The 54,136-nt window shown below is 60.3% G+C and carries 58 protein-coding genes and 1 pseudogene (1 of these 59 cut by a window edge); 34 read left to right on the top strand and 25 right to left on the bottom strand.

The window, feature by feature from the left end; all coding sequences use genetic code 11:
- The 3 genes and pseudogenes from DBR00_RS13115 to DBR00_RS13105 all read left to right on the top strand — a co-directional run.
- A pseudogene (locus tag DBR00_RS13115) lies at window positions 1-869 on the top strand (radical SAM protein); it begins 23 nt to the left of the window's first position.
- Between the two features lie 303 nt (window positions 870-1,172).
- Window positions 1,173-1,775 (top strand): DUF4823 domain-containing protein, encoded by a 603-nt coding sequence (locus DBR00_RS13110; RefSeq protein ID WP_108486339.1) that lies wholly within the window; start codon window positions 1,173-1,175, stop codon window positions 1,773-1,775.
- Window positions 1,776-1,778: 3 nt separating this feature from the next.
- Window positions 1,779-2,348, top strand: coding sequence for a DUF1285 domain-containing protein (locus DBR00_RS13105; RefSeq protein ID WP_108486338.1), 570 nt, complete (start codon window positions 1,779-1,781; stop codon window positions 2,346-2,348).
- Between the two features lie 68 nt (window positions 2,349-2,416).
- On the opposite strand, the gene DBR00_RS13100 is transcribed toward DBR00_RS13105, so the two are convergent.
- A complete protein-coding gene (locus DBR00_RS13100; RefSeq protein ID WP_108486318.1) occupies window positions 2,417-4,081 on the bottom strand; it encodes an electron transfer flavoprotein-ubiquinone oxidoreductase in 1,665 nt (554 codons plus the stop codon).
- A gap of 320 nt (window positions 4,082-4,401) precedes the next feature.
- Between DBR00_RS13100 and DBR00_RS13095 the strand changes: the two genes are divergently transcribed.
- Window positions 4,402-5,151, top strand: coding sequence for an electron transfer flavoprotein subunit beta/FixA family protein (locus tag DBR00_RS13095; RefSeq protein ID WP_108486317.1), 750 nt, complete (start codon window positions 4,402-4,404; stop codon window positions 5,149-5,151).
- Complete coding sequence (locus tag DBR00_RS13090) at window positions 5,152-6,081, top strand: electron transfer flavoprotein subunit alpha/FixB family protein (protein WP_108486316.1); 930 nt, start codon at window positions 5,152-5,154, stop codon at window positions 6,079-6,081.
- A 28-nt stretch (window positions 6,082-6,109) separates the two neighbouring features.
- On the opposite strand, the gene DBR00_RS13085 is transcribed toward DBR00_RS13090, so the two are convergent.
- Entirely contained in the window at window positions 6,110-7,102 is a 993-nt protein-coding gene (locus DBR00_RS13085) for an alpha/beta fold hydrolase (protein WP_108486315.1), read from the bottom strand.
- Between the two features lie 111 nt (window positions 7,103-7,213).
- On the opposite strand from DBR00_RS13085, the gene DBR00_RS13080 reads away from it, so the two are divergent.
- The 3 genes from DBR00_RS13080 to DBR00_RS13070 are packed head-to-tail and all read left to right on the top strand — an operon-like array spanning window position 7,214 to window position 9,213.
- A complete protein-coding gene (locus DBR00_RS13080) occupies window positions 7,214-8,041 on the top strand; it encodes an ABC transporter substrate-binding protein (protein WP_108486314.1) in 828 nt (275 codons plus the stop codon).
- A 9-nt stretch (window positions 8,042-8,050) separates the two neighbouring features.
- A complete protein-coding gene (locus tag DBR00_RS13075) occupies window positions 8,051-8,407 on the top strand; it encodes a DUF4398 domain-containing protein (RefSeq protein WP_371920658.1) in 357 nt (118 codons plus the stop codon).
- A complete protein-coding gene (locus DBR00_RS13070) occupies window positions 8,404-9,213 on the top strand; it encodes an OmpA family protein (RefSeq protein ID WP_108486313.1) in 810 nt (269 codons plus the stop codon). The genes DBR00_RS13075 and DBR00_RS13070 overlap by 4 nt, the downstream gene beginning before the upstream one ends.
- A 92-nt stretch (window positions 9,214-9,305) precedes the next feature.
- On the opposite strand, the gene cysB is transcribed toward DBR00_RS13070, so the two are convergent.
- The 5 genes from cysB to DBR00_RS13045 form a co-directional block, all read right to left on the bottom strand.
- Window positions 9,306-10,280, bottom strand: coding sequence for an HTH-type transcriptional regulator CysB (cysB, locus tag DBR00_RS13065; RefSeq protein WP_108486312.1), 975 nt, complete (start codon window positions 10,278-10,280; stop codon window positions 9,306-9,308).
- Between the two features lie 113 nt (window positions 10,281-10,393).
- On the bottom strand, window positions 10,394-10,894 hold the full coding sequence (locus tag DBR00_RS13060; RefSeq protein ID WP_108486311.1) for a universal stress protein: 501 nt from the start codon (window positions 10,892-10,894) through the stop codon (window positions 10,394-10,396).
- A gap of 136 nt (window positions 10,895-11,030) precedes the next feature.
- Window positions 11,031-11,936, bottom strand: a complete 906-nt coding sequence (locus DBR00_RS13055) for a 5'-nucleotidase (protein ID WP_108486310.1) — start codon at window positions 11,934-11,936, stop codon at window positions 11,031-11,033.
- A gap of 9 nt (window positions 11,937-11,945) precedes the next feature.
- Window positions 11,946-12,893: a putative 2-dehydropantoate 2-reductase gene (locus tag DBR00_RS13050; RefSeq protein WP_108486309.1), complete on the bottom strand. Its 948-nt coding sequence runs from the start codon at window positions 12,891-12,893 to the stop codon at window positions 11,946-11,948.
- Window positions 12,893-13,282 carry a thioredoxin gene (locus DBR00_RS13045; protein ID WP_371920666.1) on the bottom strand — a complete coding sequence of 130 codons (390 nt, stop codon included), beginning with the start codon at window positions 13,280-13,282 and terminating at the stop codon, window positions 12,893-12,895. The genes DBR00_RS13050 and DBR00_RS13045 overlap by 1 nt, the downstream gene beginning before the upstream one ends.
- Between DBR00_RS13045 and DBR00_RS13040 the strand changes: the two genes are divergently transcribed.
- Both DBR00_RS13040 and DBR00_RS13035 read left to right on the top strand, forming a co-directional pair.
- Window positions 13,281-13,700, top strand: a complete 420-nt coding sequence (locus DBR00_RS13040) for a PilZ domain-containing protein (RefSeq protein ID WP_108486307.1) — start codon at window positions 13,281-13,283, stop codon at window positions 13,698-13,700. The two genes, DBR00_RS13045 and DBR00_RS13040, sit on opposite strands and share 2 nt — an antisense overlap.
- 179 nt (window positions 13,701-13,879) lie before the next feature.
- The gene (locus tag DBR00_RS13035; RefSeq protein ID WP_177479984.1) at window positions 13,880-14,956 is read left to right on the top strand and encodes a 3-deoxy-7-phosphoheptulonate synthase; all 1,077 of its coding nucleotides are present in this window, start codon (window positions 13,880-13,882) and stop codon (window positions 14,954-14,956) included.
- A gap of 151 nt (window positions 14,957-15,107) precedes the next feature.
- Here DBR00_RS13035 and DBR00_RS13030 read toward each other — a convergent pair whose 3' ends face one another.
- The 3 genes from DBR00_RS13030 to DBR00_RS13020 all read right to left on the bottom strand — a co-directional run bounded on the left by DBR00_RS13030 (window position 15,108) and on the right by DBR00_RS13020 (window position 17,495).
- Window positions 15,108-16,304, bottom strand: a complete 1,197-nt coding sequence (locus DBR00_RS13030; protein WP_108486305.1) for a benzoate/H(+) symporter BenE family transporter — start codon at window positions 16,302-16,304, stop codon at window positions 15,108-15,110.
- Complete coding sequence (locus tag DBR00_RS13025; protein ID WP_108486304.1) at window positions 16,304-16,915, bottom strand: LysE family translocator; 612 nt, start codon at window positions 16,913-16,915, stop codon at window positions 16,304-16,306. Before DBR00_RS13025 ends, DBR00_RS13030 begins: the two co-directional genes overlap by 1 nt.
- Before the next feature lie 124 nt (window positions 16,916-17,039).
- Window positions 17,040-17,495 (bottom strand): MarR family winged helix-turn-helix transcriptional regulator, encoded by a 456-nt coding sequence (locus DBR00_RS13020; RefSeq protein ID WP_108486303.1) that lies wholly within the window; start codon window positions 17,493-17,495, stop codon window positions 17,040-17,042.
- A 111-nt stretch (window positions 17,496-17,606) separates the two neighbouring features.
- Here DBR00_RS13020 and DBR00_RS13015 point away from each other — a divergent pair, with 111 nt between their 5' ends.
- From DBR00_RS13015 to DBR00_RS13005, 3 genes are all read left to right on the top strand, one after another.
- On the top strand, window positions 17,607-18,764 hold the full coding sequence (locus tag DBR00_RS13015; protein WP_108486302.1) for a PLP-dependent aminotransferase family protein: 1,158 nt from the start codon (window positions 17,607-17,609) through the stop codon (window positions 18,762-18,764).
- A gap of 31 nt (window positions 18,765-18,795) precedes the next feature.
- A complete protein-coding gene (locus DBR00_RS13010; protein ID WP_108486301.1) occupies window positions 18,796-19,398 on the top strand; it encodes a glutathione S-transferase family protein in 603 nt (200 codons plus the stop codon).
- A gap of 114 nt (window positions 19,399-19,512) precedes the next feature.
- Window positions 19,513-21,444 carry a DEAD/DEAH box helicase gene (locus DBR00_RS13005; protein ID WP_108486300.1) on the top strand — a complete coding sequence of 644 codons (1,932 nt, stop codon included), beginning with the start codon at window positions 19,513-19,515 and terminating at the stop codon, window positions 21,442-21,444.
- 9 nt (window positions 21,445-21,453) lie between these two features.
- Here DBR00_RS13005 and DBR00_RS13000 read toward each other — a convergent pair whose 3' ends face one another.
- Window positions 21,454-21,855 (bottom strand): hypothetical protein, encoded by a 402-nt coding sequence (locus DBR00_RS13000; RefSeq protein ID WP_108486299.1) that lies wholly within the window; start codon window positions 21,853-21,855, stop codon window positions 21,454-21,456.
- A gap of 114 nt (window positions 21,856-21,969) precedes the next feature.
- Between DBR00_RS13000 and DBR00_RS12995 the strand changes: the two genes are divergently transcribed.
- A complete protein-coding gene (locus DBR00_RS12995; RefSeq protein WP_108486298.1) occupies window positions 21,970-22,383 on the top strand; it encodes a hypothetical protein in 414 nt (137 codons plus the stop codon).
- A gap of 82 nt (window positions 22,384-22,465) precedes the next feature.
- Window positions 22,466-22,969: a plastocyanin/azurin family copper-binding protein gene (locus DBR00_RS12990; protein WP_108486297.1), complete on the top strand. Its 504-nt coding sequence runs from the start codon at window positions 22,466-22,468 to the stop codon at window positions 22,967-22,969.
- Window positions 22,970-23,039: 70 nt separating this feature from the next.
- Here the strand turns inward: DBR00_RS12990 and DBR00_RS12985 are convergent, their stop codons facing one another.
- Window positions 23,040-23,411 carry a glutaredoxin gene (locus tag DBR00_RS12985; protein ID WP_108486296.1) on the bottom strand — a complete coding sequence of 124 codons (372 nt, stop codon included), beginning with the start codon at window positions 23,409-23,411 and terminating at the stop codon, window positions 23,040-23,042.
- A 134-nt stretch (window positions 23,412-23,545) separates the two neighbouring features.
- Here DBR00_RS12985 and DBR00_RS12980 point away from each other — a divergent pair, with 134 nt between their 5' ends.
- Window positions 23,546-23,782, top strand: coding sequence for a DUF3820 family protein (locus tag DBR00_RS12980; RefSeq protein ID WP_090247851.1), 237 nt, complete (start codon window positions 23,546-23,548; stop codon window positions 23,780-23,782).
- 130 nt (window positions 23,783-23,912) lie between these two features.
- Here DBR00_RS12980 and DBR00_RS12975 read toward each other — a convergent pair whose 3' ends face one another.
- The 3 genes from DBR00_RS12975 to DBR00_RS12965 form a co-directional block, all read right to left on the bottom strand.
- A complete protein-coding gene (locus DBR00_RS12975; RefSeq protein ID WP_108486295.1) occupies window positions 23,913-25,508 on the bottom strand; it encodes a malate:quinone oxidoreductase in 1,596 nt (531 codons plus the stop codon).
- A 412-nt stretch (window positions 25,509-25,920) separates the two neighbouring features.
- Window positions 25,921-26,469 carry a GTP cyclohydrolase I FolE gene (gene folE / locus DBR00_RS12970; RefSeq protein ID WP_108486294.1) on the bottom strand — a complete coding sequence of 183 codons (549 nt, stop codon included), beginning with the start codon at window positions 26,467-26,469 and terminating at the stop codon, window positions 25,921-25,923.
- An 89-nt stretch (window positions 26,470-26,558) separates the two neighbouring features.
- A complete protein-coding gene (locus DBR00_RS12965) occupies window positions 26,559-26,900 on the bottom strand; it encodes a helix-turn-helix domain-containing protein (protein WP_108486293.1) in 342 nt (113 codons plus the stop codon).
- 87 nt (window positions 26,901-26,987) lie between these two features.
- On the opposite strand from DBR00_RS12965, the gene DBR00_RS12960 reads away from it, so the two are divergent.
- A complete protein-coding gene (locus DBR00_RS12960) occupies window positions 26,988-27,536 on the top strand; it encodes a carboxymuconolactone decarboxylase family protein (protein WP_108486292.1) in 549 nt (182 codons plus the stop codon).
- Window positions 27,537-27,545: 9 nt separating this feature from the next.
- Here the strand turns inward: DBR00_RS12960 and DBR00_RS12955 are convergent, their stop codons facing one another.
- The 3 genes from DBR00_RS12955 to DBR00_RS12945 all read right to left on the bottom strand — a co-directional run bounded on the left by DBR00_RS12955 (window position 27,546) and on the right by DBR00_RS12945 (window position 29,195).
- Window positions 27,546-28,103 (bottom strand): Smr/MutS family protein, encoded by a 558-nt coding sequence (locus tag DBR00_RS12955; RefSeq protein WP_108486291.1) that lies wholly within the window; start codon window positions 28,101-28,103, stop codon window positions 27,546-27,548.
- Between the two features lie 60 nt (window positions 28,104-28,163).
- Window positions 28,164-28,484, bottom strand: a complete 321-nt coding sequence (locus DBR00_RS12950) for a hypothetical protein (RefSeq protein ID WP_108486290.1) — start codon at window positions 28,482-28,484, stop codon at window positions 28,164-28,166.
- A 114-nt stretch (window positions 28,485-28,598) separates the two neighbouring features.
- Window positions 28,599-29,195: a cysteine hydrolase family protein gene (locus DBR00_RS12945; RefSeq protein ID WP_108486289.1), complete on the bottom strand. Its 597-nt coding sequence runs from the start codon at window positions 29,193-29,195 to the stop codon at window positions 28,599-28,601.
- Between the two features lie 157 nt (window positions 29,196-29,352).
- Here DBR00_RS12945 and DBR00_RS21095 point away from each other — a divergent pair, with 157 nt between their 5' ends.
- Together DBR00_RS21095 and prmB are read left to right on the top strand one after the other, a co-directional pair.
- Window positions 29,353-29,484 carry a hypothetical protein gene (locus tag DBR00_RS21095; protein WP_256583010.1) on the top strand — a complete coding sequence of 44 codons (132 nt, stop codon included), beginning with the start codon at window positions 29,353-29,355 and terminating at the stop codon, window positions 29,482-29,484.
- A gap of 72 nt (window positions 29,485-29,556) precedes the next feature.
- Window positions 29,557-30,489, top strand: coding sequence for a 50S ribosomal protein L3 N(5)-glutamine methyltransferase (prmB, locus tag DBR00_RS12940; RefSeq protein WP_256583009.1), 933 nt, complete (start codon window positions 29,557-29,559; stop codon window positions 30,487-30,489).
- Here prmB and DBR00_RS12935 read toward each other — a convergent pair whose 3' ends face one another.
- Entirely contained in the window at window positions 30,490-33,966 is a 3,477-nt protein-coding gene (locus DBR00_RS12935) for a PAS domain-containing hybrid sensor histidine kinase/response regulator (RefSeq protein WP_108486287.1), read from the bottom strand.
- A 242-nt stretch (window positions 33,967-34,208) separates the two neighbouring features.
- Here DBR00_RS12935 and DBR00_RS12930 point away from each other — a divergent pair, with 242 nt between their 5' ends.
- Both DBR00_RS12930 and DBR00_RS12925 read left to right on the top strand, forming a co-directional pair.
- Complete coding sequence (locus DBR00_RS12930) at window positions 34,209-34,778, top strand: GNAT family N-acetyltransferase (protein ID WP_108486286.1); 570 nt, start codon at window positions 34,209-34,211, stop codon at window positions 34,776-34,778.
- 3 nt (window positions 34,779-34,781) lie between these two features.
- Complete coding sequence (locus DBR00_RS12925) at window positions 34,782-35,615, top strand: AraC family transcriptional regulator (RefSeq protein WP_108486285.1); 834 nt, start codon at window positions 34,782-34,784, stop codon at window positions 35,613-35,615.
- A 221-nt stretch (window positions 35,616-35,836) separates the two neighbouring features.
- On the opposite strand, the gene DBR00_RS12920 is transcribed toward DBR00_RS12925, so the two are convergent.
- Entirely contained in the window at window positions 35,837-36,628 is a 792-nt protein-coding gene (locus DBR00_RS12920; RefSeq protein WP_108486284.1) for a hypothetical protein, read from the bottom strand.
- A 64-nt stretch (window positions 36,629-36,692) separates the two neighbouring features.
- Complete coding sequence (locus tag DBR00_RS12915; RefSeq protein ID WP_108486283.1) at window positions 36,693-37,688, bottom strand: alpha/beta hydrolase; 996 nt, start codon at window positions 37,686-37,688, stop codon at window positions 36,693-36,695.
- Between the two features lie 162 nt (window positions 37,689-37,850).
- On the opposite strand from DBR00_RS12915, the gene aroC reads away from it, so the two are divergent.
- From aroC to DBR00_RS12890, 5 genes are all read left to right on the top strand, one after another.
- Window positions 37,851-38,942: a chorismate synthase gene (gene aroC / locus DBR00_RS12910; RefSeq protein ID WP_108486282.1), complete on the top strand. Its 1,092-nt coding sequence runs from the start codon at window positions 37,851-37,853 to the stop codon at window positions 38,940-38,942.
- 88 nt (window positions 38,943-39,030) lie between these two features.
- Window positions 39,031-40,182: an MFS transporter gene (locus DBR00_RS12905; RefSeq protein ID WP_108486336.1), complete on the top strand. Its 1,152-nt coding sequence runs from the start codon at window positions 39,031-39,033 to the stop codon at window positions 40,180-40,182.
- A gap of 45 nt (window positions 40,183-40,227) precedes the next feature.
- Window positions 40,228-40,776 carry an acireductone dioxygenase gene (locus tag DBR00_RS12900; protein WP_108486281.1) on the top strand — a complete coding sequence of 183 codons (549 nt, stop codon included), beginning with the start codon at window positions 40,228-40,230 and terminating at the stop codon, window positions 40,774-40,776.
- Window positions 40,777-40,848: 72 nt separating this feature from the next.
- The gene (locus DBR00_RS12895; protein ID WP_108486280.1) at window positions 40,849-41,040 is read left to right on the top strand and encodes a PLDc N-terminal domain-containing protein; all 192 of its coding nucleotides are present in this window, start codon (window positions 40,849-40,851) and stop codon (window positions 41,038-41,040) included.
- A 26-nt stretch (window positions 41,041-41,066) separates the two neighbouring features.
- Window positions 41,067-41,597, top strand: coding sequence for a histidine phosphatase family protein (locus tag DBR00_RS12890; protein ID WP_256583008.1), 531 nt, complete (start codon window positions 41,067-41,069; stop codon window positions 41,595-41,597).
- A 1-nt stretch (window position 41,598) separates the two neighbouring features.
- On the opposite strand, the gene DBR00_RS12885 is transcribed toward DBR00_RS12890, so the two are convergent.
- The 4 genes from DBR00_RS12885 to DBR00_RS12870 all read right to left on the bottom strand — a co-directional run bounded on the left by DBR00_RS12885 (window position 41,599) and on the right by DBR00_RS12870 (window position 45,897).
- Window positions 41,599-42,096, bottom strand: a complete 498-nt coding sequence (locus DBR00_RS12885; RefSeq protein WP_108486279.1) for a methylated-DNA--[protein]-cysteine S-methyltransferase — start codon at window positions 42,094-42,096, stop codon at window positions 41,599-41,601.
- A 4-nt stretch (window positions 42,097-42,100) separates the two neighbouring features.
- Window positions 42,101-42,985, bottom strand: a complete 885-nt coding sequence (locus DBR00_RS12880; protein ID WP_108486278.1) for a DNA-3-methyladenine glycosylase — start codon at window positions 42,983-42,985, stop codon at window positions 42,101-42,103.
- A 308-nt stretch (window positions 42,986-43,293) separates the two neighbouring features.
- Window positions 43,294-43,833 (bottom strand): methyl-accepting chemotaxis protein, encoded by a 540-nt coding sequence (locus DBR00_RS21505; protein WP_371920665.1) that lies wholly within the window; start codon window positions 43,831-43,833, stop codon window positions 43,294-43,296.
- 1,044 nt (window positions 43,834-44,877) lie between these two features.
- Window positions 44,878-45,897, bottom strand: coding sequence for an AraC family transcriptional regulator (locus DBR00_RS12870; RefSeq protein WP_371920664.1), 1,020 nt, complete (start codon window positions 45,895-45,897; stop codon window positions 44,878-44,880).
- A gap of 122 nt (window positions 45,898-46,019) precedes the next feature.
- Between DBR00_RS12870 and DBR00_RS12865 the strand changes: the two genes are divergently transcribed.
- The 8 genes from DBR00_RS12865 (at window position 46,020) to DBR00_RS12830 (ending at window position 54,108) form a co-directional block, all read left to right on the top strand.
- Complete coding sequence (locus DBR00_RS12865; protein ID WP_108538069.1) at window positions 46,020-47,495, top strand: NAD(P)/FAD-dependent oxidoreductase; 1,476 nt, start codon at window positions 46,020-46,022, stop codon at window positions 47,493-47,495.
- Complete coding sequence (locus DBR00_RS12860) at window positions 47,479-48,408, top strand: alpha/beta hydrolase (protein WP_108490340.1); 930 nt, start codon at window positions 47,479-47,481, stop codon at window positions 48,406-48,408. The genes DBR00_RS12865 and DBR00_RS12860 overlap by 17 nt, the downstream gene beginning before the upstream one ends.
- A complete protein-coding gene (locus DBR00_RS12855) occupies window positions 48,408-49,169 on the top strand; it encodes an SDR family oxidoreductase (protein WP_108490341.1) in 762 nt (253 codons plus the stop codon). Before DBR00_RS12860 ends, DBR00_RS12855 begins: the two co-directional genes overlap by 1 nt.
- A 314-nt stretch (window positions 49,170-49,483) precedes the next feature.
- Complete coding sequence (locus DBR00_RS12850) at window positions 49,484-49,819, top strand: ribonuclease E inhibitor RraB (RefSeq protein WP_108490342.1); 336 nt, start codon at window positions 49,484-49,486, stop codon at window positions 49,817-49,819.
- A gap of 176 nt (window positions 49,820-49,995) precedes the next feature.
- Complete coding sequence (locus DBR00_RS12845; protein ID WP_108490343.1) at window positions 49,996-50,703, top strand: type 1 glutamine amidotransferase; 708 nt, start codon at window positions 49,996-49,998, stop codon at window positions 50,701-50,703.
- Between the two features lie 251 nt (window positions 50,704-50,954).
- Entirely contained in the window at window positions 50,955-52,364 is a 1,410-nt protein-coding gene (locus DBR00_RS12840; RefSeq protein WP_108490344.1) for a circularly permuted type 2 ATP-grasp protein, read from the top strand.
- A 2-nt stretch (window positions 52,365-52,366) separates the two neighbouring features.
- Entirely contained in the window at window positions 52,367-53,317 is a 951-nt protein-coding gene (locus DBR00_RS12835) for an alpha-E domain-containing protein (protein WP_108490345.1), read from the top strand.
- Complete coding sequence (locus DBR00_RS12830; protein WP_108490346.1) at window positions 53,314-54,108, top strand: transglutaminase family protein; 795 nt, start codon at window positions 53,314-53,316, stop codon at window positions 54,106-54,108. The genes DBR00_RS12835 and DBR00_RS12830 overlap by 4 nt, the downstream gene beginning before the upstream one ends.
- Window positions 54,109-54,136 lie beyond the last annotated feature (28 nt).

Genomic DNA, 54,136 nt, shown 5'->3' with positions numbered 1-54,136 from the left:
TATCGAACCGGTGTTCCGCCCGCCCAGCGAAGCCCATTCGCTGATCCTGCCGGTGACCAATGGTTGCTCTTGGAATAAGTGCACGTTCTGTGATTAGTTACCCTCAGGAACAGAAGAAATTCCGCGCCCGCGATGAGGCGCAGGTGCTCGACGAGATTCGCCTGACCGGCGAGCGGATGATCGTACAGCGGGTGTTTCTCGCCGATGGTGATGCTCTGGTGATGCCGACGCGGCGTCTTCTGACCATTCTGCAGGCGATTCGCGAGCACATGCCGGAGGTCGAGCGGGTGTCGAGTTATTGTCTGCCGCGCAATCTGCGCAAGAAATCTGTAGAAGAACTCAAGGAGCTGGCCGATGCCGGCCTGCGCATGGCGTATGTCGGTTGCGAATCCGGTGATGATGAGGTGCTGGCGCGGGTTAATAAAGGCGAAACTTATGAGTCCAGCCTGAGTGCGCTGGACAAGCTCGGCCAGGCGGGTATCACCCGCTCGGTGATGATCCTCAATGGTCTGGGCGGTACGACTTTGAGTGAGCAGCATGCGGATAACTCGGCGCGCCTGATGAATGAATCGCAGCCGGAATTTCTCTCGACTCTGGTGGTGAGTTTTCCTATGGGTGAGGCGCGGTTTCGTGAGGGTTTTGCTGATTTTCAGGCGCTCAATCAGCAGCAGTTGTTTGTCGAGGTGGAGCGCTTGCTAAGCGGTCTTGAACTGCGCGACACGGTATTCCGCAGTGATCATGCCTCCAATTACCTGGTGCTCAAGGGGACTCTGGGGGGCGACAAGCAGCGCCTGCTGGCTCAGGTGCGACAGGCTATCGAGCAGCCACAGCAGGCACGGCTGCGCCAGGAGTGGCAGCGCGGCCTTTGAGAACCTGCTTATGATCTGCTGAGCGTCGCCCCTACTGCGTTAAAAAAGGCTAGGCAAGCCACTTGTGGCGAAGAACGCGCTTCAGCGCGACCCGAAGGGCGAGTGAAACGAGTAATGCTCATGTACAGCTCGTACGCTCCGCTTCCACGCCTATTTTGACCAGCCGGAGGCTGTTACCAACGTAGCGCCTTGCATGGCTCTAGCATGCAAGATCCTATGCAGGCTCTGAAACGTGCAGGTGGCGTGAAATCTGCATCTAGGCGCTATCCGCCGGTTTTTTGTCACCGGCAGCGAGGGGGCATGATGCGTAGTCTGTTGTTGATAATGAGCGTGTTGCTGCTGAGCGGCTGCATGAAGGCCAGTGATCTGGCGGACGAGGCGATCTATCAATTGCGCGATGTGGGTGTGCTCGACCACAGCCAGACGCGCCGCGCCAGCCCTTGGCGTTTGCAGGCCGATTCGTTCATTTATATCGCTCAAGGCCACTTCGTGCCGCCGGGTGATGCCTATCCGCGGCCCAATGTGGTGGCTGAGGAAGCCTACAAGGGCTTTATCGAGTATTTCCCCATGGTGCGTCGCGCCAAGGCGCCGTTGGGTCTGGAAGAGGCGCTGGCCGAGGCGCGCGAGGCGGGTGCGCATTACCTGTTGTACAGCCGCTTCGCCTATGCCGATGACCGTATCGGCACGGTGGAGGAGTGGGAAGATCAGGAGGCGCTGGACCGTCTGGGCACTGATCGCGGGGTTATTCAGTTGATGCTGATCGAGACCAATACCCGCTATTTTGTTGATAACACACGTATTCGTAGCCGCGGAGGCTTTCTGACGTTTTATGATGCTAAGCCTGAGGACCTGATCGGTCCGGCGCTGCAGGATTATGCGCGGCGTTTGTTGGGATTGGGGCATTGATTGATGACTGATTCAGGCAAGGCCGGCGACCTGCTGGCGCAAATACCCAAAGGCGAAGGCAAGGGGTTGCCACCGGTGCACCTGTGGAACCCAGCGTTCTGTGGCGATATCGACATGCGCATCGCCCGCGACGGCACTTGGTACTACATGGGCACGCCAATTGGCCGCAAACCGATGGTCAAGCTGTTTTCCACCATTATTCGCCGAGATGGTGATAAATACGTGCTGGTGACACCGGTGGAGATGGTCGGGATTCAGGTGGATGACGCACCCTTTGTTGCGGTCAGCCTGCAGGTGGGGGGTGAAGGTGAAGCGCAGGTGCTGCGTTTTGTCACCAATGTCGAGGATGAAGTGGTCGCCGGCAGCGAGCATCCGCTTCGGGTCGAGCTGGATGCTCTGACCGGAGAGCCCGCGCCCTATGTGCATGTGCGCAGCAATCTTGAGGCGTTGATCCATCGCAATGTGTTTTATCAGCTGGTCGAGCTGGCGGTGCCGCGCGAAATTGATGGCAAGACCTGGCTGGGTGTGTGGAGCAGTGGGGCGTTTTTTCCCATCGGTCCTCAGCCGGATTGACCTGCTTTCTCGGTAGGGGTTGTAATCAACACAATAAAAAAGGCTCCCGAGGGAGCCTTTTTTGCGTCTTACATATTGGGGTAGTTAGGCCCGCCTGTGCCTTCAGGGGCCACCCAGGTGATGTTCTGGGCGGGATCCTTGATGTCACAGGTTTTGCAGTGCACGCAGTTCTGCGCGTTGATCTGGAACTTCTGCTCGCCGTCTTCCTTGGTCACAACCTCGTACACGCCGGCCGGGCAGTAACGCTGCGCGGGCTCGTCGTATAGCGGCAGGTTCTTGCTCAGCGGAATGCTCGGGTCAGTGAGCTTCAGGTGGCAAGGTTGTTCCTCTTCATGGTTGGTGTTGGAGAGGAATACCGAGCTGAGCTTGTCGAAGCTGAGCTTGCCATCGGGTTTCGGGTAGCTGATCTTCTGAGCGTCTGCTGCCGGCTTCAGGCAGGCGTAATCCGGCTTGGTGTCGTGCAGGGTGAACGGAATCTTGCCGCCGAAGATGTTCTGGTCGAGCCAGTTGAAGCCGCCGCCAACCAGCGGGCCAAACTTGTGCAGCGCTGGGCCGAAGTTACGGCTGCGGAACAGCTCGTCGTACAGCCAGCTGGCTTTGAATGCGTCGACATAGCCGGTCAGCTGGTCGCCGCCTTCCTTGCCTGCAAACAGCGCGTCAGCTACAGCGTCAGCAGCGAGCATGCCGGATTTCATGGCAGTGTGGCTGCCCTTGATCTTGGCGAAGTTCAGGGTGCCGAGGTCGCAACCGATCAGGGCGCCGCCGTTGAAGACCATCTTCGGCAGCGAGTTGAGGCCGCCTTTGCAGATGGCGCGAGCACCGTAAGCGACGCGCTTGCCGCCTTCCAGGTACTGGGCGATCACCGGGTGATGCTTGTAGCGCTGGAACTCATCGAACGGCGACAGGTGTGGGTTGCTGTACGACAGGTCGACGATCAGGCCGACTACCACTTGGTTGTTTTCCAGGTGATAGAGGAAGGAGCCGCCAGTGTTTTCGCTGGCAACGATATCCAGCGGCCAGCCGGCGGTATGAACTACCAGGCCTTGTTCGTGCTTGGCTGGGTCGATGTCCCAGATTTCCTTGATGCCGATGCCGTAGTGCTGAGCATCGGCTTCGGAGTCGAGGTTGAATTTCTTGATCAGTTGTTTGCCGATATGGCCGCGGCAACCTTCGGCGAACAGGGTGTACTTGGCGCGCAGTTCCATGCCTGGGGTGTAGTAACCCTCTTTCGGGTGACCTTCGCGGTCCACACCCAGATCGCCAGTGAGAATGCCGTAGACCGCGCCTTCTTCGTTGATCAGTGCTTCCTGAGCGGCGAAGCCTGGGTAGATTTCTACACCGAGATTCTCGGCCTGTTGCGCCAGCCAGCGGCACAGATTACCCAGGGAAATGATGTAGTTGCCATGGTTGTGCATGGTCTTGGGCACGAAGAAGTCCGGAACCTTGGTGGCTTTCTCGGCATTCTTGAGAACATAAATATCGTCGCGCTTGACTGGAGTGTTCAGCGGGGCGCCGAGCTCTTTCCAGTCTGGGAACAGTTCATTCAATGCGCGTGGTTCAAACACTGCGCCGGACAGAATGTGCGCGCCGACTTCGGAGCCTTTTTCGACCACGCAGACGCTGATTTCTTTGCCGGCGTCGGCGGCTTTCTGCTTCAGTCGGCAGGCGGCGGACAAACCAGCTGGGCCGGCGCCGACGATGACGACGTCGAATTCCATAAATTCGCGTTCCACAGGCTATCTCCTACTCAGGGCTCTCTAATTTTATTTGGCAATCGAGCTCGTTCCGTGAGCGATGCTGGCGCATTATATCCAGACCCTTCGGATGGGCCAATACAAACGTTTGTTTGAATTTTCTGTAGGGCTGTTAGAATCTTACTACATCGCTGACGATTGGCCGCTTCGTTGTATTGACCAGTCTAGGTCGTGCGGTCAAGATACGGGCGGTTTTGTGTCTGCCGTTATTGGTCGACTCCCGGTTCCGGCCGGTCTGCAGTTCCCGCCATGTTCGCTTCTGGCGACATTCTTATTCACCGGAGAGTAACGAGGAATCCATGAAGGTTCTTGTAGCTGTCAAACGAGTGGTCGACTACAACGTCAAAGTTCGCGTCAAAGCGGACAACAGCGGCGTTGATCTTGCCAACGTCAAGATGTCGATGAACCCTTTCTGCGAAATCGCCGTGGAAGAAGCTGTACGCCTGAAAGAGAAAGGCGTGGCGAGCGAGATCGTTGTCGTCACCATCGGCCCGGCCACTGCTCAAGAGCAGCTGCGTACCGCGCTGGCGCTGGGTGCTGACCGTGCCATCCTGGTTGAGTCGGCCGACGAGCTGAACTCGCTGGCTGTGGCCAAACTGCTCAAGGCTGTTGTTGATAAAGAGCAGCCTCAATTGGTGATCATGGGCAAACAAGCAATCGACAGCGACAACAACCAGACCGGCCAGATGCTGGGCGCGCTGACTGGCTTCGGCCAGGGTACCTTCGCTTCCAAGGTTGAAGTGGCGGGCGACAAGGTCAACGTAACCCGTGAAATCGACGGCGGCCTGCAAACTGTTGCACTGAGCCTGCCAGCTATCGTGACCACCGACCTGCGTCTGAACGAGCCGCGTTATGCGTCGCTGCCGAACATCATGAAAGCCAAGAAGAAGCCGCTGGAAACCGTTACTCCGGCTGATCTGGGCGTTTCTACCGCTTCTACCGTCAAGACTCTGAAAGTCGAAGCGCCTGCTACCCGCAGCGCTGGTATCAAGGTCAAGTCTGTGGCTGAACTGGTCGAGAAACTGAAGAACGAGGCGAAGGTAATCTAAATGACTATCCTGGTTATCGCTGAACACACCAATGCCGCTCTGGCTCCTGCCACGCTGAACACTGTTGCCGCTGCTGCGAAGATCGGTGGTGACATCCACGTTCTGGTTGCAGGTTCCGCTTGCGGCGCTGCCGCTGATGCCGCTGCCAAAATTGCTGGCGTTGCTAAAGTGTTGGTTGCTGACAACGCAGCCTTCGCTCACCAGCTGCCGGAAAACGTTGCGCCGCTGGTAGCTGAGTTGGGCAAGGGTTACAGCCACATCCTGGCTGCTGCCACCAGCAACGGTAAGAACATTCTGCCGCGCGTTGCTGCTGCGCTGGATGTTGATCAGATCTCGGAAATCATCGCTGTTGAAAGCGCTGATACCTTCAAGCGTCCGATCTACGCTGGTAACGCCATTGCCACCGTGCAGTCTTCCGCTGCCGTTAAAGTCATCACCGTGCGTGCCACTGGTTTTGATCCTGTTGCTGCTGAAGGCGGTTCTGCTGCTATTGAAGCAGTCGGCGGCGCCGCTGACGCTGGCAAATCGACCTTCGTTGGTGAAGAACTGGCCAAGTCCGATCGTCCAGAACTGACCGCTGCCAAAATCGTCGTTTCCGGCGGTCGTGGTATGCAGAACGGCGACAACTTCAAGCATCTTTACGCGCTGGCTGACAAGCTTGGCGCAGGCGTGGGCGCTTCGCGCGCTGCCGTTGACGCCGGTTTCGTACCCAACGACATGCAGGTCGGCCAGACCGGCAAGATCGTTGCACCGCAGCTGTACATTGCTGTCGGTATCTCCGGCGCGATCCAGCACCTGGCCGGTATGAAAGATTCCAAAGTGATCGTTGCGATCAACAAGGACGAAGAAGCGCCTATCTTCCAGGTGGCTGATTACGGCCTGGTTGCTGATCTGTTCGAAGCTGTCCCTGAGCTGGAGAAACTGGTTTAAGCCGGTTTCCCGTCCAGAAAAAACCCGCTCACTGAGCGGGTTTTTTTATGCCTACGTGTTCTTGGTTGTTGCCGCGGCCTGATTCACTTCGTGAGTTGTGCAGGCTCTGCAGAAAGTCCCGGTAGTGTTGTGCGGTCAGCTGTGGACGCTCGATCATCGGTGCATGGCCGGTATCTGCGAGGGTCACTACGCGAGGATCACGCAACAGCGGGCGCATGACATCAATGCTGGAGACATCGAGCACCCGATCTTCTGCGCCCCAGATGATCAGCGTCGGTGCCTGGATCTTCGGCAGCACCGGTTCCAGCGGAATGTAGCGGTCGATCAAGTGGGCAAACACTTGGTCGTAGTGCGCGCTATTGGCGATGGCCTGCTCGGCGAAATAGCCCTTGAGCGATTCTGGCAAGTAGGGCGGTTGTACGAAGATGAACTGCAGCAGGCGCTGAAAGTCCTCGGGGCTTTTCACCACCAGTGGATTGGGTTCCCCGCGCTGCAGTAGTTGCATCAGTTCGCTGGGCTGCGGCGACGTGATACCGGCGTTGTTGAGTAATGCCAGAGAACGGGTTCTATGTGGATAGCGCGCGGCATAGAGTGCGTTGATATGCCCGCCCATGGAATTGCCGATCAGGTGCAGCTGCTCAATTCCCAGCGCATCAATCACGCTGGCCATGTGCTCGGCTTGGGTGCCTACATCGTAGCTGCCAGCAGGTTTTTCGCTGGTGCCGAAACCCGGCAGGTCGAGTGCTATCACTCGATAATCCTGGCTGAAATGGCGGGCAAAGCGCAGCCAGTTGTCTTTGTTGGCGGCAAAGCCGTGCACCATCAGGATGGTTTGTGCATTGCGCGGGCCGCCTTCGTAGTAATGAATGTTAAGATTGTTCACGCTGATCTGTTTGAGGCTGAGTCCGGCGCGTTGCCGTTCGATCAGCTGCAGGCTTGCCAGCTGGGCGGCAGGTGACAGGTAAAGCAGCGCAGTACTCCCGATGAGTATCAGCGCTAATCCTGCAATGAGTTTTTTCATGGCAAGCCTTTATCGCGAATTGGTATTAGTGCGTATTAAGCTAGCATGTTGCTGCTGTTATCCGATCTGCGCTCGCAGTCGCCCATCCTAGGTTAAATCGAGATGTTGCCAATGTTTGAGCGTGGTTTTGTTAAATCATTTCTATTGCTGCTTGGTCTGCTGTTGCCCGTTTTTGCAGCGGCTGCAGGTAAGTGTGAGCGTTTGGTTGCGACCGGAAATCCTGAGTATCCGCCCTATCTGTGGCGTGATCCGCAAAATCCTCAGCAGCTGATCGGTGCCAATGCCGACTTGCTTAAACACCTTGCCCAAGAGTTGGGGGTGGGGGTGGACATCATCTATACCGGACCGTGGTCGCGGGCACAGGATGAAGTCAGAACCGGGCGTGTGGACCTGATTGCTGGTGCATTCCTGACTTTGGCCCGCTTAGAGAGTATGGACTATGTGCATCCACCGTTTTTAAACACACCCAGTGTGGTGTGGGTGCACCGTGGTGCAGAGTTTCCCTATGCTGGCTGGGAGGATCTGCGTAGCCGCTTGGGTGATACGCTGCTCAACAACAGTTTTGGTCAGCATTTTGATACCTATGCAAAAGACAATCTGAGCCTGGAAGGTGTATCCAGCTTGACCCAGGCTTTCCAGAAGCTACTTCTCGGGCGTACTGACTATGTGCTTTATGAGCGTTACCCAGGCCAGGCTGTAGCAGAGTCATTGGCTATTCAGGATGATCTGTTGGTCCTTGATCCGCCTATATCCAGTGAAGGCCTGCACCTTACGCTGTCACACAATTCGGCCTGTAATGATGCTTGGTTACGCGGCATGCTTGCCAAGAAAATGACCGAGGCCGTTGCCGCCGGCTTGCCTGAGGTCTTGTTGCAACGCAATCTGCAGCGTTGGAAAGAGCAACAGCTCAGTCCAGCCTATGCGACTCAAGAAGAGTAGGTAATTTCTGTGATATCCAGACGAATCTGTGCATTTTTGCTGCCGCTCGTGCTCAGCGCCTGCGCAACCGACCCCGCGCCGCATGAACAACTGCGCTTGAGTGAGCAGGCACTCAGTCAAGCTAAAGCAGTAGGCTTGTCTGTCGAGCAATCTGCAACATTGCGCCAGGCTGAAGATAAGTTCGCTCAGGCGCAAGTGGCCATGCAGGACGAAGATTTTAAACAGGCGCGGCTCTTGGCTGAGCAGGCTGAGCTGGATGCGCGTCTGGCCGAAGCGCAGCTGCTAACCGAGAAAAGCCAGCAACAATTGACTGAGTTGAGTAACGCTATCAACCGCCTACGCAAACAACTGGGAGGTTTGCAATGATGAACGCCCGGATAGTGTTTGTGGCGTTGATAAGTTCGTACGGGCTTGCCGGGTGCACATCCCAAGGTGCCAGTCATAAGGCGCTGGAGTCCGCTCACGTGGCCTTTCAGCAGGTGAAGGATGATGCCAATGTATTACGCAGTGCACCCAAAGACCTGATTCGTGCTGGAGAGTCGCTGGCCAAGGCTGATCGACTTTCAAGCTACTGGGGCAGCACTGCGGATGTGGCGCACTACGCGTACCTTAGCCAGCAGTACAGTGCGATAGCTGTACAGAAGAGTGCTCTCAATCTGAATCATGAGCGGGCTGCCAAGCTTGAGCTGGAGCGCCAGCGGCTGCAACTGGCCCTGCGCGAGGCCAAGCTGCTGAGCGTCCAGGATCAGACGAATTGGCTTGAGGAACAAATGGTCAGCCTGGCGACTACGCAAAGTGAGCGTGGGCTGGTGATGACGTTGGGCGATGTACTGTTTGATGCAGGACACAGTGATCTGAAAGCTTCAGCCAACCGTACTGTGCTCAAACTGGTGCAGTTCCTGCGGCTCAACCCCCGCCGCATCGTGCGCATTGAAGGCTACACCGACAGCCGTGGTGATGCGCAGGAAAACCTGGAGTTGTCCCGCGCCCGTGCGCAAGCGGTTGCTGATGTACTTGTTGACCTGGGTGTTGAAGCCCGCCGCATTGAAGTTCAAGGGCACGGCGAGAGTTTTCCTGTTACTGAAAATGCATCAGCCAAGGGGCGAGCACAGAATCGACGCGTTGAGATTGTGTTCTCGGATGAACAAGGGGCGCTCGGCTCATCGCGTTGAGCGGGGGCTTTAGCACAAAGCGTCAGGTTTCTTTTTTATACGAGACCTAGCATAGCCGGCAGCATCATAGTGATACTGCCGTTGTGCAGACGTTAGTGCAGCGGAAGCTCAACGCCTTTGAACAATTCCTCCAGTTCTACCCTGCTGTGGCACTGTACCGCTTTGGCCATCACTTCGCGGGTGAGATGGGGGGCAAATCTCTCGATAAAGTCACACATAAAGCCACGCAAGAAAGTGCCACGGCGAAAGCCGATCTTGGTGACGCTGGCTTCGAACAGATCGCCTGCATCCAGCACGACGAGATCTGGGTCGATTTTAGGGTCAATCGCCATCTTGGCCACGATGCCCACCCCCAACCCCAGTCGCACGTAGGTCTTGATGACGTCAGCATCAGCTGCTGTGAACACGACCTTAGGCGCGAGCCCTCGATGGCTGAATGCTTCATCCAGTTTGGAGCGGCCCGTGAAGCCGAAGGTGTAGGTCACGATTTCATGTTCGGCCAGGGCTTCCAGTGTGAGCTTAGGCAGCTTCGTAAGTGGGTGCCCTTGTGGCACCACCACACAGCGGTTCCAGCGGTAGCAGGGCATCATGATCAAGTCGTTGAACAGTTCTAGGCCTTCCGTAGCGATGGCAAAGTCGACTGTGCCGTCAGCTGCCATTTCAGCGATTTGTGTCGGTGTGCCCTGATGCATGTGCAGGGCCACATCCGGGTATTGCTTGATAAAGGCGCTGATAACGGGCGGAAGGGCATAACGCGCCTGAGTGTGAGTGGTAGCAATCGACAGAGTGCCTTTCTTTTCGTTGGAGAATTCCTGGGCAATCTGTTTGATGCTTTCGACCTTGCGCAGGATTTCACCGGCGGTATTGATGATGCGCTCGCCCGCCGGTGTGATGCGGGTCAGGTGCTTGCCGCTGCGGGCAAAAACTTCGACGCCCAGTTCGTCTTCGAGTAGGCGGATCTGTTTGCTAATACCCGGCTGAGAGGTGTAGAGGCTTTGTGCCGTGGCAGAAACGTTAAGGTCGTGATGCGCAACTTCCCAGATATAGCGCAGTTGTTGAAGCTTCATAGAAAACCCTCAAAGCAAAAAGACCGCCGTTCAGGTTGCCGGCGCTTTATATAACCATAACGAAGATTGAAGCGTTTAATTTAGACCAAAAATAAAAGAAAGTCCGTGTTTCTTCACAGCTCTCCACGGCTTCGGTGCTGCAGCATTGGTACTAAGTACACCGGCACTTCGGAAAGCTGCACCAAGCGCGAAGCCGTTCGACCCAGGGGAATGTCCATATCAGTGCCGTGACTGTGGCTACCCAGTACCAAGAGATCCACGCCAAGTTGCTGCGCTTCATCGAGTATCACCAGGGGGGGATCGCCCTGAACCACTCGTACTGCCTTGATCAGATCAAGGTCGTGCAGGGCCTCGCCAATTTCATCGCGAAACCCCTCCAGTACCCGCTGTTCGATGCTTGCCATCACGGTGCTCAGACCGTTTTTGCGCAACTCCGTGAGTCGCTCTTCATCCAGATAAGTTTGCAGCACTGACTCGGCAAACAGGCCCATGGGTTCTACTGCGTGCACCACATACAGGCTGGCATTGAATGAGCGAGTCAGCGCCAGTGCGTGTTGCAGAATGTAGGGGGCGTACAGGCCGAGATCAGTGGCATAGAGAATCGAGCGAATCATGCGGCCTCCTTGACTGCCTGACTGGCGGGCCTGATCTGAGCTTAGCAGCGCCTTCGATAAGTCAAAGAAAGCTGAGGTTTTGAGGACGAATGGTTATATAGGTAGTGGGAGGGCGGTTGCGCGCCCTCGCGTGGGGCTAGAGTTGCGGTTCGTTGCTGACGCCATGTGGCACATGCCCGGTGGGCACAACTTTACTGGCTTTTTCACAGTGGCCGGCCTGGTCGTCGAAGAACACGTCAGCACCAAAGGTTTCCAGGATTGCAGCTTTTTCCAGGCCCCCAAGGAAGAAGGATTCATCCAGACGGATATTCCACTCACGCAATGTGCGGATCACTCGCTCATGTGCCGGAGCCGAGCGTGCAGTGACCAGGGCTGTACGAATCGGGCACTGTTCTTCGGCAAACTCCTGCTGCAGGCGGTGCAGGGCGGCAAGGAAGGGTTTGAATGGACCGCCGCCGAGCAATTCACGGGCGGACTGGCGCTCGTGGCTCTGGAACGCTTCCAGCCCCGCTTGTTGGTAGACCCGTTCGGATTCATCGGAAAACAATACGGCATCGCCGTCGAAGGCGATGCGCAGCTCATTGCTGGCCGCTCGCCGAGCGCCGCCAGAAAGAATGGTCGCCGCACCGAAGCCGGCACGCAGGGCGCTGCGCACATCTTCGGCATGGGTGGAGAGAAACAGATGGCAGCCGAATGCGGCCAGGTAAGGATCGGGGCTGCGCCCGCCGACAAACGCGGCGCGGGAGATGCCCAAACCGTAGTGTTGAATTGAGTTGAACGCGCGCAGGCCGGTGTCGGCGCTGTTGCGCGAAACCAGAATGACCTCGACCCGCTGCTGCTTGAGGGCGGTGTTCAATGCCAGCAGTTTCTCTACCAGTGGAAAGGCATCACCAGGGAGGAGTATTTCGTCCTCGTGCTCAATCTGGTATTGGCGATAGGCCTCGACGCCCTGGCTTTCATAGACCTGATGACTGTCGTGCAGGTCGAACAGCGCCCGCGAGGAGATCGCCAGCACCAGTTTGTCGCCTAATTTCGTGCTCATGGCTGGGTCCTATCGCGCGCGTTGCTCGAGGAAAAGCAGGGTCTGATAAAGCATCTTGGTGCGTGGCATGGCGCAGCCAGCCAGGGCCGCTGCGGCCAATGGCGCGGCGTAGATGGCGTGCAGTTCCAGTGGGCGCTGCAGAGCAAAGTCGTGGTACATGCTCGGCAGGTAATCCGGCATGCGGTCGGTGGCCGCCAGCAGCTTGCCGGCAAAGCCTGCGGGCAACTGATAGCCACAGGCGCCGGCGGCATCCGCCACTTCCTGCATGATCGCCTCAATCAGCGCGCGGCTGTCAGCATTGCCCATCAACGCCGTGGTGGCGCTGTTCAGCAGCACGGCCAAGCCGTTGTAGGGCACGTTCCACACCAGTTTCTGCCAGCGCGCCTGGTTCAGTTCGGCCATGGCGGTGGAGTCCAGCCCAGCGGCCTGGAACAGCGCGCTGCCTTGTTCGAGGATCTGTTGACGGCTCTCAGCATCGTTCGCCGGGCCTGAGTGATAGCCCAGATTGACGCTGCCCAGCGCCTGATGCTCGACCACCCCCGGTGCGCTGCGATGGGCGCAGATATAGCAGAGTCCGCCCAGCAGGTGCAGTGAGTCCGGTAACAGCGGGCGCAGTTCATCTTCCACGGCCAGGCCGTTCTGCATCAGTACCACCTTGGCGCCGGGGGCGGCAGCTTGGCTGATCAGCGGGGCCAGTTCGATGTTGCTGGTGGTCTTGGCGCCAATCAGCAGCCAATCGCACGGCGGCATATCGGTCGCTGACTGATACGCCTGCACGTTATCCAGGTGCAGAGTGCCGTGTACCGCGCTGTTGACTTGTAGGCCCTGGCTGGCGACAGCGGCAAACTCGCTGCGCAGCAGAAAGTGCACATCAATGCCGGCGCGCGCCAACATCAGGCCATAAAAGCCGCCAATCGCGCCGGAACCGATAATGCCGATACGGGGGGCTGCATTCATCAGGGTAATTCCTCTGCGGGGCGCGACAAGGCAGTCTCTAGCGCCTGAGTGAGTTCGGCGATATGCAGATGACTGTGCACAGCGCCATAAAATTGGCCATCACGCACGGCAAACAGGGCCGGTAGCTGAAAAACCTCGTAGCGCGCTACTAAACCGCCATTGTTGGCAGCATCGACCCAGGCCAGTCGCGCCACCGGCAGTGGCAGTTGAGCCAGTTCACGGCGGGCCCAGCGACAACTGGCACAACCTATGCTGGTAAATATCAGCAGTGATGTGCCGGGCAGATCCAGCAGATGGCGATCTGCATCAAGGTCGGTCAGTTCCAGCTCAATCACGCTACTGCTCAATGTGGTGGTGTCAGGCTTAAGGCATCCGAGGTCAACACAGATGCGTCACTTTTTGCGTCATCCCAGTGATATGCCGGTTGAGTTGGTTCTGCGTAAACAGGCGTTTGTGCCTAGGCAGCGGCTCAACAATATCAGCCTCGGTGGTGTGGCATGCAACTCCAGTCGCGCTTTTCGCCGTGGTACGGCGGTTGAGTTGCGTATCCCGCTGTTTGGAGAGCATGCGCGCTATCCAGGCTTGGTAGCCTGGTGTCGCAAGCAGGAAGAGGGGTATCTGGTCGGTGTTGCCTTTGTCGATGAAGACACCCTGTTTCGCGCGCGCATGGTCGAGCAAGTTTGCCAGATAGAGCATTATCGCCATCAGCGCGAGCAGGAGCTGGGCTGCAGTTTACCGATCGAAACGGTTGCGCAGGAGTGGATCAGCCGGCACGCCGCGGAGTTTTCTCGCGCCAGCCTGAATTAAACGCATGCAGGCGAATCCATCTGTCGAGGCGGCTTAAGCCGCCAAGCCCATTGTCGAGCCGGGCCTTTACGCGCTAAGGTTCGGCTTCCCCGCTGTGCTCATAATGCTGTGCTCCGCCACACGGGGAGCGCTGGCGGCCGGCACCCGTGACCTGATGACTCTGACTGATGAATAGCACGATGGCTGATTTACCGATTGATGACCTGAACGTTGCCTCCAACGAAACCCTGATCACCCCCGCACAGCTCAAGCGTGAAATTCCGCTGACCGAAGCTGCCCTGCGTACGGTTGCCAGCGGCCGGGAGGTAATCCGCAATATTCTCGATGGCAAGGATCATCGTCTGTTTGTCGTGGTTGGGCCGTGCTCGATTCACGATATCAAGGCTGCTCACGAGTATGCGGCACGCCTAAAGGCGCTGGCGGCCGAGCTGTCGGACAGTCTGTATCTGGTTATGCGCGTGTATTTCGAAAAGCCACGTACGACCGTTGGCTGGAAAGGGTTGATCAACGACCCGTTTATGGATGACTCGTTCAAAATCCAAGATGGCCTGCACATCGGTCGTCAGTTGCTGCGTGACCTGGCGGAAATGGGCCTGCCGACCGCTACCGAAGCCCTCGATCCGATCTCCCCGCAGTACCTGCAGGACCTGATCAGTTGGTCGGCAATTGGTGCGCGTACCACTGAATCGCAAACCCACCGTGAAATGGCCTCTGGCCTGTCTTCGGCTGTGGGCTTCAAGAACGGTACTGACGGCGGCCTGACCGTGGCGATCAATGCCCTGCAATCAGTGTCCAGCCCGCACCGTTTCCTCGGCATCAACCAAGAAGGTGGCGTGTCCATCGTCACCACCAAGGGCAATGCCTACGGTCACGTGGTGCTGCGCGGTGGTAATGGCAAACCAAACTACGACTCGGTCAGCGTGGCCGTGTGCGAGCAAGAGCTGACCAAGGCCGGCATCAGCCCGAACATCATGGTCGATTGCAGCCATGCCAACTCCAACAAAGACCCGGCCCTGCAGCCGCTGGTGATGGACAACGTCGCCAACCAGATTCTGGAAGGTAACCAGTCCATCGTCGGCCTGATGGTGGAAAGCCACCTCGGCTGGGGCAACCAGTCGATTCCCAAGGACCTCAGTCAGCTCAAGTACGGTGTATCCATCACCGATGCCTGCATCGATTGGGAAAGCACCGAGAAAACCCTGCGCGGCATGCACGCCAAGCTCAAGGATGTGCTGCCAAAGCGTCAGCGCGGCTAGGTTCAACAGTTGTAATAAAAACGGGCTTACGCGTGCTGCATAAGCCCGTTTTTTATTGAGCGATTGAACGGGGTGCTGTGTGGGAGGGGCTTTAACCGCGAGCATTCAACGCCGTTATCGCGGCTAAGCTAAAGCGCCTCTCACGTGACACTCAAACGTCGCGCTTGCCCCAATTGAGAATCACCAGGGTCAGCAAGCCGGTAACAATCCCCCAGAACGCCGAGCCCACCGAGAACAGGGTCATCCCCGAGGCCGTCACCAGAAAGGTGATCAGCGCCGCTTCGCGTTCTTTCGGCTCGCTCATGGCCTGGGTCAGGCCGCCGATGATCGAGGCGAATAACGCAAGCGCCGCGATGGACAAGATCAATGCTTTTGGCAGCGCGGCAAACAGCGCCGCCAGAGTGGCGCCGAAAATGCCGGCGATGCCGTAGAACACCCCGCACCAGATGGCGGCGGTGTAGCGTTTTTTCGGGTCTTCGTGGGCTTCCGGGCCGGCGCAGATCGCTGCGCTGATAGCGGCCATATGAATGCCATGGCTGCCAAAGGGCGCCAGCAGCATGGATGTCAGTCCGGTCGTAGTTAGCAAGGGGCTGGCCGGCACGTCATAACCATTGGCGCGCAGCACCGCCATGCCCGGCAGGTTCTGCGAGGCCATGGCGACGATAAACAGTGGGATACCGATGCTGATCATTGCGGCCAGTGAGAAGCTTGGTGTGGTCCATTCTGGCACCGCCAGTTGCAGCTCGAAATGCTCGAAGTTGAGCAGGCCGAAGAGTGCAGCCAGCACGCTACCGACGATCAACGCAGCGAGCACGGCATAGCGCGGCAGCAGCCGTTTGCCCAACAGGTAGGCGACCAGCATGGCCACCACCAGCACCGGCTGCTGCTCGGCGGCTACGCAGATTTCCAGGCCGATCTTGAACAGTACGCCGGCCAGCAGCGCGGCGGCGATGGAGGCAGGGATGCGACGCATCAGGCGGTCGAAGGTGCCGGTCAGGCCGATCAGCACAATCAGCACCGAAGCGAAGATATAGGCACCAATCGCCTCGCTGTAAGGCACGCCCGGTAGGCTGGTGATCAGCAGCGCGGCGCCAGGGGTGGACCAAGCGATCATGATTGGCGCGCGGTAGCGCAGCGACAGGCCAATGCAGCAGAGCGCCATGCCAATCGACAGTGCCCAGATCCACGAGGAAATCTGCCCGTTCGTCAGCCCGGCGGCCTGACCAGCCTGGAACATCAGCACCAGCGAGCTGGTGTAGCCGGTGAGCATGGCAATAAACCCTGCGACCACCGCCGAGGTCGATGTGTCGGCCAACGGCCTTAGGCGGGTTGGTGTTAGATCGTGCATCAGAGCAGTCCGGTGTCGGCGAAGATGGGGTACAGCGAGGCGACCAGCAGCAGGGCCATGCTGATATTGAACACGCGCAGCGCTCGGGCATTGCTCAGCCAGTTGCGCAGTAGGCTACCCGCGACCGTCCACAGGCCGACGCTGGGGCAGTTGACCAGAGCGAACAGCGCGGCGATCACCAGTACATTGACCACGAAATTGTCTGGCGGCGTGTAGGTGGTGATGGCGCCGATGGCCATGATCCAAGCTTTCGGGTTGACCCATTGGAAGGCCGCCGCCTGGAGAAAGCTGAAAGGTTTGCCGGCGGCGTTACTCTGGCTGTCCGGCGCGCCGGAGTTGGCGATTTTCCAGGCCAGATATAGCAAGTAAGCCGCGCCCAGATAGCGCAGCACGCTGTACAGCAGCGGTACCTGCTCGAATAGCTGACCCAGGCCAAGGCCTACCGAGGCCACCAGCAGCATAAAGCCCAGGCTGATGCCGAACATATGCGGCAGGCTGCGACGCAGGCCGAAGTTCACTCCGCTGGCGAGCAGCATCATATTGTTCGGCCCCGGCGTTACCGAGGTGACAAAGGCGAAGGCGATGAAGGCGAGCAGCAGTTCGGTGGTCATGGCGCAGCACTCAGGGGCAGTGCTGATCAGCCTAGGGGTAGATGCTCAGAGCGTCGCGGTACAGCGACGCGGGCAATCAACGGTACAGTTCTGCAGTGTATATGCGCAGTCAGTACAGTTTGCTCTAGCCTTCGACGGTACCGCTCTGGCGGCTGTGGCCCAATGTCTGGTTGACCTGCAGCCAACCGCTCACGGCGGTTTCCCCGGCCTCATTGAAGACCCGCTGCAGCAGTTTGGCCTGTTCGCGGCGTAGCGCCTGTTCCAGCTTGGCGCCTTCAGCAGTAAAGCCGAGCAGGCGTTTGCGCTTGTCGTCTTCAGCGGCAAGGCTCTGCACCAGGTTCATTTCGAGCAATTGGCGCAGTGGGGTGTTTAGCGCCTGCTTGCTCACGCCCAGGTAGCCGAGCAGTTCTTTCATGCTCAGCCCCGGGTACTTGGCGATAAAAAACAGAATGCGGTGGTGCACCCGCGACAGGCCACGGCGCGCCAGCATTTCATCGGCCTTGGCGGTAAACGCCTGGTAGCCAAAGAAGAAAGCTTCCATGGCGATTTGCTGAGTGGTAGTGCTTTTGAGGTCAAGCATTAAGGTCAAGCCTATTGACGTATCTGCAGTGGTCGTCGTAGTTTCAGGCAACCAGAATTTCGGTCAAACAGTTTGACCTATTTTTATTTGCCTTTGCTACCGGTGATATCCATGGCCTTCTCCGAACGTGTTGCCCGCCTGAAAAGCTCCCTGATCCGTGAAATCCTCGCCGCGGCGCAGCGTCCGGAAGTCATGTCCTTTGCTGGCGGCTTGCCTGCCGAGCCGATGCTGCCGAAGGTCGAGTGGACCGAGATGCCAGCCAGCATGGGCCAGTACGGCATGAGCGAAGGTGAACCGGCACTGCGCGAAGCCATTGCCGCCGAAGCTCGTGCCTTAGGCGTGCCGTGCGATGCCAGCCAGGTGCTGATCGTCAGCGGCTCGCAGCAGACCCTGGATCTGGCCAGCAAGCTGTTTATCGACCCGGGTACCGAAGTGCTGCTGGAGGCGCCGACCTACCTGGCCGCGCTGCAGGCCTTCCAGCTGTTCGGCGCCGATTGCATCGCCGTGCCGCAGGAAGCCGACGGTCCGCAGATCGACGCCCTGCGTCAGCGTCTGGAAAACCACAAGCCGGCGTTTGCCTACCTGATCCCGACCTTCCAGAACCCTTCGGCGGTACGTTACAGCGAGGCCAAGCGCGACGCGGTGGCGGCGCTGCTGGATGAGTTCGGCGTGACCCTGATCGAAGACGAGCCCTACCGTGAGCTGGTGTTCGACGCAGGCAGTGCCACGCCGATTGTCAGTCGCCTGCAGAAGGCCAGCTGGATCTACACCGGCACTGTGTCGAAAACCCTGTTGCCGGGTCTGCGCGTCGGTTACCTGATCGCCACCCCGGACCTGTTCCCTTACTTGCTGCGTCTCAAACAGTCGGCGGACCTGCACACCAACCGCATCGGCCAGTGGCAGGCGTTGCAGTGGCTGGGCAGTGAAAAATACCGTGGCCATTTGGCTGAACTACGCGACTTCTACCGCATCCGCCGTGATGCCATGCAAGCGGTGCTGGAAGAGCATTTCAGCGACCTGGCCGACTGGCAGATTCCCCAGGGGGGGTTGTTCTTCTGGTTGACCCTCAAGCAGCCATTGGATACCCGCACCCTGCTGGCACCGGCGCTGGCGCAGAACGTGGCGTTTATGCCGGGCGAGCCGTTCTTTATCGACCCGGACGTCAACCCGGGGCATTTGCGGCTTAACTTCAGCCACGTCGCACCGGAGCGCCTGAGCGAAGGCCTCAAACGCCTGGCCGAGGTGATTCGTCAGGCGCAAGCAAGCTAGTCCACGCGTTCAAGCAGGTTAGGAGGGCGATATGTACAAGGTTTATGGCGATTACCGCTCGGGCAACTGCTACAAGGTCAAGCTGATGCTGCATCTGCTGGATCAGCCCTATGAGTGGATTCCGATCGATATCCTCAAGGGCGAGACCCAGAGCGATGTTTTTCTGGCCAAGAATCCCAACGGCAAGATCCCGGTACTGGAGCTGGACGACGGCACCTGCCTGTGGGAATCCAATGCCATCCTCAACTTCCTCGCTGATGGCAGTGCGTTTCTGCCAACCGAGCCGCGCCTGCGCACCCAGGTGCTGCAGTGGCAGTTTTTCGAGCAATACAGCCATGAGCCTTATGTCGCGGTGGCGCGCTTTATCCAGCTGTATCAGGGCCTGCCTGAAGCGCGCCGCGCAGAGTACGAGGAGTGCCATGTGCGCGGTCATAAGGCGCTCAAAGTGATGGAGAAGCAGCTGCAGCGCACGCCGTATCTGGTTGGGGAGAACTTCTCGATTGCCGATATCGCGCTGTACGCCTACACCCATGTGGCGGACGAAGGCGGCTTTGACCTGACGCCGTATCCGGCCATTCGCACCTGGCTGGCGCGGGTTGCTAGCCACCCGCGTTATGTCGGCATGCTCGACTGATAACCGTCGGATGAGCTGAGCGGTGAGAGGCGCTGCGCTTTCTCATCGCTCAGTCGCCAGCTCGCCGTAAAAAGCACTTATCATTCAACGATCTATCTTCTGGCTGGGTCGCGAATGCCATCTGCTGTTCAGCGCTATAAGCGGCTGTTTTCCGCTGCTTTGGCGCGCTACTTCCCTCATACCACGGCCTACCTGCGCGCCGAGCGTGATGCGGCTGCGCAGCTAAACCAGCCAGCGCCTCGGGCGAAAAAAGCGCCTGGCAAGGGCCAAGCGGCTAACCCGAAGCCGCCGGCTGAACCGCGCCGCACTGCGAGTAAACCGCGTGTCCAAGGCATTTACGGACCGGCTATGCTGACGGTCGAGGCCGCGCAAGCCCAGGCCATGCGCGAGCAAGTGGCGCGGGCGGTGACGGCTGGGGTGCTCAGTGCGCCATCGGATGAACAGTGGGCGATGATCCTCAGCCATCATCCGCTGACGCGCATCTTCGCCGGGGCCGGTTCGGGCAAGTCCACCACGTTGGTGCTGCGGGTGGCATTTATGATCTGCCATCTGGGCATCAAGCCCGAGCAACTGACGGTGATTTCCTTTACCAATGCCTCCTGCGCCGAGCTGCGCGAACAGCTGCTCAAGGTCCTGGGCTTCTTCAACTATCCCTTCGATGCTAGTCAGGCGCGCCAGTGCGTGCGCACCTTCCACTCAGCCATGGGCAGCGTGGCCAAGAGTCTGCTGGGTAATCCGCGCTGGTTTGAACAACTGGACGACCCGCAGGCGGCGAGCCGCAAACTGGATAACCCACTGAGCGCTGGCCGCCTGCGCCCGGCCCAGCAGCGTCTGCTCAAGCAGGCTTACCAGCAGTGCTATGCCGAGCAGCGGGTGTTTCGGCAAAAGGTGCATAGCCTGCTGCAGCTGCCACCACCGTCCGATACGGTTAAGCGCCTTCCCAAGGCCCCGCTTGATCTGTTCAAACTTACGGGCGAGTTCAGCGGCGTGCCGCTGTATGAAGCCTTCTACGCCCAGGCCGGCTTTGCCGAGAGCATCGGCATTGAGCTGTCGACGATGCAGCCGCAACGCCTCGACACTGCGGCGCCCGTGCGTGAGTTTCTTGAAGCATTGCTGCTGTTCTGGCCCTATTTTCAGCGCGCTTTGCAGGAGCAGGGGCTGTTGACCTTCAACGCCGCCTTTGCCCAGCTGACGGCGCAGCTAAATGCCGGCGAGCAGAGTGTTGCGCCACAGCTGCTGGCGCTATTTAGCCATCTGCTGATCGACGAATTTCAGGACATCTCGCCGCAGATCGTCCAGTGGCTGCAGGCCGTGCAGCGCACGCTGGCCGGGCAGGGCACAGCCGTCAGCTTGATGGCCATCGGCGATAACTGGCAGTCGATCTACGGCTGGCGTGGCAGCTCACCGGAGCTGTTTATCGACTTCGACCGGCACTTTCCCGGGAAAGGCAAAGCCAAGTGCAGCGCCGTGCTGACCCTGGCCAACAACTACCGCTCGATTGAGCCGATTATCCGTGACGCCGAAGCGCTGCTGGGCGACGTGCAGCACAAACAGGTGAAGGCCAGTCAGGCAATCAAAGCCACGCAGCCGGGTGATCATGGCGTGCGCCTGATTCAGCGCTTCGACAGCAAGGCGCGTTTGCCGGAGCTGCTCAAGCAGATCGGCGAGCAGTGCGCCTACGCCGCCGAGCGCAACAGCCGTGAGCGCAATGCGGTGTTGCTGCTCAGTCGGCGTAATGAGCCGCTGCAGGCCATGACTGCGCAGCTCGATAAGAAACTGCCAGTCAAGGCCTACACCATCCATCGCGCCAAGGGCCTGCAGGCCGAAGTGGCGATCATCCTCGATGACTGCATGCCGCCTGAGCCGCATCCGGTGCGTAATGCGCTGTATGCCTACTCGGGCTTCTTCAGCAACAGCTACGACCAGGCCATGCAGGATGAAAGCCTGCGCCTGGCCTATGTGGCGATCACCCGTGGGGTCAGCCGGGTGTTCTGGTACTGCCAGAAGGCTCAGGGCGCAACAGCGATATTGGCGAGGCGCAAGTGATAGACGCTGTCAGGTATCGCGCAGCAGGTCATGGGCGTTAAGCAGTTCGTAGGCGATCTGCGGGCGTTTCTCCAGACCTCTGCGGATGGCCGTGGGGATCGATTGACGGGTTTTGCGGCACAGCCCGGGCAACTCATCGATCTGAATCGCGATGCCGCGCATGCTGCGTACTTCATTGAAGCCTGGGGCAACCGCGACGCGAACACCGAGTTGTTCGTAGATGCGCCGTTGCAGCTTTTCCAGGTCCGCCAGGCTTTCAAGGTTTTCCAGGCGCTCTAGCAGGCGCTTTTCCTCGGTGCGGGTGAGCAACAGGATGCGCACATCGCTGTTGGCTTGCTGCAACAGCTGCTCGCGCCCGCAATCGCAGGCACCGGGTGGGCAGGGTTGGCGCAAGGGTGGGGTGCTGGTCATGGGCTCCGATCATAGCCAGCTATGGGCGCATTTGCCCATGCTCAGGCATGGACAAAGCTGCTGTTGGGCGGATAATCCGCCTCCATGCCCTTGCTCACGATAACTTCCGCTGCCATGCGTTCACTGCGAACTGCCCTGATCTGCCTGCTGATGCTGACCCTGCCGGCGCAGAGTATGGCTGCCCTCAGCATGCAGGTGTGCGCGGTAATCCAGCAGGGCGGGCCGATGGCCCAGGTTGATCCACAAGTGACGGCGCACCATCCGGGCGTGATGGGCATGGCTGCGTCTGCTGAGGCGTCTACCCATGGCGAACATCACGCCCGCGACAACGCCAGCCAGTCGCTAACTGCCACCGATAACAGCCTGTGTAGCCTCTGCGCCTTTTGTGTCGGTGCGGTGGCGCTGAGCACGGCGGCGGCCAGTAATACCCCACTGCAAACGGTCGAGCCGTCTCTGGCGCGGCTGGATCAATTTATCGGCTTTATCAGCGAACCCCTCGAACGGCCGCCGCGGTTATTTCTTGTCTGAACACCGTGTCGTTGTGTGTGGCCAGCTTTATCGAGCGGCCTGCTCACAGCGTTTATTCAGCTTTTAGTTCGAGAAAATAACCATGAGTGCATCTTCAAATGCTGTCGCGTTGCTATTAAGTCTGGGCGTACTGTTGGGCAGTGGCGCTGCGTGGGCCGCTGGCGAGCATCACGGCGGGCATCACGCGGCTGCGCCGGCCAAGCAGCAGAAGGCCTGGGGGATTGCCGGCGAGCCGGAGCAGGTCAGTCGTACCATCGAAATCAGCATGAGTGATCAGATGCGTTTTAGCCCCGACCAGCTTGAAGTCAAGCAGGGCGAAACCATCCGCTTTATCCATCGCAATGGCGGGCAGGTCATGCACGAGTTTGTGCTCGGTACCCAGGCTGAATTGCAGGCGCATGCTGCGATGATGGCGACATCCACGGGCATGCAGCATGAATCAGCGGATATGACGCATGTGGCACCGGGACAGCGTGAGGAGGTTATCTGGACCTTCAACCGTGTCGGTGAATTCGACTTTGCCTGCCTGATTCCAGGCCACTACCAGGCCGGTATGGTCGGTAAGGTGCGGGTGTTGGCGAACTGAATACGTTGGGCTGAGTGATCAGCCATAGCGCTGAAACAACCGGGGCCGCTTAGCGGCCCCGGTTGTTGGTTCAGACGGCTGCGAAGCGCTCGTCGAGATAGGCGATGATCGCCTTGGACTCATACAGCCAGGTGCTCTGGCCGTTTTCTTCGATGCGCAGGCACGGCACTTTGATCTTGCCGCCTTGCTGTTCCAGCTCGTTGCGCGCCTGGACGTCGTTCTTTGCATCGCGCAGGGCCACGGGCACATTCAGCTTATGCAGGGTGCGGCGGGTTTTTACGCAGAACGGGCAGGCGTGGAATTGGTACAGCGCGAGGTTGCTGGCGCTTTGCTCGACCGCTGCCTGAGCTTCTGCGGTGCGCTTGAGCTTGGCCGGACGGCTGATCCAGTCGAGGAAGATGATCAACTGGCCGAGGCCGATACGCAGTGCCTTGATAATCATGCGGGGACAAACCTTGGGTCGATAAACAGGGGCGCGCAGCTTACCCGAGTTTGCTGCGATTGGCCCGGCGCTGGCCGTGCTCCCGGTCGAACGGCATAATTTGCGCTCGATTACCTGACCCTGCCGAGCCTGCGATGAAACCCGAAGACCTGTTGTTGCTGGTGACCCGCGAGATGCCGTTCGGCAAATACAAAGGCCGTTTGCTCGCCGATCTGCCGGGTAATTACCTCAACTGGTTTGCCCGTGAAGGTTTCCCCCAGGGTGAAATCGGCCGGCTGCTGGCGCTGATGCAGGAGATCGACCACAACGGCCTGTCGGGCCTGCTCGACCCGCTACGCACCAAGCCGCGTGTGCCGTTCAAGGGGCAGTAGGTTTTTCACCGGGCAATAAAAAACCGGCTTATGGCCGGTTTTTTATTGCGTGCCATCCATGGCGGCAGCGTGTGTCGCGTGAGCGACGGTAAAAGGTGCTTCTGGCAATTTGCATTGCGCAGCAGGCGGCTTACTGCGCCTGGCTGACCTCTGGGGTGAGGGCCAGCGGTGGCACTTCAACGAACTCCAGTTGCAGGCGTTCGCTACTCCAGGCGCGTGTCTGGTTGGTCAGCGCCAGGTTGTCGTTCAGCTTTTGGCCGTAGGACGGGATGATTTCTTTCAGCTTGGCTTGCCACTGCGGGCTTTGCATCTTGTCCTTGAAGGTCTTCTCCAGCACCGAAAGCATGATCGGCGCGGCGGTCGAGGCACCAGGAGAGGCGCCGAGCAGCGCGGCGATGCTGCCATCGGCGGCGCTGACCACTTCGGTGCCGAACTGCAGAATGCCGCCGTGTTCGGCGTCTTTTTTGATGATCTGCACGCGCTGGCCAGCCTGGATCAGCTCCCAATCCGCCGATTGGGCGTTGGGGAAATACTCGCGTAGCGAAGCCATGCGGTCTTCCTGGCTGAGCATCAACTGGCCCATCAGGTAGGTGCTGAGTGAGAAGTTGTCGATGCCGGCGTGGGTCATGGGCAGGATGTTGTCAGTGGTCAGGGCGCTGAAGGTGTCGAGCAGCGAACCATTCTTCAGGAACTTGGTGGAGAAGGTGGCGAACGGGCCGAACAGCAGCACCTTCTTGCCATCGATCACCCGAGTGTCCAAGTGCGGCACGGACATGGGCGGCGAACCGACCGACGCTTTGCCATAGACCTTGGCTTGGTGCTGGGCGACGATCTCCGGGTTGCTGGTGGCGAGGAACGAGCCACCCACCGGGAAGCCGGCATAGCCTTTGGCTTCGCTGATGCCGGACATTTGCAGCAATTTCAGCGCTGCGCCGCCGGCACCAATGAACACGAACTTGGCATTCACGGTTTTTTCTGCGCCGCCATTGGTCAGGTCGGCCACCCGTACGTTCCAGGTGTTGTCGGCATTGCGCTCGATGCCGCGCACTTCATGCTGCAGGTTGAGGCTGATGTTGTCCTGTTGGCTTAGCGAGTCGAACAGCTGACGGGTGATTTCGCCAAAGTTGACGTCGGTGCCGATCGACATACGGGTCGCGGCCAGGGTTTGTCCCGGTGTACGCGCCTGCATGATCAGCGGCGCCCACTGCTGGATCTGCTGTGGATCTTCGGAATATTCCATGCCGCGGAACAGTGAACTGGCCTGCAGCGCCGCATGGCGCTTCTTAAGGAAGTCAACGTTATCCTCACCCCAGACAAAGCTCATATGCGGCACGTTGTTGATAAACGAGGTCGGGTTATTCAGAACCTTGCGTTCAACCTGGTAAGCCCAGAACTGTTTGGAAATCTCGAAGGCTTCATTGATCGCTACGGCCTTGCTGATGTCGATGCTGCCATCGGCCAGTTGCGGGGTGTAGTTCAGTTCGCAGAAGGCCGAGTGGCCGGTACCGGCGTTGTTCCAGGCATTGGAGCTTTCGCTGGCCACCTGATCGAGGCGCTCGTAAATGTCGATGCTCCAGCCCGGCTCCAACTCGTTGAGGTAGGTGCCCAGGCTGGCGCTCATGATGCCGCCGCCAATCAGCAGAACATCCACGGTTTTTTCCGGCTCGGGTTGCTTGGCGCAGCCGATCACGCTCAAGCACAGCAGGGCCAACAGGAGTTTTTTCATTGAACCAATCATCTCACTCGGTGAACTCGGGATGACGCCCGCGTCGACACAGGGGCTGTGTGCGGCAAACACTGCCGTGCCCGTCGCTTAGCGACAGGCGCATGACAGGTTTGCTGGGCGTCGTGTGCAAAACGGCAGTGGCACTGATGGCAGGCTGCTTGGCCTGTCATGGCACGCCAGGAGGCGCGGTTGACTGCTGTGGCTGGGTTAATGGCAAGAAGCGTGCCCGATATCCTGATGCCACTGGCTGCGGCGCTCTGCCGCATCAGCGGACGGTTGAGCGGGTGCGCTGGTGGCGTGATCTCGCCATGCGCCAGGCCGTTTTTAACTGGCTTTGGCGGAATCTCGCCGTTTGTCTCGGGGGGAAATGAAAAAACCGGCGCATGGCCGGTTCTTTCTAACGCTGGATTGATCAGCTATTGACCAGACTGAGGAACTCGCTGCGCGTAGCGGCGTTCTCGCGGAACTCGCCTAGCATCACCGAGGTGACCATGGACGAGTTCTGCTTCTCCACGCCGCGCATCATCATGCACATGTGCTGGGCTTCGATTACCACCGCCACGCCGAGAGCACCAGTGACTTGTTGGATGGCTTCGGCGATCTGCCGGCTGAGGTTTTCCTGGATCTGCAGGCGGCGTGCATACATGTCGACGATGCGGGCGACTTTCGACAGGCCGAGCACCTTGCCATTGGGGATATAGGCGACGTGGGCTTTGCCAATGAAGGGCAGCAGGTGGTGCTCGCACAGCGAATACAGCTCGATGTTCTTCACCAGCACCATTTCACTGTTATCGGAGCTGAACAGTGCGCCGTTGGTCACTTCTTCGAGGCTCTGCTGATAGCCCTTGCACAGGTACTGCATGGCTTTGGCGGCACGCTTGGGGGTGTCGAGCAGGCCTTCGCGGGACACGTCCTCGCCAAGCTGGCCAAGGATCGCGGTGTAGTTTTGTTCCAGGGACATGATCTTCCTGTGGCACTAGCGGAGATTTACAGACGCGCAGGTTAGGGCGGTGCCGTCGGGCTGGCAAGGGCACGGCACGCCAATGTGCATCAGTTTTCTGACCGGGGCGGTAGCTGGGCAGCCCAGTTGTCGGCCCACAGGGTCAGTGGCAGGAACTGTTCGACCAACTCGATACCCAGGCGCGATAGCTGGTAGCCGCGCTCGCCGTTCTCCAGCAGCTGGGCGTCACGCAGCTCACCCAGGCGGGTGTTGAGCACGGAGGGCGATACGCCTTCGCAGCGGCTCTGCAACTCGCGAAAGTTGGCCGGGGTCTGATGCAGTTCCCAGAGCACACGCAGGCTCCAGCGGCGACCCAGCAGGTCGAGCAGTGCCATGATCGGGCGGCCTGTTTGCGAGCCACGTACCGGCTGGCCGGGTGTCGGGGTGTCCATGCTGGCTCCTTGCTTCTTTTTTAGTAGCGGTCCAGGGTGAATTTGCTACTTTTTTCGTAGCTTAACAGCCCGTCAGGAGTATTGCCTATGTACAGCCCGCGTATTCAGCCCGTGCAACCACCCTATACCTCTGATGTGCAGGCGGCGTTTGATCGGGTTATGCCGCCCGGTATGCCGCCGTTGAAACTGTTTCGCAGCATGGCGCACAACCCGCGGGTGCTGCAGCGGTTGCTGGCTGCAGGCTTGCTTGATCGTGGCAGCATCAGCCTGCGCGAGCGTGAACTGCTGATCCTGCGCACCACGGCACGTTGCGGCGCGGAGTATGAGTGGGGGGTGCACGTTGCCGCATTCAATGGTCAGGCGGGGTTCAGCCCTGAGCAGCTGGCCGATACCTGCGCCGTCGTGACTGATGGCGGGTTATGGAGTTCGACTGAGCAGGCGTTGCTGGCGCTGGCTGACAGCCTGCATAGCAGCGCAGCGGTGGAGGATCGTCTGTGGCAGCAACTCAGTTCAGCATTCACTGAGGCACAACTGATCGAGTGCCTGGTGCTGGTGGGTTTTTATCACGCGGTCTCGTTTGTGGTGAACGGCCTGCGTGTCGAGCACGAGGCCCAGGCACCACGCTGGGCTGGCTAGGCGAGCGTGCTAGTCGTCGCGGCCGTCCATCATGGTGCGTTTGAGCATCACATAAACAGCGCCAGTGCCGCCGTGCTTGGCCAGGCAGGAGGTGAAACCGAGCACCTGCGGGTGCTGGCGTAGCCAGGTGTTGACGTGGCTTTTGATCATCGGTTTGCGGCCATCCATGCGCACAGCCTTGCCATGGGTGACGCGCACGCAGCGCACTTCCAGCTTGTTGGCTTCGGCAATGAACGCCCAGAGGGTGTCGCGGGCCTTTTCCACGTTCATGCCATGCAGGTCGAGACTGCCCTCGAAGCTGATCTGGCCCAGCTTGAGCTTGCGCATCTGGCCTTCCTGCACGCCGTTGGCCGCCCAGTACAGCGGGTCTTCAGCGCCCACGTCGATGACAAACTGATCGGACAGGCCGTCGACCTTGATACTGTCCACGCGCGCCGTAGCCGCCTGGCGCAGAGTGGCCAGCTGGGCACGGTTGGGTTTTGGCTTACCGGTATCGGCGCGGTCATGCTTGATGGGTTTGACGCCGCGCAGTTCGGCTTTGAATAGAGAAAAATCATCGTCTTGCATAGGGGCCTCCGCGAAGGCCGCTAGTGTACCTAAGCGACCGGCTTTCGTGCTGGCCTGTCGCTAGTCGCGCTTTTTCATCAGGTGGGGGGCCATGTTCAGTTCAGTGGCGCGCCGCGCACGGCGTCGACAGCGGCGCCAGAGCATGATGCCGACATACAGCAGGGCCAGGCCGATCACGGCGAACAGGCTGGCAGCCACTGCGGATTCATTCAGCGGGCCGAGTACCGAATGCTGGCCGAGTAGGGCGGCAACGCCGGCCATGCTCAGCAGAATGCCGAAGGTCGCCAGCAGGGCCCCCAGCGCGGCCCCCAGACGCGTTTGCCAGCTGCCGGCACTGCGCGGGCGCAGGCGTCGAGCATCAAAACCATCGGATAACTTCATGCCGGTTTCCTCATGCCGATTGACTCAGTGGCTATCGGCGGTATGACCGGCCGCTGCCGGTGTGGTTCAACCGTCACTGCTTAGGGTGTGACGGCACGCCCGTTTGTAGACGCTTCAGAGCAGGGCGCTGGCGCGTGGCACCACGGCGGCAAAGTTGTCGGCCAGGGCGATCATCTCGGCCCGGTGCATGTCGGCCGCACTGATCACCTGGCCGTCGAGCGTCGGCAGATCACGGGTGGCGCAGGCCGCATCGACCACGGTGCAACGGTAACCATAGTCCTTGGTGGCGCGTACCGTGGTGCTGATGCTGGAGTGGGTCATGAAGCCGCAGACAATCAAATCCAGCCGACCCAGTGTCTGCAGACGTTCATGCAGGTCGGTACCGGTAAAGGCATTGGGCATTCGCTTCTCGACGATGATCTCGCCCGGGAGCGGTGCTGCTTCCGGCAGGTGCAGGCCACGTGGACCGCGCGGGTCGAGCAAACCGTCAGGGATACCCAGGTGTTTGACGTGAACGATGGCACTGCCCAGGTCTCGGGCCGCAGCGAGCAACTTGGCGATTTCTTCCAGCGCAGCATCCAGTCCCGGTAGTTGCAACACGCCGCTGCGGTATTCCTCTTGCGCATCAATGACCAGCAAGGTCGCATTGCTCAGGCTAGCGGGCGCATGGCCGCGGCCAGTGAGGGCGAACATCGTTTTAGGGGTGGACATGGCAGGAACTCCAGGCTGGCATGGACAGTCCACCCATTGTCCGCCTGTGCCGCGCTGCTGTGAACCTTTGTGGCTGATGATCTTGCGTGTCGCCTGTGCGGCGAGCAGAATCGAGCGGCTGCCGAGGAACGGTTATTTCAAGCAAAGGAGCTGCAATATGAATCTGATTGCACTGTTTTTTGAACACTTCTGGCTGTTGTTCGCTGTGGCTATTTCCATAGCTGTGCTGCGCGAACTGCGCATCAAACGTGACGAGCCGTCCTCCAGCGAGTCGCGCAACAACCCCTAGGTCAGCTCGGGTACAGCTCTATAAGGCGCGCAATGGGCTAGAATGCGCGACTTTATCCTGCGGAGAGCTGCCGTGAGCGACGCTAAAAACGCCTATCCAACCCGTCTGCGCACCATCCGCGACTACATTCGCTGGGCCGTCAGCCGCTTTCATGGCGATGAACTGTTTTTCGGTCACGGCACCGATAATGCCTGGGACGAAGCCCGTCAGCTGGTGCTGGGGGCACTGCATCTGCCGTATGAAATCGCCGACAACTACCTCGACTGTCGCCTGGATGACGCCGAACATCAGCACCTGCACAGCCTCCTGCAGCAACGCATCGAATTGCGCGTGCCCACGGCCTACCTGCTGGGTGAAGCCTGGTTTTGCGGTTTGCCCTTTATCGTGGATCAGCGCGTGCTGATTCCCCGCTCACCGATTGCCGAGCTGATCGAGCAGCACTTCGAGCCTTGGCTGGCAGTCGAGCCCGCGCGGATTCTCGACCTGTGTACCGGCTCGGGCTGCATCGGTATTGCCTGCGCCTATGAGTTCCCCGAGGCCGAAGTGGTGCTCGGTGATCTGTCCTATGAAGCGCTGGAAGTGGCCAACCAGAATATCGAGCGCCATGGTCTGGATGACCGTGTGTACACCGTGCAGGGCGATGGCTTTGCCGGGCTGCCGGGTCAGCGTTTTGACCTGATCGTATCCAACCCACCTTATGTGGATGCCGAGGATTTCGCCGATATGCCGGCCGAATATCAGCATGAGCCTGAACTGGGCCTGGCCTGCGGTGAGGATGGCCTGGATCTGGTTCGGCGCATGCTCGCCGAGGCGGCGGATCATCTGACTGAGAAAGGTGTGCTGATTATCGAAGTCGGCAACAGCCAGGTGCATGTCGAGGCGTTATACCCGGAAGTCGACTTCACCTGGCTGGAGTTCGAACGCGGTGGGCACGGCGTATTCCTGCTCGCGGCCGCGCAGTGCCGCGAGCATCAGGCATTGTTCCGTCAGCGCCTACTGGGCTGATCAACGCAACATCAGGTGCCGGCTGAGCAAGGCGCGCAAGGCCGCTGGTTTGACCGGCTTGCTCAGGTAATCCAGACCGGCGGCATGCACCTGAGCGATCAGCTCGGGGCGGCCGTCGGCGCTGATTACCACGCCCGGCAGTGGCTCGGCCAGGCGGGTACGTAACCAAGCCATGAGTTCGGTGCCGGTTTCGCCGTCATCCAGGTGGAAATCCACCAGCGCCAGTTGCGGGCGCACGTTCTCGCTCAGCAGATGCTCACATTCCAGCCGATTGCGCGCGGTCCACACCTGGCACCCCCAGCGTGACAGCAGGCTGTGCATGCCGGTGAGGATGCTGTCTTCATTGTCCACGCAGAGCACCTGCGTGCCGGCCAGGGCCTGACCGGACTGCTCTGGCGCGATGGCGGGTTTGGGGGCTTCGGCCTGCTGTGCCAGGGGCACGGTGACGCTGAACACGCTGCCTTTGCCCGGCCAGGAGCGTACTTCCAACTGGTGGCCGAGCACGCGGCACAAACCGTCGGCAATCGCCAGGCCCAGGCCCAGGCCTTTTTCGGCGCGGGTCTGGTGGCTGTCCAGGCGTTTGAATTCTTCAAAAATCACCTTGCGCTTGTCGTCGGGAATCCCCGGGCCGCGATCCCATACTTCTAAACGCAGCTGCTGGCCGTTGCGGCGTACGCCGAGCAGTACGTGGCCCTTGGCGTAGCGGAAGGCGTTGGTCAGGAAGTTCTGCAGAATGCGCCGCAGCAATTTGATGTCGCTGTCGATTCGCAGGCGGCTGCCGCGCAGGCGGAAGTCCACGCCGTGTTCGGCGGCCAGCACCTTGAATTCCGCACCGAGGGTGTCGAACAGGCTGTTCAGTGCAAACGCGTGGCGATCCGGGGTGATGCGGCCGTTTTCCAGGCGTGAGATATCCAGCAGGTCACTGATCAGGTCTTCGGCGGAACGCAGCGAGCTATCCAGGTGGCGTACCAGTTCGCGGGCGTCGCTGGGCAGGGCGTCATCCTGATGCGCAAGGGCGGCGGAGAACAGCCGCGCGGCATTCAGCGGCTGCATCAGGTCATGGCTGACTGCAGCGAGAAAGCGGGTTTTTGACTGGTTGGCCGCTTCCGCCACGCGCTTGGCTTCAATCAGCGCCTGGTTCAGTTGCGAAAGCTCCTGGGTGCGCTCGCTGACCCGCTGTTCCAGGCCTTCATTGGCGTCCTTGAGTGCACGCTCGGCTTCGCGGAACTCGGTGATGTCGGTGAAGCTCATCACGAAGCCGCCGCCGGGCATGGGGTTACCGATCAGCTCGATCACCCGGCCGTTGGGAAACATGCGTTCAGAGGTGTGCGCCGTGCCCTGACGCATCCAGTACAGGCGTTTGCTGACGTGTTCCTCGATATCGCCGCCACCGAGCAGGCCGCGTTCAGCGTTGAAGCGGATCAGCTCGGCCACCGGCCGGCCGACATACACCTGGCCGTCGGGGTAATTGAACAGCTCTATATAACGGTGGTTCCAGGCCACCAGGCGCAGCGACTGGTCGACCACGCTGATGCCCTGGGTGATGTTCTCGATGGCGCCTTGCAGCAGTGCGCGGTTGAACTGCAGCACTTCCGAGGCTTCGTCGACGATGCGCACCACATCCTCGACGTGCATCTCGCGGCCTTCGATGGCGGCCTTGACCACGGCACGTGTCGAGGATGCCCCCAGCACACCGGCCAGCAGCCGCTCGGTGTGGGCGATCCAGTCGCTGGTGGCATTCTGGTTGGGGTCAAAACCCTTGCCCTGGCGGTAGGCAAAGCGCATGAAACTCTGCCGCGCGCGGTCTTCACCGACAAAACGGTTAGCCAGCAGCAATAGGTCGCCGACCTGCACCGCGAGCATACTGCGGTTGCTCGGCTTGGTACCCAGGTCGTGGCCGATAAAACGGCCGGCTTGCCAGTGCTCGGCCACGCGGGTGCGCGAGAAGTAGGAAACCCAGGCAAACAATAGGAAGTTGCCGGCCAGTGACAGCACCACACCGCGGGTCAGGGGGTCGACCTGGAAGCCAATCGGACCATACAGCAGGCTGGGCAGGCCAGGGAAACTCTCCAGCGGCCAGCCCAGACCACGTGCCACCAGCGGTATGACCAGGGTATAGAGCCAGATCAGCGCACCAAAGAACAGGCCGGCAAACACGCCCTGGCGGTTGGCCTGTTTCCACACCAGGGCACCGAACATCGCCGGGGCCAGCTGGCCAATGGCGGCAAAGGATACCTGGCCGATGGTTGCCAGGCTGGCGTTGGAGCCGAGCAGGCGATAGCACACGTAGGCCAGCAGCAGGATCAGTACGATGCTGACCCGGCGCGCGGTAAGCATCCAGTGGCGGAAGGCTTCGAACGGCCGCTCGGTGTTCTGCCGACGCAGCAACCAGGGCAACAGCATGTCGTTGGAAATCATTGTCGACAGCGCCACCGAGGCGACAATCACCATGCCGGTTGCCGCCGAAGCACCGCCGATAAAGGCCAGCAGCGCCAGCGCCGGGTGTGCCTCGGCCAGCGGCAGACTGATTACGAAGGAGTCCGGGGTGATGCCGGCCGGCAGGAGCATCTGCCCTGCCAGCGCGATGGGCACTACAAACAGTGCGGCGAGGATCAGGTAGGCAGGGAATACCCAGCGTGCCAGATTCAGGTCCTTGGGCTCGATATTCTCCACCACTGTTACATGGAACTGCCGTGGCAGGGCGATGATGGCGATCATCGCGAGGCCAGTCTGGGTCATCATCGCTGGCCAGTTGACGGTTTGTTCCCAGAATTTCTCCAGTCCTGGGCTGGCCTTGGCCTGGCTGAACAAATCGCCAAAACCGTTGTACAGGCCGTAGGTGACGAATGCGCCGACGGCGAGGAAGGCCAGCAGCTTGACCAGCGACTCGAAGGCAATCGCCAGAACCATGCCGCGGTGATGCTCGGTGACATCCAGATTGCGTGTGCCGAACAATATTGTGAACAGTGCCAGTGCCAGTGACACGATCAGGGCGGTGTCCTGAGCGCTGGTGCCACTGGCGCTGGCCCCTTCGCCAATCAGCAGATTGACCCCAAGTACGATGCCCTTGAGTTGCAGCGCAATGTAGGGCAGCACGCCGACCAGGCAGATCAGCGCCACCACCACCGCCAGCGCCTGGGACTTGCCATAGCGCGCGGCGATAAAGTCAGCAATCGAGGTGATGTTCTCCTGCTTGCTGATCATCACCATTTTCTGCAGCACCCAGGGGGCGAACACCAGAATGATGATTGGCCCGAGGTAGATCGGCAGAAATGACCACAGCTGCTCGGCGGCCTGGCCTACCGCGCCGAAAAAGGTCCAGCTGGTGCAGTACACCGCCAGCGACAGGCTGTACACCCATGCCCGCACGCGTGGCGGCATAGGTGTGGCGCGGCGGTCGCCATAGAAGGCAATGGCGAACAGGGTGGCCATGTAAATCAGCGCTACGGCGGCGATCAGCCCACTGGACAGGGTCATGCAAGCTCCGAAAGCAAACTATAGGGGGCTGCCGGGGTCATAACTGGCAGCGCAGCGGCTGACCAGAGCCTACCGCATCAGCGCCCATTGAAGAGGATGGGTGTCAGTCTCGCAGCAAAGTGATGGTGCGTCAGGCACGACCAAGGTCGCACTGGCGTATAACCTATAGCTGTTGTGGATTGTGCACACGGGTTGGCCCTGTTAGCGTGTCGCGCCTGCGACGCTGTCCGAGGAGGGACCCTATGTTCAAGCCGCAACTGATTACCCTGCAACGTGGCGGATTGCGCATCGAACCGATGGTCGATGCCGATATTCCCGCCCTGATCAGTCTGGCCGAAGCCAATCGCCAGGAACTGATCTACATGAGTGGCAGCCATCGGCTGGACTGGTATCGCCAGGGTTTGCTTGAGCAGCGTGAAGGGCGCGCCTTGCCCTTTGTTATTCGTTTGGGCGATCAGTTGGTGGGCACCACCCGTTTCGGTGACTTCATGAACAGCTTGCCGGCGGTTGAGATCGGCTGGACCTGGCTGGATCGCAGTCAGCACGGCACGGGCCTGAATACCACCATCAAGTACCTGATGCTGCGGCATGCCTTCGAGAACTGGAGCATGGTGCGGGTGCAACTGAAGACCGCTGCCAGCAACCTGCGCGCGCAGCGTGCCATCGAAAAGCTCGGCGCGCAGCGCGAAGGCGTGCTGCGCAACCACCGCCGCCTGGCCGATGGCCGTCTGGATGATACGGTGCTGTACAGCATCACCGATCACGACTGGCCGGCGATCAAGCAGCAACTGGAGGCGCGTTTCAGCGGTTGAGGCATGGCGCACGCGGGTATCGAGCAAACACGTTTCTGGCAGGCGCGCGAACTGGGCGGTATCGAGCTGCTGCACGCGCACTATATCGAGCAGCGCTTTTCGCCCCATGTGCATGAAGGCTTTGTCTTCACGGTGATCGAAGAGGGTGCCCAGCGCTTTCGCCACCGTGGCAGCGAGCATCTGGCGCCGGCTGGCAGCATGGTGCTGATCAACCCGGATGAGTTGCACACCGGCTCCAAGGCCCATGATCAGGGTTGGCACTACCGCGGCTTCTACCCGGACAATGCGCAGGTGTACGGCGTGTTGGCGGAGTTGGAGTTGGGGCGGCAGGGCATGCCGTCATTCATCCTCAGCGTGCTGCATGATCCGCAACTGCATCGCCAATTCGGCAATCTGCATAAGCTGCTGGACAGCCAGGCGTCGGCGCTGCAGCTGCAGACCGCCTGGCGCGAGGCGATTCTGCTGCTATTCCAGCGCCATGCGCGGTTGCCTGAGGGCCTGGTGCCGGGCCATGAGCCGCGTGCTGTCAGCCGTGCCAAGGAATTGCTCAGCAGTCGGCTGGCGGCGCCACCCTCATTGGAGGAGTTGGCGCAGGCGGTGGGTTTGTCGCCGTTTCATTTCGCCCGCGTATTCCGCCGCGCCACCGGCCTGCCGCCACACAGCTGGCTGCAGCAGCGCCGCCTGGAGCAGGCGCGGGCGCTGCTGCGTGATGGTTGTGCGCCGCTGAGTGTGGCGATGCAGTTGGGTTTTGCCGACCAGAGTCATCTAAGCCGACAGTTCAAACAGGCTTATGGCGTGGCACCGGGGCAGTACCGCCAGGCCCGCGCCATTTATTAGCAGCCCGCTGAAAACGTCGCGAGGCAGCCGAGACAAGGCGCTACGTTAGTAACAGCCTCTGGCTGGTCAACGCGGCGAAGAAGCGGAGTTTACGAGCTGTAAATGAGCATTACTCGTTTCACTCGCCCTTCGGGTCGCGCTAAAGCGCGTTAGCCGCAAGCGGCTAGCTGAGCCTGCTTTTAACGCTGTATCGGCAATGCAGGTAGTTTTCAACGGAGCTGCTAGCGCGTGGCAATCCATATCAGCAACCCCGCCTGAAACACACAGAATGCCACCAGGCAGGTGATGGTAAAGCGCAGGCCGTTGTCTTCACGCTTGAATACCCCGATGCGTTCTTCCAGTTTGCGCACTTTCACGTCCTGCTCGCGCAGGCTCTGGTCGGCCTGTTGCAGCATGCTGGCGGCGTCCAGCAATTCGACGACCTGCACTTTTTCCGTATGCCAGTCGCCATGCAGCGAGCTGACCCGTGGCGCGCCGCATTGCGCTTTGATTTTCAGCGGGTCGAGGTACTCGACGACAAAGCCCTGGGCCTGCAGACAGTGGTCGCGCCGGGCGCGGGCTTCCTCGGTAAAGGCATCCTTGCTCGGCAGGGTGCTGTGTTGCACCTGGTAGTGGGCGAAGTGCTGACGCGCCCAGGCAATCCCCTGGGCCAGCAGGAAACGTCCCAGGCCACGGTTTTCTGGCTCCACATACAGGCCTTTTTCCGGACCGAAGCGCACCACGCGCTGCTCGTGATCGGCCCAGACTTCAAGCATGTTCTGTTCCTGGCGTACGCGCTGACCGGGGAGCTGCAAGGTCAGACGCAGTAGGCTTTGCTGCTTGCCCAGGCGTTCGACGCGGCCTAACTGGATAAAGCGCAAGGGCCGCGCGCCGGTATGGCGGTCGGTGGGCAGGGCGGCCAGGCGCAGCAGGCGAAAGTGCTCAGGCGGCAGCTCCGCCCACGGATGGGCCTGCTCGACGACCTCCGGGACGGCGGCGTCGGTATCGGTGTGTGGCTCTGGATTGTCAGTCATACATGGCGATCCTGTGCGCGACATCTTCAGGTGTCGCCTGATGCGCTTATCGGCTGCCGCGAGGCTAACTGGAGGCTGGCTTTTTGCCGCTGCGCTGGATGAACTGGGCGATCTGCTCGCCCAGTCCCTGTGCCAACGGTAGCCGAGGATTGTTGTAACTGGCCAGTTGCGCCGGTAAATCCAGCGCGCTGATGCGCAGCATATGGTTCATGCCGGGGATGATCAGCAACTCGGCATCCGGCTTGGCCGCCTGCAAGGCGTGGGCATCGGCGAGACTGACCTGAATATCGTGGCTGCCTTGGACGATCAGCGCCGGAATCTGCAAACGGGCAAAGGCCTGGCCGGGGTCTTGCTGCAGCAGGGTGATCAGGTAGGGCTGCACGCTTGGGCGAAACAGCACTTGCAAGGACTTGGGCACCTGCGGCATGAGCTGCCCGCCCAGCAGGCGGTCGAGCAGGTGATTGCTCTGTGCCAGCTGATCCGGCGGCAGGCGGGCGGCCAGTTGTTCACGCAGCAGTTGGTCGATCGGTCGGGAGCTGCCGGCAATCGCCACCAGGGCATCGGCCTGGGCCTGTTCGGCCGCCAAGCTGGCAATCAGCGCACCTTCGCTGTGGCCGATGAGAATCAGTCGGTCAAACGCCGGATCAGCCCTGAGCAGCTGTGCCCAGCCCACGGCATCGCTGACATACCCCTCAACACTGAGGTCGCGTTCATCCGGGGTGGCGGCGCGGCTCGCGGCTACACCGCGTTTGTCATAGCGCAGGCTGGCGATGCCCTGTTTGGCCAGACTTTGCGCCAGGCGTTTGAGGTTGTCGTTATGCCCGCCTTCAGGGTTGTTGCCGTTACGGTCGGTAGGGCCGGAGCCGGCAATCAGCAGCGCCACAGCCACTGACGTGGTGCTGCTGGGCTTGAGCAGCGTGCCCTGCAGCGTGCCCTGGCTTGTCTGCAGGCGCATGGGGTGCTGCACGCTGCTGTGCGCGGTGCTGCTCTGTGCGACGTCGGGGGCGGCTTGCAGCAGGGCGCTACAGAAAAGAAGTGGCAATAGAAGAACTCGGGTCATGGAAAGGAACTGCCAGGGATGAGCCTATTGGACGTTTATCCCCCCTGAAGGTTCGAGGATGATCTGGGCGAACGCCACGGGTATACTCGCCGCCTTTACTCAAGTGGGGTATTGCGCCGGCTGGCGTAGCCTCGGAGCTGATTTTCGCGGAGCGTTTTGCACATGTCCGGCAATACCTACGGCAAGCTGTTCACTGTCACCACCGCTGGCGAGAGCCATGGCCCGGCATTGGTCGCCATTGTCGATGGCTGCCCGCCGGGGCTGGAAATCAGCCTGGAAGACCTGCAGCGTGACCTCGACCGACGCAAACCCGGCACTAGCCGGCATACCACGCAGCGCCAGGAAGACGATGAGGTGGAAATCCTTGCCGGGGTGTTCGAGGGCAAAACCACCGGTTGCTCGATTGGCCTGCTGATCCGCAACACTGACCAGAAGTCCAAAGACTACTCGGCGATCAAGGATTCCTTCCGCCCGGCGCACGCCGATTACACCTATCACCACAAGTACGGCGTGCGTGACTACCGCGGTGGTGGCCGCAGCTCGGCGCGGGAAACCGCCATGCGTGTGGCCGCGGGTGCCATCGCCAAGAAATACCTGGCCACTCAGGGCATCGTGATTCGCGGCTACATGAGCCAGCTGGGGCCGATTGAAATCCCGTTCAAGACCTGGGACAGCGTCGAACAGAACGCCTTCTTCAGCCCCGATCCGGACAAGGTGCCGGAGTTGGAAGCCTATATGGACCAGCTGCGCCGTGATCAGGATTCAGTTGGCGCGAAGATCACCGTGGTTGCCGAGGGCGTGATGCCCGGCCTGGGCGAGCCGATTTTCGACCGCCTGGACGCCGAACTGGCCCATGCGCTGATGAGCATCAACGCAGTCAAGGGCGTGGAAATCGGTGCGGGTTTCGCCAGCGTGGCGCAGCGCGGCACCGAGCACCGTGACGAGATGACCCCTGAAGGTTTCCTCTCCAACAATGCTGGCGGCATTCTCGGTGGGCTCTCCAGTGGTCAGCCGATTGTGGCCCACCTGGCCCTCAAACCGACGTCGAGCATCACCACGCCGGGGCGCTCGATCGATATCCACGGCAACCCGGTGGACATCATCACCAAGGGCCGTCATGACCCGTGCGTGGGCATTCGTGCTACACCAATCGCCGAGGCGATGATGGCCATCGTGCTGATGGACCATCTGCTGCGCCACCGTGCGCAGAATGCCGAGGTGCGGGTCAGCACGCCGGTGTTGCCACAGCTGTGACAGCCTGCGTAGGTTGGGTTGCGCGCAGCGAAGCCCAACAATGCGCGGCCTGGGTGTCGCTCTGCTCAACCCAGGCTACGGCCAAACCATGAGCGGCGCATTGCCTTACTGGCGTTTGTCCGGTTTCTACTTCTTCTATTTCTCGCTGCTTGGCGCCACCGCGCCGTTTCTCGCGCTGTATTTCGATCACCTGGGGTTTTCTGCTGCGCGGATTGGCGAGCTGATCGCCATTCCCATGCTGATGCGCTGCATCGCGCCAAATATCTGGGGTTGGCTGGGTGACCACACGGGCCGGCGGCTGGGCATTGTGCGCTTTGGTGCGCTCTGTACGTTGCTGTGTTTCGCCGGCATCTTTGTCAGCCAGAGCTACGCCTGGCTGGCGCTGATCATGGCGCTGCATGCGTTCTTCTGGCATGCGGTGCTGCCGCAGTTTGAAGTGATCACCTTTGCCCATCTCAAGGAGCAGGCGGCGCGCTATAGCCAGATCCGTCTGTGGGGCAGTATTGGGTTTATTGTCGCGGTGGTCGGTTTGGGCAAGCTGTTCGAGCGGCTCAGCCTGGATGCCTACCCCTGGGCGCTGATCCTGATCATGAGCGGCATCGTCCTGAGCAGTTGGTGGGTGCCCAATGCGCAGCCGCAGATGCGCCCCAATACCCAGGATCAAGGCGGCTTTCTCCAGCAGCTTCGGCGGCCGGGGATTCTCGCCTTCTACTTAAGCGCCGGCCTGATGCAGTTGAGCAACGGCCCGTACTACACCTTTCTCAGCGTGCACCTGGAAACACTCGGCTATTCGCGCGGGGTGATCGGCCAGCTGTGGGCGCTGGGTGTGCTGGCTGAAATCGTGCTGTTTATGTTTATGGCCCGGTTACTGGCGCGCTATTCCCTGCGTACCGTGCTGCTGGCAAGCTTTCTGATTACCGCTGTGCGCTGGTTATTGCTGGGCAATCTGGCTGGGCATCTGCCGGTGCTGCTGTTTGCCCAGTTGATGCATGCCGCAACCTTTGGCAGTTTCCACGCGGCGGCCATGCATTTTGTCCAGCGCAGCTTTGCTGATCGCCAGCAGGGCCAGGGCCAGGCCTTGTATGCTGCGTTGGCGGGCGTCGGTGGGGCATTGGGGGCGTTGTATTCCGGTTATAGCTGGCACAGCCTCGGCGCGGCCTGGACCTTTGCCATCGCCAGCCTGATTGCCCTGGCGGCGGCGGTGATTACCGCACGCTATATGCGTGATGAGCGGCCCTGAGCTGCTATCTATTGAATTGAAACCGACTGTACGAGAGCCCTGAGCATGAGCAGCCTGACCGTCTACCCGCAGTCTTCGCCCGAGTACCCGAACAAGCTGCTGACTCACGTCGAAGACATCGCCAGCACTCTGGCTGCCGTTGGTGTGCAGTTCAGTCAGTTGCCTGTTCAGCAGGCGGTCACGGCCGGTACAGCCAGTGATGAGCTGCTGGCAGCCAGCCAGGTGCAGATCGACCAGTTGCTGACCCAGCATGCTTATGCCAGCGCCGAGGTGCTGAGCCAGTGTGATGAGCGCGGGGAGGGCAGTGAACTGGCTCGTAGCCTGCGCGCGGAGCAACGCTGTCAGCCGGCTCATCTGCATTACTACCTGGCTGGACGTGGCCTGCTGGCGCTGCATATCGACGAGTACGTATACAGCCTGCTGTGCGAGAAGGGCGACCTGGTGCAGTTACCCGCCGCCACTGCGCATTGGTTTGACGGCGGTGAACATCCGCGCTTTGCCGTTTTGCGCTTGTTTGACAGCCCCAAGGTCCCCGATTTTGTGCCTGTAGCGGGTGATTTCGCCGCCACATTCGCGGGGTTGGATGACTGCTGATAGGGGGCGCGACTGAACTGTTCAGCGCAGCGGCTATCCTACCTAGGCACCCCAACCAAGGAGAGACAGCATATGGGCTCAATGTTCAGCGGACTACTGGGTCTGGTGATTCTGGCACTGGATGTCTGGGCGATCCTCAGCGTTATAAAAAGTAATGCCGAGATTGGTATCAAGGTGCTGTGGGTCTTGCTGATTGCTCTGTTGCCGGTGATTGGTCTGATCATCTGGGCATTGCTGGGGCCGCGTGGCACGGTCAAGTTCTAGCCAGGCGGCGGGCAGGCGCGTGGTTAGTGGCGCTTTGCTTGCTGAGCGGCGCGCTTCAAGCCAGTGATCAACACGCCTGGACCGCGCTGCGTGACGGTCGCGCCGTGCTGCTGTTGCGCCATGCCACAGCGCCCGGTACAGGTGATCCGGCGAATCTCCAGCTGAATGATTGCCGCACCCAGCGCAACCTCAATCAAGTTGGCCGTGAGCAGGCGCAGCGCTGGGGACAGTTGTTGCGTAGCCAGTGGATTGAAGCGCGTCTGCTGAGCAGCCGCTGGTGTCGCGCTCAGGATACGGCCCGCGAAATGGGCTTGGGCGCAGTCGAAGCGCTGCCTGCGCTGGATTCATTCTTTCAAACGCCCAACACCGCCCGTGAGCAAACTGCCGCGCTGATCGAGCAGATCAATGCACAACCGCGTGGTGCGTCGTTGGTGCTGGTCTCCCATCAGGTCACTATCACCGCGCTGACCGGCCTCTACCCGGCGTCTGGCGAGGGTCTGATTCTGGCATTGCCGCTAGAGGCTCCGGCGCGCGTGCTGGCGCGAGTTCAGCCCTAGGCTAAATGCTCAGCAAGTGCTGTTCCGGCAGCTGCGCGCCCTCCAATTTGAGCAGCAGCGCCTTGCGTGACAGACCGCCGGCATAACCGGTAAGGCTGCCGTCACGGCCAATCACCCGGTGACAGGGAATGATGATGGCAATCGGGTTGGCACCATTGGCTGCGCCGACCGCACGCACGGCCTTGGGCCGTGCGATCTCGGCGGCGAGGTCGCTGTAGCAGCTGGTATGGCCAAACGGAATGGCCTGCAAAGCCTGCCACACCGCTTGCTGAAACGCCGTACCTTGCGGCGCCAGCAGCAGCTCGAAGCGTTGCCGCCGCCCGGCGAAATACTCATCCAGTTGCCGGCACACCTCATCCAGCTCATCGACCGCGCTGCGCCATTTTTCGCCGATGTGCCAGGGCTTGTCAGCGACATCCATCAGCAGTTTTTGCAGGCCCGTTTCGTCAGCGGCCAATAGCAGGCGTCCAATCGGGCTGTCGTGGTAGCGGTAGAACATCGCTTTAACCTTCCGAGTAGTTGTGCCACAGGTGCGCGGCGGCGTAAGCGCGCCATGGTCGCCAGGCTTCGGCACGGACCTTGAGCTGTTTGGCGTCGATGCCGTCTGGCCCCCACACCGGGGCCTTGAGCAAGCCCAGGTCACTGGCAGGAAAGGCATCAACCTCGCCAAAGGCACGCAGCGCAATGTATTCCGCCGTCCACGGGCCGATGCCGGGCAGGGCGCAGAGTCGTTCGATAAATGCCGTATAGCCGTCCTGCAAATCCAGACGCAGAGCACCGCTGGCTACCTGCGTAGCGAAATGCTGCAAGGTCTGCACGCGTTTGCCGGGCATGCCGATGCCCTCCAGATTGGCTTCGGCGATTGCGTTAGGGCTGGGGAACAGCCTTTGAATATCGGGCGCATCGGCAAATTGCAGCGATTCGCCCAGTCGGGAAACCAGGCGGCCAGTGATGGTCACCGCTGCCTTGACCGTGACCTGCTGGCCAATAATGGCGCGCACGGCTTGTTCAAATGGCTCGAAAGCGGTGGGTAAACGCAAACCAGGATTGCGTGAAACCAGAGGCCCGAGCTGCGCATCGTTGGCAAAGTGCGCGCTGATCTGCTGCGGCTGGCAGTCCAGATCAAACATCGTACGGACCCGCGCAGTGAGCGTCGCCAGGCAGGGCTGCAGCGATTCGCTGTACTGCAGTTGCAGCGCGTGCTGATCAGTCAGCGACTGCACGCGGAACCAGCCATGTTGGCCATCGAGGTGCACGCTGCGCGCGTAACTGTGCGGTTGCAGGCTTTCCACCCCCGCTAGGGCACGCAGGGCAAAGTGCGCGTGGAATTGTTGCCACTGCCAGGGCGGCTGGTAGCTCAGTAACAGGGTGTGGGGTGATGGGCTCATGGCCGAACAATAACCGCCGTTCGGCTGGCTGTCAGCGCAGAACTGACTTTCAAACTGGAGCCGGTAGGGCGGGATGTGCTCGTTTTAACAACTGTTTACGACCTCGCGAGCTGGAGTCCGGCCAGGCGCTACGTTAGTAACAGCCTCCGGCTGGTCAAAACAGGCGAGGAAGCGGAGCGTACTGTTGTACATGGGCATTACTCGTTTCACTCGCCCTTCGGGTCGCGCTGAAGCGCGTTAGCCGCAAGCGGCTAGCCGAGCCTGTTTTTAACGCCGCAGGGCCGACGCGCAGCAGGTCGTTGGAGGCGCTAAGCGCTGGCCACCCGCTGATGCAGCTGATGCGATAACTGCTCCAGCTGTTGGCCAAGTTGCACCAGCGACTCTTGGGCATCCAGCAGTTCGGCACTGGCGGCGCGCTGGCGCTGACTGGCATCGCGTTGTGCGGCACTGTTGTCACGCACGTGCAGCAGTTGCTGGTGCGCCTGGGTGAGCGCCTGACTGTGCTGCAGGATTGACTGCGACAGGTTGTCGGTCAGTCCGGCGTTGTTGCTCAATGCGTGGCTGACATCACTGACCTGCGTGGCTCCGGTGTCGATGATTTGCTGCGATTGGCCGAGTACGCTCTGCACGGTGTCGGCGGTTTCGTTGCTGCGCTGCGAGAGGTTGCGTACTTCATCGGCGACCACCGCAAAACCGCGACCATGCTCTCCGGCGCGGGCCGCTTCGATGGCGGCGTTAAGCGCCAACAAGTTGGTCTGCTGGGCGATGGCGCTGATCATCTGCATGGATTCGGCGATGCGCTGGTTGCTCTGCTGGATGGCCTGCATGCTGGCCTGGGCATCCTCCATACGCTGTGCGCAGGCATTGACCTGGCTGCTGCTGTGCTGGGTGTCCTGGCTGAGCTGCTGCATATGGCCGGTGCTGTCAGCGAGGCTGTCCAGTACTTCATGCAGGGCCAGGTCCAGTTGCTGCATGGCATCGGCCTGTTGCTGCACATTGGTGTCGATGCTCTGGCAACGCTGGCGAATACCACCGAGGGTTTGTTGCAGCTGGCTGGCCATCTGCAGCAGGTCGCTGGCGGTGCTGCGCACGTCATCGACGATGCCGCCGAGCTGATCCTGATTGCGTGCGGCGCGTTGACCGAACTCGCGCGATTCGCTCAGGGCCTGTTCGGCATCAGCCAAGGCCTGGTTACGCAGTTGCGCGCTGTACCACTGTGCCAGCCACACCGTCAGCACCGGCAGGATGTAACCCGAGTAGGTGTTCACGGCAGCATCGCGCGGGCTCAGTTCAAATACCGGCAGGCTGGCACCGCTGCGTTCCAGGCGGATCAGCCAGAACACGAACAGCACCTGTACCAGGCTCCAGACCATGGCGCTGCGCGCACCGGCCAGCAGGTAGGCGAAGACGATGATCACGGCCGGCCAGTAGATATGTGCCGAGTGCAGACCACCCAGCTGGTAGATCAGCAGCATCGAGTAGCTGGCCATGCACGCCAGTGCCATGTTCGCGGCGACCGCTAGCGGCAGCACACTGCTGCGCAGTACCAGCAGCATCAGCGGCATGCCCAAGACCAACAGCAACGAGCCATACATCAGCGCATCGTTGCCCAGGCGCCCCCACTTGATGCAGCTGTACAGGCCGATCACCACGCTGCACAGCGCGCTGAAGGCCAGAGTGCGGGCCAACAGGATGCTGGCCTGGTCGGTCAAATCATGTGGCAGGAACTGCCCAAGGAAACCCTGTCGCATGAAAACTCCAGTCAGTAGATTGTTCAGCAGTATCGGCGCAAATGGTCGCCAGCTTGAGGGTGGAAACTGCCAATTTGGCGGATGAAATGGCAACGTGTCAGTTATCCGGCCCGCCGCCCGACGACTTGTCAGTCGCGTTATTCAGCCCAGTGTCTGGCGGTATTGTCCAGGCGTGAGGCCTTTCCAGCGCTTGAACGCATGCAGGAAATTCGACACCTCGCTGTAGCCCAGGCGCTCGGCAATCTCCTCCTGGCTTAGGCTGGCGATGGCCAGCAGTTCTTCGGCCAGAGCCTGGCGCACTTCTTCCTGCAACTGGCGAAAGCTGCTGCCTTGCTCTTCCAGACGGCGACGTAGGGTGCGGCTACTGATGTTCAGTTCGCTGGCAATGACTTCCATGTCTGCCAGCCGTCCCGGTGTACTCAACAGACGATCACGAATCTGCCCGGCCAGGCCACTGCGTACCTGACGTTTGGCCAGCAGGGCCTGGCATTGCTGTTCGCAGAGTTGAGCACTGTGTGGGTTGGCGCGGGGCAGGGGCAGGTCGAGCAGGTGGCGGGAAAAGCTGATGCGGTTCTCTGCGCAGGCAAACGTTGGCAGCAGCCCGAACTGCTCGATAAAACGCGTCGGATCGATAGGCGCCGGCATGCTTAATTGCACCTGGCTCAGGGGCATCTTGGCGCCGGTTAGCTCGCGCTGAATCACCATCACCGCGACGGCGTCGCGCAGCAGGAGAAAATCGCGCACCTGGTCCGGCAAGTGGCTGCCATCGAGCGCCAGGTGCGCCTGGCTGGCGTCTTCGCGCAAGGTGATGCGGTTGAAGGCGAAGGTCAGGTCGAGGTAGCGCAGGCCAAGGTCGGCGGCCTGGCGGAAGCTCTGGCTGCTGAGCAGGGCGTAACCCCAGATGCCATAGGTGGTCAGTTGATAACGCAGGCCGGCTTGCAGGCCGAGGTCATCCTGATCAGGCAGAGCCTCAATCAGGTTGCGGATCAGCTGCAGCTCCTGCGCCCCTTCGATTTCACTGTGCAGCTCGGCCAGTTGCAGGGGGCTGAGGCCGGTGTCGCGCAGGCAGTGCTCAACACTCAAACCATGGTCGAGACCCAGCTGGGTCAGCAGTTGCACACTGGTGATGCTGCGTCGTGGCAGGCTGTAGGGAATGGCCAACATGCAGTTATCCGCTGATTTGTCCGAAAGTCACAATCGATTGGCCGACTATGCCATAACCGGGTCTGGCCCAGACAAGTAGCATCCGGTTATCCGCACTGTTTGCGGTTGGGGATATAACAATGCACAACACTTCCCAGAACCAGACGCCCTTGCGCGTGCTGATTATCGGCAGCGGCTTTGGCGGTCTGGGCATGGCGATTCGGTTACAGAAGGCCGGGGTCGAGGATTTTCTGATCCTTGAGAAGGCCGCAGAAATCGGCGGCACCTGGCGCGATAACAGCTACCCGGGAGCGGCCTGCGATGTGCCGTCGCACCTCTATTCGTTTTCCTTCGAGCCGAAAACCGACTGGAGCCGCAAGTTCGCGCCCCAGACGGAAATCCACGGCTACATGCTGTATTGCGTGGCCAAGTATCAGTTGCGTTCGCGTATTCGCTGCAATGCCGAGGTGGCGTCTGCCGCTTTCGATGCGGTCGCAGCGCTGTGGCGGGTGACCCTGAGCAATGGCGAAGAACTCTGCGCCGAGGTGCTGATCAGCGCCTGTGGTCAGCTCAATCAGCCTGCCTATCCGGCGTTGCCGGGAGTCGAGCAGTTTGTCGGTGAGGTGTTTCACTCGGCGCGCTGGCGACACGATCTGAATCTTTCTGGCAAGCGCGTGGCGGTAATTGGCACCGGCGCCTCGGCGATTCAGTTTGTTCCGCAGATTCAGCCCAAGGTGGCGCAGCTGCAGCTGTTTCAGCGTTCAGCCGCCTATGTGCTGGCCAAACCGGACCGCGCCTACCGGCCGTGGGAGCTGGCCGTGATGCGCCGACTGCCCTGGCTGCAACGCCTCGATCGTGGCCTCAAGTACCTGCAACACGAGGTGCGCGGCTTGGCGTTTATCAGCATGCCGTGGCTGATGAAGCTGTTTCGCTTCAGCTTCGAACGGCACCTCAACCAGCATATTCGCGACCCGCAGTTGCGGGCGCAGCTGCAACCGGATTATCCCATGGGTTGCAAACGCATTCTGATCAGTAATGACTACCTGCCGGCACTGGCGCAACCCAATGTGACGGTGATCAGCGAAGCGATCAGCCGCGTCAGTGAGCGTGCCATCATCACCGCCGATGGCCGCGAGCACCCGTGCGATGTGCTGATCTACGGCACCGGCTTTGCCGCCACGGATTTTCTTGCGCCGATGCAGATTCGCGGGCTCGGCGGGCAGGAGTTGAACCAGGCCTGGCGCGACGGCGCCGAAGCCTACAAGGGCATCAGCGTCAGTGGTTTTCCCAACCTGTTTATCCTCTATGGGCCGAATACCAACCTGGGGCATAACTCGATCATTTATATGTTGGAAAGTCAGTTCCGTTACGTGCTTGGCTGCATCGATTTGCTGCGCCAACAAGGCGCCCGTTATCTGGATGTGAAGGCCAGCGTGCAGCAGCGCTTCAACCAGCAGATTCAGGCCAGCTCACATCGAACGATATGGGAGCAGGGCTGCTCAAGCTGGTACAAAACCGCCTCCGGCAAAAGCACCAACAACTGGCCGGGCTATACCTTTACCTATCGCCAGCAGACCCGCGCCCCGGAGCTTGATGACTATGAATGCACCCGTTGAATTTACCGCCCCCGCCGCTGAGCAGGCGTTGCTGCGCAGTGTTTTGCGTACCAGCCTGCGCCTGCTGTTCCGTGGTTTGGTGCGTCCGCCGATGCCGATTGCCGGTCAGCGCACGGTGCTGCGCCTGCTGACGGCGGCCAGCCCGACGCCGCGCGGTATCACCCGCAGCACCGGCACCCTGGGCGGGCGGCCCTGCGAGTGGCACAAGCCGCAGAGCGGCCGGGGCACGGTGCTGTTGTACTTGCATGGTGGGGCTTATCTGATCGGTGGGCCGAACACCCACCGGGCGATCTGCTCCAACCTGGCCAAGCGCGGGCAGATGGATGTGTGCGCGCTGGATTACCGCCTGGCTCCGGAACACCAATACCCAGCGGCTCGTGAGGATGCGCTGGCGGCGTTTCAGGAACTGCTCACGCTGGGTTACAAGCCCGAACAAATTGTGATCGGCGGCGACTCGGCCGGCGGCAATCTGAGCCTGATCACCAGTCTGCGTCTGCGTGACCTGGGCTTGGCGCAGCCGGCAGCGCTGGTGTGCTTCTCTCCGGTCACCGACTTTACCGGCACGCAGCTGCACGAGCCGCCCGCCGGTGACCCGCTGATCCACCGCAAATGGGTGGAACAGGCGCTGGCGCTTTATTGCCCGGCGGGTTTGGCCCACGACGACCCGGGTCTGTCGCCGCAGTTTGCTGACCTGCAGGGTCTGGCCCCAGTGTTGATCCAGGTCGGTGAAGACGAGATTCTACGTAACGACAGCTTGCGCTTTGCCGACAAGGCCAGGGCCGCGGGTGTGGATGTACGCCTGCAACGTTATCCAGAGTTGTGGCACGTGTTCCAGGCCCATGCGGGCATGCTCAAAGCGGCGGATTTTGCCCTGGCCGAAGTGGTGAGTTTTCTGCGTGAGCGGGGTTGTTGATGAACAACATTCTGATCACCGGCGCCGCATCGGGCATCGGTGCGGCCACGGCCAGGCTGTTTCATCAACACGGCTGGCAGGTCGGGCTGTTGGATATCAATCACCAGGCACTGGCCAAGCTGGCCGGCGAGCTGGGTAACGTCTGGCATGCCGAACTGGATGTGGCCGACCCGGCGGCAGTCAGGGTCGCCCTGGCGGACTTCTGCGCCCTGCATGGCGGTCAGTTGCGCCTGCTGTTCAACAGCGCTGGGGTTCTGCAGTGCGGGCACTTCGAGGACATCGAGCTAAGTGAGCATGCGCGCATCCTGCAGATCAACGTGCTGGGCCTGCTGAACATGACCCACGCGGCGTTTCCCTATCTGAAAGCCACGCCCGATGCCCAGGTGATCAATATGGGCTCGGCATCCGGGCTCTATGGCGTACCGCATCTGGCCAGTTACTCGGCGTCCAAGTTCGCCGTGCGCGGGCTGACCGAGGCGCTGGATCTGGAATGGGCCAAGCACGGCATCCGTGTTGGTGACCTGATGCCGCCGTTTGTCAGCACGCCGATGCTCAACAACCAACGCTTCCAGGCCCCGGTGTTGCGCCGTCTGGGCGTCAATCTTCAGGCTAAAGCTGTTGCCCAGGCTGCCTGGGCGCAAAGCCGCAGCCGTGCTGTACACCGGCCGATCAGCCGACAATTCAAGCTGCTGTACTGGTCTGGCCAGCTGACGCCCGCCTGGCTGACCCGGCGCATCATGGCCTGGCTTAGTCGCGACTGATGGGCTGGATGTGTGGCTGAAACAACTTTTGCTGGGCAAATGCGCGTTGATAGGACTAGTCTGCAGGTAACGCTTCTGACTTGTTCGCTCTGAACAAGCCTGCGTTGACCAGCCCTGGTTTCAGGTCTGGCTTATGACATATCAAGCAGCACATCGCTTGATTCTCGGGCGGCACTGCAATCGGTGCCGCGACGCCGCCGAAACTCTGCGGTAGCAATGGGAATGCGTTTATCAGGTCGTAGCACTGCAGTATCGACACCTAGTTGGTTCTTTAGCGTCCTGTAAATTTGTCCATCGCCTGAGGAGGTCACTTCATGAGCACAGCCTTGCACGATGATGTCAGTAACGGGGTTTTACGGCGGATGAAGGAGGGTGGCTTCGACTTTGCCAGCTTCCACCCCATCGAGTTCTACGCCCTTTTCCCTGATGAGGAGCGGGCCCGCATGGCCACCCGCAAGTTTCGAGGTGAGTCTTTACACGCCCTGGTGACCGAGCGTGATGACGGTGTCTGGCACCTGCAAGTCAGTAAAGTGATGTTTGCGACATACCACGGCATCGATGACTTCGAGCATGACCTGGAGTCTGTCGTGGCGCCGCTTGGCGGTAAGCTGGATGGGTGGGGCGTTACCCAGGAGGTGAGGCAGCCCTGAGAACCTGCTGTTATTACGCAGTGCCATGAATGGCTCTAGCTCGCGAGAGCGTAAACAGGTTCTGCAATCCAAACACGGGCCAGCCATGAGCTGGCCTGTATCATTTCTATTTGGTCAAAGTGCTCCCAGCCAATCGCCCCTCGACCCCAGCCTGCACTTTGCTTCAGACTTGGTGCATGACCGATATCCTGATTTTTACCCACATTGATTACTGTCCGCCGGCTCACCTGGGCAAGGTGCTGGAGCAGGCTGGCCATTTTTATAGAGTGCTGCGCGCTGACCTCGGCGAGCTAGAGGGCATTGACCTCGACCGGCCTAAGGCTGTGGCCATCATGGGCGGGCCGATGAGTGTGAACGATCCGTTGCCCTGGCTGCAGACCGAAGTGGCCGCGCTGCAGCATTTTATTCGCCGTGATATTCCGCTGATCGGCCACTGCCTGGGTGGCCAGTTGTTGGCCAAGGCTCTTGGCGCGGAAATCAGCCGCATGCCTTACACCGAAAGCGGCTGGCACACACTGACCCGTCTTGATCAGGTTGCGCCCAGTCCCTGGTTACAGCATTTGCCCGAACAGTTCCCGATCTTCCAGTGGCATGGCGACAGCTTTGCTATCCCCGAGGGTGCACAGCCCTTGCTGAGCAGCCCCTGGTGCAGTAACCAGGCGTTTGCCTGGGGGGATAAAGTCCTGGCCCTGCAAGGGCATCCGGAAATGGACGAAGCCCTGGTGCGTCAGTGGCTCGGCGACTGGCATCACCTGCTGGATGAAAACCAGCCCAGCCAGCAGAGCAGGGCGCAGATGCTCGACCAACTGCCAGCCAAAGTCGCCGAGCTGAACCGCGTAGCCGAAGGCATCTATCGCCACTGGCTGCAACTGGCCGGACTCTAAACGTCGGGTAGGGTTGATGACGCTTTACCCATCCACCGGTGGTTGTCGTAGGGTGGATAAAAAGAGCGCTATCCACCCTACGGATTGGCCGCCTCAAAATGGCGCGCCCTGCGACCAAGTGGTCACCATTGCGCCCCTGCTTGGTGCGTTACTTGTGCCTTAAATACTCAAGTTTTTGATTTAAAACATTTTTATTGTATGGCGCGAGCTTTGCAAAGCTGTCTCCATGTCCGGGTGACAAGGAGTACGGCATGGTCCGCACCTTTTATGACGAGATGTACGACGCGAGTGGCGCTGTCCGCCCGCACTACCAAGCCTTTGCCCGCTGGTTGGCAGATACCCCGGATGAACTGCTGGCTCAGCGCCGCCGTGAAGCCGATCTGCTGTTCCACCGTGCCGGCATCACCTTCACCCTGTATGGCGATGATCAGGGCACTGAGCGACTGATTCCCTTCGACATCATCCCGCGCAGCATCCCCGCCACTGAGTGGCGCATGGTTGAGCGTGGCTGCATCCAACGGGTGCAGGCGCTGAACATGTTCCTCGCCGACCTCTACCACGACCAGCGCATCATCAAAGCCGGCATCATTCCCGCCGAGCAGGTGCTGGCCAACGAGGGTTACCAGATCGCCATGCAGGGCCTCAATCTGCACCGCGACCTCTATGCTCACATCGCTGGGGTTGATCTGGTGCGCGATGGCGATGGCAGCTACTACGTGCTGGAGGACAACCTGCGCACGCCCAGCGGCGTCAGCTACATGCTCGAAGACCGCAAGATGATGATGCGTCTGTTCCCCGAGCTGTTCGCCACCCAGCGCGTGGCGCCGATCGATCACTACCCGAATCTGTTGCTCGACACGCTCAAGTCCTCCTGCCCGCTGGATAACCCCAACGTTGTGGTGCTGACGCCGGGGCGCTTCAACAGCGCCTATTTCGAACACGCCTTCCTGGCCCGCGAAATGGGCGTGGAGCTGGTCGAAGGCGCGGATTTGTTTGTGCGTGACGACAAGTTGTTTATGCGCACCACGTCTGGGGCCAAGCAGGTGGACGTGGTTTATCGACGCCTCGACGACGCGTTCCTCGACCCGCTGGCCTTTAACCCGGACTCCATGCTCGGTGTGCCCGGTCTGCTGGCCTGCTACCGCAGCGGCAACGTGGTGCTGGCCAACGCCATCGGCACCGGTGTGGCGGACGACAAATCGATCTACCCCTATGTCGACGACATGATTCGCTTCTACCTCAGTGAAGAGCCAATCCTGAAGAACGTGCCGACCTTCCAGTGCCGCAAACCTGCTGAGTTGTCGCACGTGCTGGCCAACCTGGAGCACTTGGTGGTCAAGGAAACCCAGGGCTCCGGCGGCTACGGCATGCTGGTTGGCCCGGCAGCCACCAAGGCCGAGATCGAAGACTTCCGCGCCCGCCTGATTGCCCGGCCCGAGGCCTACATCGCCCAGCCGACCCTGTGCCTGTCAACCTGCCCGACCTTTGTTGAGCGCGGCATCGCGCCACGCCATATCGACTTGCGGCCGTTTGTCCTGTCCGGCAAGGAAACCCGCATCGTCCCCGGCGGCCTTACCCGTGTCGCGCTGCGCGAAGGTTCGCTGGTGGTCAACTCGTCTCAGGGTGGCGGTACCAAAGACACCTGGGTGGTGGAGGACTAATCATGCTTTCAAGAACTGCCTCTGATCTGTACTGGATGTCGCGCTACCTGGAGCGCGCGGAAAACCTCGCGCGCATGCTTGAAGTCAGCTATTCGCTGTCGCTGATGCCGCAGGACGGCCGCGGCGATGGCCTGGAAGAGCTGGCCCTACCGCTGCTGATTACCGGCACCCTGGATGATTACCTGGAGCGCCACGGCCCGCTGCACGCCGAACGCATGCTGCATTTTTTTGCCCTTGATGCGACCAACCCTGCGAGCATCTACTGCTGCCTGCAGGCCGCGCGCAGCAACGCCCATGCTGTGCGTGGGCGGATCACCGCCGACATGTGGGAAAACATCAACGCCACCTGGCTGGAAATTCGCGGTATTGCCGAACAAGGCTTGAGCCGTTATGGCATCAGCCGCTTCTGCGAATGGGTCAAGGAGCGCTCGCACCTGTTCCGTGGCGCCACCTTTGGCACCATCATGCGCGGCGACCCGTATCGCTTTATTCGCCTCGGTACCTTTATCGAGCGCGCTGACAACACCCTGCGTCTGCTTGACGCGCGCTATGAAATGCTCGGCGAAGACATCGATGAAGTCGACGGCCGCCCGGCACGCAGCTACTACCAATGGACTGCGCTGCTGCGTGCTTTGTCATCATTCGAGGCGTTTGCCGAGATCTACCGCGGCTCGCCCGGTACGCGCAAAGTCTCCGAACTGCTGTTGCTACGCGCCGACGTACCACGCTCGTTACGTGCCTGCATGGACGAACTGAGCCTGATGCTCGCCAGCCTGCCCGGCGACAACGGCCGCCCGGCCCAGCGCCTTGCCGCCGAACTGGAAGCGCGGCTGCGCTACACCAGCATCGAAGAAGTACTCGACGAGGGCCTGCACGCCTGGCTCACCGATTTCATCCTGCTGGTTCGCCAGTTAGGCCAAGCCATCCAAACGTCCTACCTGGAGGTCGCATGAGACTGTCCATCAGCCACGACACTACCTACCACTATGAAGACCAGGTGCGCACCAGCATCCAGTACCTGCGCATGACTCCGCACGACAGCGAGCGTCAGCAGGTGCTCAGCTGGGAGTTGACCCTGCCACGCCCGGTGCGCGCCCAGATCGACCCCTACGGCAATATTCTTCATGTGCTGACCATGGACGAGCCGCATGAGTCCATCGTGATCGGTGCCCGTGGTCAGGTCGAGATCGACGAAACCCGTGAGGCCGAACACGAAAGTCAGTCGGCGCTGCCGTTTCTGCGCTTCACCCGCCTCACAGAAGCCGACGAAGCCCTGCGTGAATTTGCCAAGCTGCAAAGCAAAAACCGCCACGACCGCACCGGCCTGATTGATCTGATGCACGCCCTCAATGCACATATCAGCTATCTACCAGGCAGCACGGCGGTGGACACCAGCGCTGCTGAAGCCTTTGCCGGCGGCAAGGGCGTCTGCCAGGATCACGCGCATGCCTTTCTGGCCTGCACGCGCAGCTTGGGCATTCCGGCGCGCTATGTCTCGGGTTACCTGTTTACCGACAGCGAAGACCACCTGGCCAGTCACGCTTGGACTGAAGCCTGGCTGGACGATGCCTGGTACAGCTTTGATGTGACCAACTGCTTGGCCAAGCCGGAGCGCCACTTGAAATTAGCCATGGGCCTGGATTATCTAGATGCCTGCCCGGTACGCGGTATGCGACGGGGTGGCGGCGCCGAGCAGATGTATGCACGTGTCGAAGTGGCCCCGATGAGTTGTGTCCAGCAGTAATAAGAAGGCAGTGAGTAGACAAATGGCA

This window comes from Pseudomonas sp. HMWF032 (genome assembly GCF_003060885.1).
Taxonomy (GTDB): domain Bacteria; phylum Pseudomonadota; class Gammaproteobacteria; order Pseudomonadales; family Pseudomonadaceae; genus Aquipseudomonas.
The sequence above is the reverse complement of the archived record's forward strand: the minus strand, read 5'-3'. Positions and strand labels throughout refer to the sequence as shown.

Bases quoted from the DNA above. Each gene is read 5' to 3' on its own strand.
- DBR00_RS21095 (WP_256583010.1), top strand. From the start codon at position 29,353: ATGAATCTGATTGCACTGTTTTTTGAACACTTCTGGCTGTTGTTCGCT.
- DBR00_RS13090 (WP_108486316.1), top strand. From the start codon at position 5,152: ATGACTATCCTGGTTATCGCTGAACACACCAATGCCGCTCTGGCTCCT.
- DBR00_RS13110 (WP_108486339.1), top strand. From the start codon at position 1,173: ATGCGTAGTCTGTTGTTGATAATGAGCGTGTTGCTGCTGAGCGGCTGC.
- DBR00_RS12930 (WP_108486286.1), top strand. From the start codon at position 34,209: ATGTTCAAGCCGCAACTGATTACCCTGCAACGTGGCGGATTGCGCATC.
- DBR00_RS12965 (WP_108486293.1), bottom strand. From the start codon at position 26,900: ATGGACACCCCGACACCCGGCCAGCCGGTACGTGGCTCGCAAACAGGC.
- DBR00_RS13070 (WP_108486313.1), top strand. From the start codon at position 8,404: ATGATGAACGCCCGGATAGTGTTTGTGGCGTTGATAAGTTCGTACGGG.
- DBR00_RS13000 (WP_108486299.1), bottom strand. From the start codon at position 21,855: ATGACCAGCACCCCACCCTTGCGCCAACCCTGCCCACCCGGTGCCTGC.
- DBR00_RS12920 (WP_108486284.1), bottom strand. From the start codon at position 36,628: ATGACTGACAATCCAGAGCCACACACCGATACCGACGCCGCCGTCCCG.
- DBR00_RS12865 (WP_108538069.1), top strand. From the start codon at position 46,020: ATGCACAACACTTCCCAGAACCAGACGCCCTTGCGCGTGCTGATTATC.
- cysB (WP_108486312.1), bottom strand. From the start codon at position 10,280: ATGAAGCTTCAACAACTGCGCTATATCTGGGAAGTTGCGCATCACGAC.
- DBR00_RS12960 (WP_108486292.1), top strand. From the start codon at position 26,988: ATGTACAGCCCGCGTATTCAGCCCGTGCAACCACCCTATACCTCTGAT.
- DBR00_RS12980 (WP_090247851.1), top strand. From the start codon at position 23,546: ATGAAACCCGAAGACCTGTTGTTGCTGGTGACCCGCGAGATGCCGTTC.
- DBR00_RS12895 (WP_108486280.1), top strand. From the start codon at position 40,849: ATGGGCTCAATGTTCAGCGGACTACTGGGTCTGGTGATTCTGGCACTG.
- DBR00_RS12925 (WP_108486285.1), top strand. From the start codon at position 34,782: ATGGCGCACGCGGGTATCGAGCAAACACGTTTCTGGCAGGCGCGCGAA.
- DBR00_RS12845 (WP_108490343.1), top strand. From the start codon at position 49,996: ATGACCGATATCCTGATTTTTACCCACATTGATTACTGTCCGCCGGCT.
- DBR00_RS12900 (WP_108486281.1), top strand. From the start codon at position 40,228: ATGAGCAGCCTGACCGTCTACCCGCAGTCTTCGCCCGAGTACCCGAAC.
- DBR00_RS13010 (WP_108486301.1), top strand. From the start codon at position 18,796: ATGTACAAGGTTTATGGCGATTACCGCTCGGGCAACTGCTACAAGGTC.
- DBR00_RS12945 (WP_108486289.1), bottom strand. From the start codon at position 29,195: ATGTCCACCCCTAAAACGATGTTCGCCCTCACTGGCCGCGGCCATGCG.
- DBR00_RS13085 (WP_108486315.1), bottom strand. From the start codon at position 7,102: ATGAAAAAACTCATTGCAGGATTAGCGCTGATACTCATCGGGAGTACT.
- DBR00_RS12830 (WP_108490346.1), top strand. From the start codon at position 53,314: ATGAGACTGTCCATCAGCCACGACACTACCTACCACTATGAAGACCAG.
- DBR00_RS12975 (WP_108486295.1), bottom strand. From the start codon at position 25,508: ATGAAAAAACTCCTGTTGGCCCTGCTGTGCTTGAGCGTGATCGGCTGC.
- DBR00_RS13060 (WP_108486311.1), bottom strand. From the start codon at position 10,894: ATGATTCGCTCGATTCTCTATGCCACTGATCTCGGCCTGTACGCCCCC.
- DBR00_RS13005 (WP_108486300.1), top strand. From the start codon at position 19,513: ATGCCATCTGCTGTTCAGCGCTATAAGCGGCTGTTTTCCGCTGCTTTG.
- DBR00_RS12835 (WP_108490345.1), top strand. From the start codon at position 52,367: ATGCTTTCAAGAACTGCCTCTGATCTGTACTGGATGTCGCGCTACCTG.
- DBR00_RS13015 (WP_108486302.1), top strand. From the start codon at position 17,607: ATGGCCTTCTCCGAACGTGTTGCCCGCCTGAAAAGCTCCCTGATCCGT.
- DBR00_RS12915 (WP_108486283.1), bottom strand. From the start codon at position 37,688: ATGACCCGAGTTCTTCTATTGCCACTTCTTTTCTGTAGCGCCCTGCTG.
- DBR00_RS12855 (WP_108490341.1), top strand. From the start codon at position 48,408: ATGAACAACATTCTGATCACCGGCGCCGCATCGGGCATCGGTGCGGCC.
- aroC (WP_108486282.1), top strand. From the start codon at position 37,851: ATGTCCGGCAATACCTACGGCAAGCTGTTCACTGTCACCACCGCTGGC.
- DBR00_RS13095 (WP_108486317.1), top strand. From the start codon at position 4,402: ATGAAGGTTCTTGTAGCTGTCAAACGAGTGGTCGACTACAACGTCAAA.
- DBR00_RS12935 (WP_108486287.1), bottom strand. From the start codon at position 33,966: ATGACCCTGTCCAGTGGGCTGATCGCCGCCGTAGCGCTGATTTACATG.
- DBR00_RS13055 (WP_108486310.1), bottom strand. From the start codon at position 11,936: ATGAGCACGAAATTAGGCGACAAACTGGTGCTGGCGATCTCCTCGCGG.
- DBR00_RS12885 (WP_108486279.1), bottom strand. From the start codon at position 42,096: ATGTTCTACCGCTACCACGACAGCCCGATTGGACGCCTGCTATTGGCC.
- DBR00_RS12905 (WP_108486336.1), top strand. From the start codon at position 39,031: ATGAGCGGCGCATTGCCTTACTGGCGTTTGTCCGGTTTCTACTTCTTC.
- DBR00_RS12985 (WP_108486296.1), bottom strand. From the start codon at position 23,411: ATGATTATCAAGGCACTGCGTATCGGCCTCGGCCAGTTGATCATCTTC.
- DBR00_RS12950 (WP_108486290.1), bottom strand. From the start codon at position 28,484: ATGAAGTTATCCGATGGTTTTGATGCTCGACGCCTGCGCCCGCGCAGT.
- DBR00_RS13020 (WP_108486303.1), bottom strand. From the start codon at position 17,495: ATGCTTGACCTCAAAAGCACTACCACTCAGCAAATCGCCATGGAAGCT.
- DBR00_RS12840 (WP_108490344.1), top strand. From the start codon at position 50,955: ATGGTCCGCACCTTTTATGACGAGATGTACGACGCGAGTGGCGCTGTC.
- DBR00_RS21505 (WP_371920665.1), bottom strand. From the start codon at position 43,833: ATGGAGGATGCCCAGGCCAGCATGCAGGCCATCCAGCAGAGCAACCAG.
- DBR00_RS13030 (WP_108486305.1), bottom strand. From the start codon at position 16,304: ATGCACGATCTAACACCAACCCGCCTAAGGCCGTTGGCCGACACATCG.
- DBR00_RS12850 (WP_108490342.1), top strand. From the start codon at position 49,484: ATGAGCACAGCCTTGCACGATGATGTCAGTAACGGGGTTTTACGGCGG.
- DBR00_RS13035 (WP_177479984.1), top strand. From the start codon at position 13,880: ATGGCTGATTTACCGATTGATGACCTGAACGTTGCCTCCAACGAAACC.
- DBR00_RS12995 (WP_108486298.1), top strand. From the start codon at position 21,970: ATGCGTTCACTGCGAACTGCCCTGATCTGCCTGCTGATGCTGACCCTG.
- DBR00_RS12990 (WP_108486297.1), top strand. From the start codon at position 22,466: ATGAGTGCATCTTCAAATGCTGTCGCGTTGCTATTAAGTCTGGGCGTA.
- DBR00_RS12880 (WP_108486278.1), bottom strand. From the start codon at position 42,985: ATGAGCCCATCACCCCACACCCTGTTACTGAGCTACCAGCCGCCCTGG.
- DBR00_RS13105 (WP_108486338.1), top strand. From the start codon at position 1,779: ATGACTGATTCAGGCAAGGCCGGCGACCTGCTGGCGCAAATACCCAAA.
- DBR00_RS12860 (WP_108490340.1), top strand. From the start codon at position 47,479: ATGAATGCACCCGTTGAATTTACCGCCCCCGCCGCTGAGCAGGCGTTG.
- folE (WP_108486294.1), bottom strand. From the start codon at position 26,469: ATGTCCCTGGAACAAAACTACACCGCGATCCTTGGCCAGCTTGGCGAG.
- DBR00_RS13040 (WP_108486307.1), top strand. From the start codon at position 13,281: ATGCGTCACTTTTTGCGTCATCCCAGTGATATGCCGGTTGAGTTGGTT.
- DBR00_RS13050 (WP_108486309.1), bottom strand. From the start codon at position 12,893: ATGAATGCAGCCCCCCGTATCGGCATTATCGGTTCCGGCGCGATTGGC.
- DBR00_RS13080 (WP_108486314.1), top strand. From the start codon at position 7,214: ATGTTTGAGCGTGGTTTTGTTAAATCATTTCTATTGCTGCTTGGTCTG.
- DBR00_RS13025 (WP_108486304.1), bottom strand. From the start codon at position 16,915: ATGACCACCGAACTGCTGCTCGCCTTCATCGCCTTCGCCTTTGTCACC.
- DBR00_RS12955 (WP_108486291.1), bottom strand. From the start codon at position 28,103: ATGCAAGACGATGATTTTTCTCTATTCAAAGCCGAACTGCGCGGCGTC.